General features: G+C 67.1%; 54 protein-coding genes and 1 riboswitch. Of the genes, 25 read left to right on the forward strand and 29 right to left on the reverse strand.

What is annotated here, in order from left to right:
- Positions 1 to 164: 164 nt before the first annotated feature.
- The 3 genes from L1892_RS21690 to L1892_RS21700 are packed head-to-tail and all read right to left on the reverse strand — an operon-like array spanning position 165 to position 3,971.
- Positions 165 to 1,865, reverse strand: a complete 1,701-nt coding sequence (locus L1892_RS21690) for an FAD-dependent oxidoreductase (protein ID WP_235725851.1) — start codon at positions 1,863 to 1,865, stop codon at positions 165 to 167.
- Positions 1,862 to 3,403 (reverse strand): flavin-containing monooxygenase, encoded by a 1,542-nt coding sequence (locus L1892_RS21695; protein WP_235725852.1) that lies wholly within the window; start codon positions 3,401 to 3,403, stop codon positions 1,862 to 1,864. The genes L1892_RS21690 and L1892_RS21695 overlap by 4 nt, the downstream gene beginning before the upstream one ends.
- A complete protein-coding gene (locus L1892_RS21700; RefSeq protein ID WP_235725853.1) occupies positions 3,393 to 3,971 on the reverse strand; it encodes a TetR/AcrR family transcriptional regulator in 579 nt (192 codons plus the stop codon). Before L1892_RS21700 ends, L1892_RS21695 begins: the two co-directional genes overlap by 11 nt.
- 383 nt (positions 3,972 to 4,354) lie before the next feature.
- Here L1892_RS21700 and L1892_RS21705 point away from each other — a divergent pair, with 383 nt between their 5' ends.
- Entirely contained in the window at positions 4,355 to 5,938 is a 1,584-nt protein-coding gene (locus tag L1892_RS21705) for a GMC oxidoreductase (protein ID WP_372475386.1), read from the forward strand.
- Positions 5,939 to 5,965: 27 nt separating this feature from the next.
- On the opposite strand, the gene L1892_RS21710 is transcribed toward L1892_RS21705, so the two are convergent.
- Entirely contained in the window at positions 5,966 to 6,622 is a 657-nt protein-coding gene (locus tag L1892_RS21710) for a TetR/AcrR family transcriptional regulator (protein ID WP_235725854.1), read from the reverse strand.
- 109 nt (positions 6,623 to 6,731) lie between these two features.
- On the opposite strand from L1892_RS21710, the gene L1892_RS21715 reads away from it, so the two are divergent.
- Complete coding sequence (locus tag L1892_RS21715) at positions 6,732 to 7,715, forward strand: LLM class F420-dependent oxidoreductase (protein ID WP_235725855.1); 984 nt, start codon at positions 6,732 to 6,734, stop codon at positions 7,713 to 7,715.
- A 28-nt stretch (positions 7,716 to 7,743) separates the two neighbouring features.
- On the opposite strand, the gene L1892_RS21720 is transcribed toward L1892_RS21715, so the two are convergent.
- On the reverse strand, positions 7,744 to 8,946 hold the full coding sequence (locus L1892_RS21720) for a pyridoxal phosphate-dependent aminotransferase (RefSeq protein WP_235725856.1): 1,203 nt from the start codon (positions 8,944 to 8,946) through the stop codon (positions 7,744 to 7,746).
- Between the two features lie 53 nt (positions 8,947 to 8,999).
- On the opposite strand from L1892_RS21720, the gene L1892_RS21725 reads away from it, so the two are divergent.
- Positions 9,000 to 10,127: an LppU/SCO3897 family protein gene (locus tag L1892_RS21725; protein ID WP_235725857.1), complete on the forward strand. Its 1,128-nt coding sequence runs from the start codon at positions 9,000 to 9,002 to the stop codon at positions 10,125 to 10,127.
- Between the two features lie 55 nt (positions 10,128 to 10,182).
- Here the strand turns inward: L1892_RS21725 and L1892_RS21730 are convergent, their stop codons facing one another.
- The 3 genes from L1892_RS21730 to L1892_RS21740 all read right to left on the reverse strand — a co-directional run bounded on the left by L1892_RS21730 (position 10,183) and on the right by L1892_RS21740 (position 15,632).
- Positions 10,183 to 11,850, reverse strand: coding sequence for a DNA repair helicase XPB (locus tag L1892_RS21730; protein WP_328713204.1), 1,668 nt, complete (start codon positions 11,848 to 11,850; stop codon positions 10,183 to 10,185).
- A 111-nt stretch (positions 11,851 to 11,961) separates the two neighbouring features.
- Entirely contained in the window at positions 11,962 to 13,158 is a 1,197-nt protein-coding gene (locus L1892_RS21735; protein ID WP_235725859.1) for an RtcB family protein, read from the reverse strand.
- A 134-nt stretch (positions 13,159 to 13,292) separates the two neighbouring features.
- Positions 13,293 to 15,632 carry a helicase-associated domain-containing protein gene (locus tag L1892_RS21740; RefSeq protein WP_235725860.1) on the reverse strand — a complete coding sequence of 780 codons (2,340 nt, stop codon included), beginning with the start codon at positions 15,630 to 15,632 and terminating at the stop codon, positions 13,293 to 13,295.
- A 78-nt stretch (positions 15,633 to 15,710) separates the two neighbouring features.
- Here L1892_RS21740 and L1892_RS21745 point away from each other — a divergent pair, with 78 nt between their 5' ends.
- From L1892_RS21745 to L1892_RS21765, 5 genes are read left to right on the forward strand one after another with little or no spacing between them, the layout of a single operon-like run.
- Positions 15,711 to 15,899: a hypothetical protein gene (locus L1892_RS21745; protein WP_235725861.1), complete on the forward strand. Its 189-nt coding sequence runs from the start codon at positions 15,711 to 15,713 to the stop codon at positions 15,897 to 15,899.
- A gap of 34 nt (positions 15,900 to 15,933) precedes the next feature.
- The gene (moaC, locus tag L1892_RS21750) at positions 15,934 to 16,404 is read left to right on the forward strand and encodes a cyclic pyranopterin monophosphate synthase MoaC (protein ID WP_235725862.1); all 471 of its coding nucleotides are present in this window, start codon (positions 15,934 to 15,936) and stop codon (positions 16,402 to 16,404) included.
- Positions 16,397 to 16,897: a MogA/MoaB family molybdenum cofactor biosynthesis protein gene (locus L1892_RS21755; protein WP_235725863.1), complete on the forward strand. Its 501-nt coding sequence runs from the start codon at positions 16,397 to 16,399 to the stop codon at positions 16,895 to 16,897. Before moaC ends, L1892_RS21755 begins: the two co-directional genes overlap by 8 nt.
- On the forward strand, positions 16,894 to 17,343 hold the full coding sequence (locus L1892_RS21760; RefSeq protein WP_235725864.1) for a molybdenum cofactor biosynthesis protein MoaE: 450 nt from the start codon (positions 16,894 to 16,896) through the stop codon (positions 17,341 to 17,343). The genes L1892_RS21755 and L1892_RS21760 overlap by 4 nt, the downstream gene beginning before the upstream one ends.
- Positions 17,340 to 17,843 carry a DUF6328 family protein gene (locus tag L1892_RS21765; protein WP_235725865.1) on the forward strand — a complete coding sequence of 168 codons (504 nt, stop codon included), beginning with the start codon at positions 17,340 to 17,342 and terminating at the stop codon, positions 17,841 to 17,843. The genes L1892_RS21760 and L1892_RS21765 overlap by 4 nt, the downstream gene beginning before the upstream one ends.
- A gap of 203 nt (positions 17,844 to 18,046) precedes the next feature.
- Here L1892_RS21765 and L1892_RS21770 read toward each other — a convergent pair whose 3' ends face one another.
- From L1892_RS21770 to L1892_RS21790, 5 genes are all read right to left on the reverse strand, one after another.
- The gene (locus L1892_RS21770) at positions 18,047 to 18,697 is read right to left on the reverse strand and encodes a transglycosylase family protein (RefSeq protein ID WP_235725866.1); all 651 of its coding nucleotides are present in this window, start codon (positions 18,695 to 18,697) and stop codon (positions 18,047 to 18,049) included.
- A gap of 6 nt (positions 18,698 to 18,703) precedes the next feature.
- Positions 18,704 to 18,878: riboswitch (cyclic di-AMP (ydaO/yuaA leader) on the reverse strand.
- A gap of 261 nt (positions 18,879 to 19,139) precedes the next feature.
- On the reverse strand, positions 19,140 to 19,388 hold the full coding sequence (locus tag L1892_RS21775) for a MoaD/ThiS family protein (protein WP_235725867.1): 249 nt from the start codon (positions 19,386 to 19,388) through the stop codon (positions 19,140 to 19,142).
- A gap of 2 nt (positions 19,389 to 19,390) precedes the next feature.
- On the reverse strand, positions 19,391 to 20,479 hold the full coding sequence (gene moaA, locus L1892_RS21780) for a GTP 3',8-cyclase MoaA (RefSeq protein ID WP_235725868.1): 1,089 nt from the start codon (positions 20,477 to 20,479) through the stop codon (positions 19,391 to 19,393).
- The gene (locus tag L1892_RS21785) at positions 20,476 to 21,006 is read right to left on the reverse strand and encodes a flavin reductase family protein (protein ID WP_235725901.1); all 531 of its coding nucleotides are present in this window, start codon (positions 21,004 to 21,006) and stop codon (positions 20,476 to 20,478) included. Before L1892_RS21785 ends, moaA begins: the two co-directional genes overlap by 4 nt.
- 14 nt (positions 21,007 to 21,020) lie before the next feature.
- Entirely contained in the window at positions 21,021 to 21,230 is a 210-nt protein-coding gene (locus L1892_RS21790) for a hypothetical protein (protein WP_235725869.1), read from the reverse strand.
- A gap of 236 nt (positions 21,231 to 21,466) precedes the next feature.
- On the opposite strand from L1892_RS21790, the gene L1892_RS24800 reads away from it, so the two are divergent.
- The gene (locus tag L1892_RS24800) at positions 21,467 to 21,880 is read left to right on the forward strand and encodes a cold-shock protein (protein ID WP_287017065.1); all 414 of its coding nucleotides are present in this window, start codon (positions 21,467 to 21,469) and stop codon (positions 21,878 to 21,880) included.
- Here the strand turns inward: L1892_RS24800 and L1892_RS21800 are convergent.
- Positions 21,858 to 22,433: a DUF2771 family protein gene (locus L1892_RS21800; RefSeq protein WP_235725870.1), complete on the reverse strand. Its 576-nt coding sequence runs from the start codon at positions 22,431 to 22,433 to the stop codon at positions 21,858 to 21,860. The genes L1892_RS24800 and L1892_RS21800 overlap by 23 nt on opposite strands.
- Before the next feature lie 3 nt (positions 22,434 to 22,436).
- Positions 22,437 to 24,401, reverse strand: a complete 1,965-nt coding sequence (locus tag L1892_RS21805; RefSeq protein ID WP_235725871.1) for an MFS transporter — start codon at positions 24,399 to 24,401, stop codon at positions 22,437 to 22,439.
- A gap of 101 nt (positions 24,402 to 24,502) precedes the next feature.
- Between L1892_RS21805 and L1892_RS21810 the strand changes: the two genes are divergently transcribed.
- Both L1892_RS21810 and L1892_RS21815 read left to right on the forward strand, forming a co-directional pair.
- Positions 24,503 to 25,297 carry a DUF3027 domain-containing protein gene (locus tag L1892_RS21810; RefSeq protein ID WP_235725872.1) on the forward strand — a complete coding sequence of 265 codons (795 nt, stop codon included), beginning with the start codon at positions 24,503 to 24,505 and terminating at the stop codon, positions 25,295 to 25,297.
- A gap of 38 nt (positions 25,298 to 25,335) precedes the next feature.
- Positions 25,336 to 28,110: a sacsin N-terminal ATP-binding-like domain-containing protein gene (locus L1892_RS21815; RefSeq protein ID WP_235725873.1), complete on the forward strand. Its 2,775-nt coding sequence runs from the start codon at positions 25,336 to 25,338 to the stop codon at positions 28,108 to 28,110.
- Here L1892_RS21815 and L1892_RS21820 read toward each other — a convergent pair.
- On the reverse strand, positions 28,079 to 28,666 hold the full coding sequence (locus L1892_RS21820) for a TetR/AcrR family transcriptional regulator (protein ID WP_235725874.1): 588 nt from the start codon (positions 28,664 to 28,666) through the stop codon (positions 28,079 to 28,081). The two genes, L1892_RS21815 and L1892_RS21820, sit on opposite strands and share 32 nt — an antisense overlap.
- A 61-nt stretch (positions 28,667 to 28,727) precedes the next feature.
- Here L1892_RS21820 and L1892_RS21825 point away from each other — a divergent pair, with 61 nt between their 5' ends.
- Positions 28,728 to 29,870, forward strand: coding sequence for an acyl-CoA dehydrogenase family protein (locus tag L1892_RS21825; protein WP_235725875.1), 1,143 nt, complete (start codon positions 28,728 to 28,730; stop codon positions 29,868 to 29,870).
- A gap of 10 nt (positions 29,871 to 29,880) precedes the next feature.
- Here L1892_RS21825 and L1892_RS21830 read toward each other — a convergent pair whose 3' ends face one another.
- Positions 29,881 to 30,612, reverse strand: coding sequence for a hemerythrin domain-containing protein (locus L1892_RS21830; RefSeq protein WP_235725876.1), 732 nt, complete (start codon positions 30,610 to 30,612; stop codon positions 29,881 to 29,883).
- A gap of 102 nt (positions 30,613 to 30,714) precedes the next feature.
- Entirely contained in the window at positions 30,715 to 32,871 is a 2,157-nt protein-coding gene (locus L1892_RS21835; RefSeq protein WP_235725877.1) for an MMPL family transporter, read from the reverse strand.
- A gap of 142 nt (positions 32,872 to 33,013) precedes the next feature.
- Here L1892_RS21835 and L1892_RS21840 point away from each other — a divergent pair, with 142 nt between their 5' ends.
- The 4 genes from L1892_RS21840 (at position 33,014) to L1892_RS21855 (ending at position 36,365) form a co-directional block, all read left to right on the forward strand.
- Entirely contained in the window at positions 33,014 to 33,625 is a 612-nt protein-coding gene (locus L1892_RS21840) for a phosphatase PAP2 family protein (RefSeq protein ID WP_235725878.1), read from the forward strand.
- Positions 33,626 to 33,768: 143 nt separating this feature from the next.
- Entirely contained in the window at positions 33,769 to 34,845 is a 1,077-nt protein-coding gene (locus L1892_RS21845) for a phosphotransferase family protein (RefSeq protein WP_235725879.1), read from the forward strand.
- Between the two features lie 117 nt (positions 34,846 to 34,962).
- Complete coding sequence (locus L1892_RS21850; protein WP_235725880.1) at positions 34,963 to 35,622, forward strand: hypothetical protein; 660 nt, start codon at positions 34,963 to 34,965, stop codon at positions 35,620 to 35,622.
- A complete protein-coding gene (locus tag L1892_RS21855) occupies positions 35,619 to 36,365 on the forward strand; it encodes a DJ-1/PfpI family protein (protein ID WP_235725881.1) in 747 nt (248 codons plus the stop codon). Before L1892_RS21850 ends, L1892_RS21855 begins: the two co-directional genes overlap by 4 nt.
- Positions 36,366 to 36,398: 33 nt before the next feature.
- Here L1892_RS21855 and L1892_RS21860 read toward each other — a convergent pair whose 3' ends face one another.
- On the reverse strand, positions 36,399 to 37,250 hold the full coding sequence (locus L1892_RS21860; protein WP_235725882.1) for an alpha/beta fold hydrolase: 852 nt from the start codon (positions 37,248 to 37,250) through the stop codon (positions 36,399 to 36,401).
- A gap of 70 nt (positions 37,251 to 37,320) precedes the next feature.
- On the opposite strand from L1892_RS21860, the gene L1892_RS21865 reads away from it, so the two are divergent.
- Positions 37,321 to 37,905, forward strand: a complete 585-nt coding sequence (locus tag L1892_RS21865) for a TetR/AcrR family transcriptional regulator (RefSeq protein ID WP_235725883.1) — start codon at positions 37,321 to 37,323, stop codon at positions 37,903 to 37,905.
- Here L1892_RS21865 and L1892_RS21870 read toward each other — a convergent pair.
- The 5 genes from L1892_RS21870 to L1892_RS21890 all read right to left on the reverse strand — a co-directional run bounded on the left by L1892_RS21870 (position 37,892) and on the right by L1892_RS21890 (position 43,254).
- The gene (locus tag L1892_RS21870) at positions 37,892 to 38,569 is read right to left on the reverse strand and encodes a TetR/AcrR family transcriptional regulator (protein WP_235725884.1); all 678 of its coding nucleotides are present in this window, start codon (positions 38,567 to 38,569) and stop codon (positions 37,892 to 37,894) included. The genes L1892_RS21865 and L1892_RS21870 overlap by 14 nt on opposite strands.
- Before the next feature lie 4 nt (positions 38,570 to 38,573).
- Positions 38,574 to 39,719 carry an acyl-CoA dehydrogenase family protein gene (locus L1892_RS21875; RefSeq protein WP_235725885.1) on the reverse strand — a complete coding sequence of 382 codons (1,146 nt, stop codon included), beginning with the start codon at positions 39,717 to 39,719 and terminating at the stop codon, positions 38,574 to 38,576.
- 228 nt (positions 39,720 to 39,947) lie between these two features.
- Entirely contained in the window at positions 39,948 to 41,630 is a 1,683-nt protein-coding gene (locus L1892_RS21880; protein ID WP_235725886.1) for a class I adenylate-forming enzyme family protein, read from the reverse strand.
- Between the two features lie 38 nt (positions 41,631 to 41,668).
- On the reverse strand, positions 41,669 to 42,418 hold the full coding sequence (locus tag L1892_RS21885) for an SDR family NAD(P)-dependent oxidoreductase (RefSeq protein ID WP_235725887.1): 750 nt from the start codon (positions 42,416 to 42,418) through the stop codon (positions 41,669 to 41,671).
- A 44-nt stretch (positions 42,419 to 42,462) separates the two neighbouring features.
- The gene (locus tag L1892_RS21890; protein WP_235725888.1) at positions 42,463 to 43,254 is read right to left on the reverse strand and encodes an enoyl-CoA hydratase-related protein; all 792 of its coding nucleotides are present in this window, start codon (positions 43,252 to 43,254) and stop codon (positions 42,463 to 42,465) included.
- Between the two features lie 145 nt (positions 43,255 to 43,399).
- Here L1892_RS21890 and L1892_RS21895 point away from each other — a divergent pair, with 145 nt between their 5' ends.
- Entirely contained in the window at positions 43,400 to 44,446 is a 1,047-nt protein-coding gene (locus tag L1892_RS21895; RefSeq protein WP_235725889.1) for an oxygenase MpaB family protein, read from the forward strand.
- 122 nt (positions 44,447 to 44,568) lie between these two features.
- Complete coding sequence (locus L1892_RS21900; RefSeq protein ID WP_235725890.1) at positions 44,569 to 45,168, forward strand: TetR/AcrR family transcriptional regulator; 600 nt, start codon at positions 44,569 to 44,571, stop codon at positions 45,166 to 45,168.
- A gap of 2 nt (positions 45,169 to 45,170) precedes the next feature.
- On the opposite strand, the gene L1892_RS21905 is transcribed toward L1892_RS21900, so the two are convergent.
- The gene (locus tag L1892_RS21905) at positions 45,171 to 45,830 is read right to left on the reverse strand and encodes a TetR/AcrR family transcriptional regulator (RefSeq protein WP_235725891.1); all 660 of its coding nucleotides are present in this window, start codon (positions 45,828 to 45,830) and stop codon (positions 45,171 to 45,173) included.
- Positions 45,831 to 45,928: 98 nt separating this feature from the next.
- On the opposite strand from L1892_RS21905, the gene L1892_RS21910 reads away from it, so the two are divergent.
- On the forward strand, positions 45,929 to 46,324 hold the full coding sequence (locus L1892_RS21910) for a (R)-mandelonitrile lyase (RefSeq protein ID WP_235725892.1): 396 nt from the start codon (positions 45,929 to 45,931) through the stop codon (positions 46,322 to 46,324).
- Positions 46,325 to 46,352: 28 nt separating this feature from the next.
- Complete coding sequence (locus L1892_RS21915; RefSeq protein ID WP_235725893.1) at positions 46,353 to 47,207, forward strand: aldo/keto reductase; 855 nt, start codon at positions 46,353 to 46,355, stop codon at positions 47,205 to 47,207.
- 108 nt (positions 47,208 to 47,315) lie between these two features.
- Here the strand turns inward: L1892_RS21915 and L1892_RS21920 are convergent, their stop codons facing one another.
- A complete protein-coding gene (locus L1892_RS21920) occupies positions 47,316 to 47,564 on the reverse strand; it encodes a DUF2530 domain-containing protein (protein WP_235725894.1) in 249 nt (82 codons plus the stop codon).
- Between the two features lie 160 nt (positions 47,565 to 47,724).
- On the opposite strand from L1892_RS21920, the gene L1892_RS21925 reads away from it, so the two are divergent.
- Both L1892_RS21925 and L1892_RS21930 read left to right on the forward strand, forming a co-directional pair.
- Positions 47,725 to 49,188: an NCS2 family permease gene (locus L1892_RS21925; protein WP_235725895.1), complete on the forward strand. Its 1,464-nt coding sequence runs from the start codon at positions 47,725 to 47,727 to the stop codon at positions 49,186 to 49,188.
- Positions 49,189 to 49,347: 159 nt separating this feature from the next.
- Positions 49,348 to 49,815 carry a MarR family transcriptional regulator gene (locus tag L1892_RS21930; RefSeq protein ID WP_235725896.1) on the forward strand — a complete coding sequence of 156 codons (468 nt, stop codon included), beginning with the start codon at positions 49,348 to 49,350 and terminating at the stop codon, positions 49,813 to 49,815.
- Positions 49,816 to 49,856: 41 nt separating this feature from the next.
- On the opposite strand, the gene L1892_RS21935 is transcribed toward L1892_RS21930, so the two are convergent.
- Positions 49,857 to 51,101: a GNAT family N-acetyltransferase gene (locus L1892_RS21935; RefSeq protein ID WP_235725897.1), complete on the reverse strand. Its 1,245-nt coding sequence runs from the start codon at positions 51,099 to 51,101 to the stop codon at positions 49,857 to 49,859.
- A gap of 110 nt (positions 51,102 to 51,211) precedes the next feature.
- Between L1892_RS21935 and L1892_RS21940 the strand changes: the two genes are divergently transcribed.
- Positions 51,212 to 52,060 carry a TrmH family RNA methyltransferase gene (locus tag L1892_RS21940; RefSeq protein ID WP_235725898.1) on the forward strand — a complete coding sequence of 283 codons (849 nt, stop codon included), beginning with the start codon at positions 51,212 to 51,214 and terminating at the stop codon, positions 52,058 to 52,060.
- Positions 52,061 to 52,234: 174 nt separating this feature from the next.
- The gene (locus tag L1892_RS21945) at positions 52,235 to 52,525 is read left to right on the forward strand and encodes a DUF2537 domain-containing protein (protein WP_235725902.1); all 291 of its coding nucleotides are present in this window, start codon (positions 52,235 to 52,237) and stop codon (positions 52,523 to 52,525) included.
- Between the two features lie 22 nt (positions 52,526 to 52,547).
- On the opposite strand, the gene L1892_RS21950 is transcribed toward L1892_RS21945, so the two are convergent.
- Both L1892_RS21950 and sepH read right to left on the reverse strand, forming a co-directional pair.
- Positions 52,548 to 53,339 carry a DUF6928 family protein gene (locus L1892_RS21950; protein WP_235725903.1) on the reverse strand — a complete coding sequence of 264 codons (792 nt, stop codon included), beginning with the start codon at positions 53,337 to 53,339 and terminating at the stop codon, positions 52,548 to 52,550.
- Between the two features lie 8 nt (positions 53,340 to 53,347).
- On the reverse strand, positions 53,348 to 54,325 hold the full coding sequence (gene sepH / locus L1892_RS21955) for a septation protein SepH (protein ID WP_235725899.1): 978 nt from the start codon (positions 54,323 to 54,325) through the stop codon (positions 53,348 to 53,350).
- Positions 54,326 to 54,731 lie beyond the last annotated feature (406 nt).

The raw sequence follows: 54,731 nt of genomic DNA on the forward strand, positions 1-54,731 counted from the left end.
GCAACCGTCCCTTGAGAACTCCATAGCGTGAAACAACGGCGCCGCAACGGTGTCGCGTACCCGACGGCCACATCGGTTGCACAGCAACCCTTGTGGTGCGCGATACGCGACACCGTACGCCCCGATCCGTCAGGTCGGGCGGCGTATCCAGGCCGGCCGGCCGATCACGCCCACCGCTGCACCGGAGTGATCGGCAGACGGAGTGCACCCGGCGCCGATGGTGGCACGGCCGGGCGATATGGTTCGACCGCTTCCACGGGCACATAGTCCGATCCGAGTTGTGGGCGAGGGTCGGATTCTCCGGCATTGGGCCACAGCGCCATTGCGCGCTCGGCCTGTGCGGTGATGGTCAATGACGGATTGACTCCGAGATTCGCCGACACGGTCGAACCGTCTACCACGTGCAGTCCCGGATATCCGAAGACGCGATGGTAGGCGTCGACCACACCGTCCTCAGGGGAGGCGCCGATGGCGCAACCGCCGAGGAAGTGTGCCGTCATCGGGATGTTGAGCAGGTCGACGAGCGAACCGCCCGCATCTCCGTCGATCTGTCGGGCGGCGGACCGGACGGCGGTGTGCCCCTCGGGAATCCATCTCGGTGGCGGGTCACCGTCGCCGGGCCGACTTCGAAGCGCCGGCCCGGTGCCCGCCGCGAACAGTTCGATCGAGTTGTCGATGGTCTGCATGACGAGTGCGATGATGGTCCGTTCCGACCAATGGCGCACCGACAGCGACCGCGCCGTGGTGGCCGGGTGCGCGGCCATCGCGAGTATCGCCTTGAGCAAGCGCGGTGTGCGGCCGTCGCCGTCCACCAGGATCGCCTGGAGCAGTCCGATCAGGTTGCTGCCCTTGCCATAGCGGACCGGTTCGATATGGGTGTGGTCGTTGGGGTGAAAGGATGAGGTGATCGCGACGCCGCGGGTGTAGTCGGTGGTGGTGTCGCGTGCGGTGGCGGCCAGGACTGCTTCGGAGTTGGTGCGCACCACCTTTCCAAGGCGGCCCGACAGCCTCGGCAGGTTGCCGGAGCGCTGCATGGACAGCAACAATTTGTTGGTGCCGTAGGTGCCAGCGGCGAAGACGACCTGATCGGCGGTGAAGGTGCGTCGCCGGCGACGGACTTTCGCGCCCGTCCGACGAGTGTCGACCTCGTAACCGCCCACAGTCTGGTGTCGCACGCCGACGACCGTTGTCATCGGGATGATCTGCGCGCCGAGGCCTTCCGCCAGATGTAGGTAGTTCTTGACCAAAGTGTTCTTCGCGCCCACCCGACACCCTGTCATGCATGAACCGCATTGGGTGCACCCGGTGCGGTCAGGTCCTGCACCGCCGAAGTAGGGATCGGCGACGGTGCTGCCCGGTTCTCCGAAGAACACACCGACCGGGGTGCGGACGAAGGTGTCACCGACGCCCATTTCCTCGGCGACTTGGGCCATCACCTCGTCGGCGGCGGTGGTGTCGGGAAAAGTGGTCACGCCCAGCATGCGCGCCGCCTGGTCGTAGTACGGGTCGAGTTCGCTCGCCCAGTCGGTGATGGCGCCCCAGTGCGGGTCGTCGAAGAACGCGGGCAACGGTCGATACAGGGTGTTCGCATAGTTCAGCGACCCGCCACCGACTCCCGCGCCGGCCATCACGAGCACGTCGCGAAGTGGGTGCATACGTTGTACGCCATAGCATCCGAGTGCCGGTGCCCACAAATAGTCCCGGATGCGCCAGCTCGTCTTGGGGAGTTCATGGTCGGCGAATCGTCGTCCCGCCTCCAGCACCGCCACGCGGTAGCCTTTCTCCGCCAGGCGCAGCGCCGCAACCGAGCCGCCGAATCCCGAACCGACGATGAGGACGTCGTAGTGGTCGTCGCGAGTCGTCATCGGCCGACCTCAGCTTCGCGCGCCGATTGGCCGGCAGTCGCACCGTGGCGACGACCCAGACGGTGATCGAGCGGCTCGAAGTGTGACATCAGCCGTCGATAGGTGTTCGTGAACGTCGGCCACATCACCGAGTTGCGGCCGGACGAGTCGATGTACCAACTGGCGCAGCCGCCGGTGTTCCAGACCGTTCCGGCGAGTTCGTCGTCGAGATGGGAGTTGTACTGATGCTGGGCGTCGGCCCGCACCTCCACGGTGTCGATGCCGGCGGTGCGCAGGTGGGCGATCGTGGTACTGACGTAGCGCGCCTGTGGTTCGAGCATCAACACGATCGAGCTGTGCCCGAGGTTGGTGTTGGGCCCGTACAGGAAGAAGAGATTGGGGAACCCGTGGATCGACACGCCACGGTAGGCCGACGGCGATCCGGCCCACGTTTCGGCGAGCGTGGCGCCGGTGCGCCCGCGAATGTGCTGGGCGATGGGTGGTTCGGTGGGGGTGAAACCGGTGGCATAGATGAGTGTGTCGACCTCGTGCGTTGTTCCGGAGTCGTCGATCGCGCCACCGTCGGACAACGCCGTGAGTGCGCCGGTGACCGTCACGTTGGGTCGCTGCAGCGCGGGAAACCATTTGTTGGTGAGCAGCATGCGCTTGCACCCGATGGTGTATCGCGGGGTCAGTCGCTGCCGCAGCGTGCGGTCGCGCACCTGGAGCCGCAGCTGTGCCTTACCCATCGCCATGGCGATCGGCAGCAACTCCGGACGCCGCGCCATCATGATCACATAGGACTCGCGGTAGAGATGGACCATCCTGCGCATCAGGCGGTGCGACGCGGGAATGCGTCGGTACAGTTCCTGCTCGGCTTGTCCGATGCGGCGGTCGAGGCGCGGCACGACCCACGCGGGTGTGCGTTGGAAGACCACCAGGTGCTCCACCTCGTCGACGATCTCCGGGACGATCTGCACCGCCGAGGCGCCGCTGCCGACGATCCCGACCCGACGGCCCCACAAGGTGTGCTCGTGATCCCAGCGCGCGCTGTGGAATACGTGACCGTCGAACGTCTCTGACCCCGGTAGATCGGGGACTCCCGGCGCCGACAGCGCGCCGGGGGCAGCCACCAGGAACCGGCACCGAAGACCACCGAGTTCGGTGGTGACCGACCACTCACCTGCGGCGTCATCCCACTGCGCATCCAGCAGCGCGCAGCGGTAACGGATGCGGTCATCGAACTGGGCCGCGACGCCCACCAGGTAGTCGCGAATCTCGTGCTGGCGCCCGTACGTGTGTGACCAGTCGGGATTCGGTGCGAACGACAGCGAGTACAGCGAAGTGGGGACGTCGCACGCGGCTCCGGGATAGTCGTTGGCGCGCCACACCCCGCCCGCGCCCTCGGCGCGCTCGACAGCGAGGACGTTCAGATCGGGGTGGTCGACGGACAGGCGATGCAGGGCTGCCAGGCCGCCGAATCCGGCGCCGACGACGAGAACGTCGACGCGGTCGGGTAGCCGGTCGCAGCGATGTATCGGAGTGGGATCACTGGGCATCGAGGATGTCCTTCCAAGTGGTGAGTACGCGGTCGGTGAAGGCGCGGTCGGAGTCTGGGGTGCGCAGGATGCGTGAGACCGCAAGGCCGCGCGCGAGCTCCACCGACAATGCGATCTGATCGGGCGTGTAGCGCGCGCCGAAAAGCTCTTCGCTGCCCGTGGTGAGCGCGTCGGAGACCTTTTGCTCGAGGGGCGCCATGGCGATGCGCAATGCGTCGTCGGTTCGGGCGGCCACCCACAGCTCGAGCGCCGCGTCGAACAGAGGTCCGCTGAAGGCTTCGATGATCACCGAGATGTCTTCGCCGCCGGTGCGCGGGCGCTGCAGGATCTCGGTCATGCGGGCCTCGACCAGATGGCCGACAGCGGCGACGACCAGCGACTCACGGGTGGGGAAATGGTGGAGTAGAGCGCCGCGCGAAACCCCGGCACGCCGATTGACCTCCTGCGTCGTCGTACGCGCATAGCCGAGCTCGACGAGCGAGTCGATGGCGGCGTCGAGCACCCTGGCGCGGGTGGCCGCGGTGCGCTGTGCCTGGGTTCGCGTGGGAGCGGGTTCGTGCTCGGTCATGTCGGTGACGGTAGTGCGAAAATCACAAACAGTCCAGACTGCTTGTTTATCTCCGCGATTCGGCGGCGCTACTGTGCTCGTCGATCTCCGCGTTGAACTGCCGAGCCAGGCCGCCGCCGGGCATGGCGCCGTCGGAAAGTGTCCGCCGACATCACCGCAGCGGGCGACGATCTGGATTATCCCGCCGACCCCCGCGGGTCGTGATGTTCCCGGACATGCGCGTGCCCGCATGGCGTGCCTCCAGCGGCATCGCGCGAGCGAGCGGCGTCAGCGCGTGCGATCTCGCGTAGCCTTGAGTCGGATGACTGAAACATGTTTCAATATCTCCCGGCCCGCCGCCCTTAGGTGGGCCCACGAGGACGAGACGCTCGAGGGGGACTGACGTGATCGCACGTCGATCATTTCTCGGTGGGGTGGCGGCCGTGGGGGCGGCCGCGGCAACCTCATCGAATGTGGGGCAAGTGTTCTCGGCGCCTGTGCGCCGAGTGAAAGTGACCCGGGAAGATCACCGGGTGGTGGTGATCGGGTCGGGTTTCGGAGGCGGTGTCACCGCACTTCGCCTGTCGCAAGCAGGCGTGCCGGTAGTGGTGCTGGAGCGAGGTCGACGATGGCGCACCGGCCCCAACGCCACCACCTTCCCGAATCCGACCCAGCCGGACAAACGCCTGCTGTGGTATCGCTCGGAACCGGAACTTTTTGGTAGGCCAATGCCTTTCGGCCCGTATGTGGGGCTGGTCGAAACGGTCATCGGGCAGAACATGACCGCCCTGTGTGCGGCCGGCGTCGGCGGTGGCTCACTGGTCTATCAGGGGATGACGTTGCAGCCGGCGCAGGACGTGTTCAACACCCAGCTGCCAGAGCAGCTGGATTGGGCGACGATGAATAGGATCCACTACCCGCGCGTGGCGCGGATGCTGCAGATCGAGACCGCGCCGGACCGACTCATCAACACGCCGAACTACCGCGCGGTGCGAACCTTCGCCCGCCATGCCCGCTCCGCCGGTCTTCCGGTGTCCAAGATCCCCATGCCGATCGACTGGGACTATGCGCTCGCCGAGATCGAGGGCAAGATGAAGCCGTCCTACACCGACGGTTCCGGCGCGATGGGTGTCAACAACGGAGGCAAACATTCCGTCGACGTCACCTACCTCGCCGCGGCCGAGCGCACCGGACTGGTCGATGTGCGCCCGCAGCACGAGGTGACCGATGTCGCTCGCGCACGCGACGGCCGGTGGACGGTGCATGTGGATCGCATCGCGTCGGACGGGACCGTGCGGGAGAAGAAGATCCTCACCGCCGGTGCACTGGTGATGGCCGCGGGCAGCCTCAACACCACCAAACTGCTGGTGCGCGCGTCGGCGCGTGGATTGATCGGCGACCTGCCCGACGGACTCGGGCACGGGTGGGGAACCAACGCCGATCGAATCTACCTGTGGTCGGACCCATCGGGTGGTTTCGGCGCAGTGCAGGGTGGCCCGGTCGTGTACGGCAGCCTCAACTGGTCTGATCCCGACCGCGCCCATACGGTCATCCAAGCCGCCATACCCGGTTTCGGTCTCGACTCACACAGCACGATGATGGTTGGTTTCGGAGTGAGCGATGCGCGTGGGCACTTCGCCTACGACTCTGCTGCCGGGGAGGCCAAACTCTGGTGGCCACACGAGGGCGACGCGCGGATTCAGAACGGTGCCATCCACCCAACGGCCGCCGCGATCGCCGGGCCCACCGGGATCCTCACCGACACCAACGCGGTGGTGCCCTCGACGTGGCATGCGCTCGGAGGGGCGAACATGGGGCCGGTGTGCGACCTCGAGGGTCGCGTGCACGGTCAACGCGGTCTGTACGTTCTCGACGGTGCGTTGATCCCCGGCAACACCGCGGCATGCAATCCGTCGATGACGATCGCCGCCGTGGCCGAGCGGGCGCTGGACGAGATCGTGGCGCGCGATGTGGGGTCGATCATCTGAGCTTTCGTGCGGGGCACAAGGCGAGAACTAGGCGGGCGACGAGTCGTCGGATGGTCCGACGACCGGCGCCAGCCACATGCCGACCAGAGCGTCGACGACCTGATCGGAGACCTCAGACCACGAGCGGGTCGCGGCGCCATCGGCGCACGCCCGCTCATGGTCGGCGAGGGTCAACACGATCATGTTCCGGGCCATGGTGTCGCGGATCTCGAGGACCGACGGCGGCAGGGCGGGCAGCGCCGAATAGAGCCCGGTGAGCAACGTGATCAGCTCGTCGGAGATATCGGCCTGCTCATACAGCGTTCGACCGTATTGGGGGTCGGTGGTGATTTGCGCGCAAAATCGCGCGAAATAGGTTGGTGCACCCAGTGAATCCAGGTAGTCGGTCTGCGGGCGGACCAGACAGCTGATCCAGTCGCGCAATTGGACCGTCGATCCGAGGTCGGCCAACATCGTCCGCCGGATGGGCTCGATCGCCGCGTTGTGGTGAGCGAGGATCGACCGCACCAGTTCGAGTTTGCCGCCGAAGTGGTAGCCGACGGCGAAGTTGTTCCCCTGCCCGGCGGCCTCACTGATCTGGCGGTTGGAGACCGACGAGATGCCCTGTTCGGCGAACAGTCGTTCAGCGGTGCGGAGCAGGAGACCCCGGGTGTTCGCCACCTGCTCGCTGCGGCCCTTTGCCATCGGACTCGTTCTCCTGCCTGCCCCCGACCGACCCCGCTGTCGGACTCTCGTCCCAGTTTAGGGTGTGCGACCGTGGCCGGCCGCGCCCTCACGACGGTAGCGTGTGGTCATGCGCTTCGGTCTCTTCATTCCCCAAGGCTGGCGACTCGATCTGACCGGGATACCGCCGGCCGACCAGTGGTCGGTGATGTCGGGCCTGGCCGGCCGTGCCGACACCGGCGCATGGGATTCCATCTGGGTCTATGACCACTTCCACACCGTCCCGTTGCCGACCGACGAGGCGACCCACGAGGCGTGGACGCTGGTGTCGGCGTTCGCCGCGACCACCTCTCGAGTGGACATCGGGCAGATGTGCACGGCGATGAGCTATCGCAATCCGATGTACCTGGCGAAGGTTGCGGCGACCGCCGACCTGATCTCGGGTGGTCGGGTGCAGATGGGTATCGGGGGAGGATGGTACGAGCATGAATGGCGCGCCTACGGTTACGGTTTCCCGTCGGCCGGGGAGCGTCTTGCACGCCTGGACGAAGGAGTGCAGATCATGAAACAGGCCTGGGAACTGGGCCGAGCCACGTTGGACGGCAGGCATTATCAGGTCGACGACGCCATCTGCGCTCCGCAGCCGGAGGCCGGGCGACTCCCGCTGTGGATCGCTGGTGGCGGGGAACGCAAGACCTTGCGGATCGCGGCGAAGTACGCCGACTACACCAATTTCGACGGGACGCCGGACGGCTTCGCCCACAAGTCCTCGGTGCTGCAACAGCATTGTGCCGACCTGGGACGTGATTACGACTCGATCGTCAGGTCGGCCAACTACAACGTGATCATCGCCGAGAGTGACGCCGAGGTGGCGCAGCGGCTGGACGCGCTCCAGGCGCGGTTGGCAGGATTCGTGCCAGCCGACGTGGCGAACGCGACCATGAGTGCCTTCCGCGGGATGCCCGCAGTGGGTACGCCGGAGCAGGTCATCGAGAACCTGTCCGGACTGTCCGAGGCCGGGATGTCGTACGGAATCTTCTATTTCCCCGACATCGCACACGACACCAGCAGTCTGGAACTGTTCGAGCACCAGGTGATGCCGGCCTTGCGTTGATGCCCCGGGCCCCGCGTTGATGCCGGGCTCAGAGTCGTCGAAGGCGTTGGGCCGCCTCGGCGATCACGTCCTCCCGCTTGCTGAACGCGAATCGGACCAGATGACGCCATGTGGACTTGTCGTCGACGAACGCGCTGACCGGCACCGCCGCGACGCCGATCCGTTCGGGCAGCATGCGACAGAACTCGATTCCGTCGGCATAACCCACCGGACGCGGGTCGGCGCAGACGAAATAGCTCGCCTCGCTGCGATGCACATCGAACCCGGCATCGCGCAACGCGGCCGACAGCAGGTCGCGTTTGCCGGCCAGCTCGGCCGAAGATGCTCGTACCCAATCCATTTCGTGGTCGAGGGCATGGGCGACCGCGGGCTGGAACGGGCCCGAACCGACATAGGACATGAACTGCTTGGCTGCGCGTGCGGCCGCCACCAGGTCGGCGGGTCCGCTGACCCAGCCGACCTTCCACCCGGTGCAGTTGAACGTCTTTGCCGCACTTGAGATGCGCAACGTACGTTCCCGCATGCCGGGGAAGGTGGCCAGCGGCCGGTGCACGCGTCCGTCGAACAGCAGGTGCTCGTAGACCTCATCGGTCACGGCGACGACATCGTGCGCAACGCACAACCGGGCTATCTCGGCGAGGTCATCATCGGCGAGCACCGTACCGGTCGGGTTGTGCGGCGAGTTGACCAGGATCATCGATGTCTGCGGCGTGAACGCTTCGGCCAACCGACTACGATCGAGCCGGAATCCGTCCGCGTCGCCGACGAGCGGGACGGTGCGTCGGTTGCCGCCGGCCATCGCGACGGTGGCGGCATAGGAGTCGTAGTAGGGCTCGATCATCACCACGTCGCTGCCGGGCTCCACGAGTCCCACCACCGAACCGGCGATCGCCTCGGTGGCGCCCACAGTGATCAGCACCTCAGTGTCCGGGTCGTACCGGAGCCCGTAATGGTGATCCTGGTGGCGGGCGACCGCGTGGCGAAGCTCGGCCACGCCGATGCCCGGCGGATATTGATTGTGGCCTTCGGCGATCGCCCGCGCAGCCGCAGCCAGCATCGACGCCGGACCGTCCGTGTCGGGGAAGCCCTGGCCGAGATTCACTGCTGAATGCTCGACGGCCAGCGCCGACATCTCGGCGAAGACGGTGGTGCCGAAGGGACGAAGGCGGGAAACGGTGCGCACGCAGTCCAGGCTGACATACTCGGTGGCGCGGGCACACCCGTCGGTCATCGGGTTGACAGCATCGCCCCGAGTCCGCGTCGGCAGCGGTAGCATCTGCCACTATGACAACGCCGCCGGGACCACCCCATCCGGATTCGACAGACGGCCCGGAGAATCAGGGCACCGAATCGGCCGCGCAGCCGGGGCCGGGCGCGCAACAATATCCGGGCGCCCAACAGTATCCGGGCGCGGAATCTGCTGCCGGACAATATCCATCGCCGCAACAGCCGTCCTATCCGCCCGGTACCCAGTACCCCGGCGGCCAGTATCCGAGTGGGCAGAATCCTGCAGTTCAGGACCCGGGCGGCCAGCAGTACCCGGGCGCACAACAGTACCCGGGCGCACAACAGTACCCGGGCGGCCAGCAGTATCCGGGCGCGCAGCAGTATCCGGGCGGCCAGCAGTATCCGGGCACGCAGCAGTACCCCGCGGGTGAGCAGGCGGGTGGACAACCGCCCTATCCGGGATCGCAGCAGCCCGACGCCGGCCCACAGGCATATCCGGGACAACAGGCATATCAGGGACAACAGGCGTATCCGGGACAACAAGTCTTTCCGGGGCAGCAGCAACCGCCCTACTCTGGCGGCCAGCAGCCCTATCCGGGCCAGCCGTATCCGGCAGGTGCCTACCCGTCACCCGCATCGGGTAAGCGGTCCAGCAAGCGGTTGTGGTGGGTGATCGGCATCGTCCTGCTGTTGCTGGTGGTGATCATCGGTCTCGTCGTGTTCGTGACCCGCGATGCGGTGACCGACAGCGACGACGTCGCCGTCGGCGACTGCGTCACCATCAGCGGCAGCCAAGCCGAGGACAACATCAGCGCTGCCAAGGCGGACTGCGGATCCGAGGGCGCCTTCACCTTCTACGTGGCGCAGAAGATCAGCGGCGGCTCCTGCCCCAACGACGACTACTCGCGGCTGTACTGGTTGCGCGACGGTGAGGAGACCGGGGAGCAGTTGTGCCTGGTCCCGAATCTGACCCAGGGCGAGTGCTATCAGATCCCGGTCGGGGGGCTGCCGACCGCAAGCCTCTCGGACTACCAGCAGGTGGAATGCGGGGCGATCAAGGCGGCCGGCACTGAGATCTTGCGGGTCGAGAGTCGAACCCAGGGCCAGCCGACATGTGCCAGCACCCAGTTGGGTGTGTACTTCGCGCTGCCGAACCCGCTCGGATACTGCCTCGGCGAACCCTGAGGCCGGTCGAGCCCTGTGTCATCGGGGACCTCGACCGGACCTCATCCGGTACCGATCAGCTCGCGGATTCCTCGCCGATGGTCGGTCCGAGCAGATCGTCGGCGTCGGTGATCCGGTAGGCATAGCCCTGTTCGGCCAGGAAACGCTGGCGGTGCGCCGCATAGTCGGCGTCGAGGGTGTCGCGGGATACCACCGAGTAGAAGTGGGCCTGACCGCCGCCCTTCTTCGGTCGTAGCAGCCGGCCGAGCCGTTGCGCCTCTTCCTGCCGCGAACCGAAGGTGCCCGACACCTGGACCGCCACCGACGCCTCCGGGAGGTCGATCGAGAAGTTCGCGACCTTGGACACCACCAGGGTCTGCAATTCGCCCGACCGGAATCGGTCGAACAGGGCCTCGCGTTCCTTGTTCTTGGTCGATCCCTGGATCACCGGTGCGTCGAGTTCGCGGCCCAGTTCTTCCAGCTGGTCGATATAGGCGCCGATGACCAGGGTCTGAGACTCCTTGTGCCGGGCCAGGATCGACTTCACCACGTTGACCTTGGTGTGGGCGGTGGAACACAGCTTGTACTTCTCGTCGGAGTCGGCGACCGCGTACTGCAGGCGCTCTTCGTCGGTCAACGTGACGCGCACCTCGACGCAATCCGCCGGCGCGATCCACCCCTGGGCCTCGATGTCCTTCCACGGGGCGTCGTAGCGTTTGGGGCCGATGAGGCTGAAGACGTCGCCCTCGCGTCCGTCCTCACGCACCAGGGTCGCGGTGAGTCCGAGCCGACGACGTGACTGCAGGTCGGCGGTCATACGAAATACCGGTGCGGGCAGCAGATGGACCTCGTCGTAGATGATCAGACCCCAGTCGCGCGAATCGAACAGATCGAGATTCTTGTACTCGCCCTTCGACTTGCGCGTCATGACCTGATAGGTCGCGATGGTGACCGGACGGATCTCCTTGCGTTCGCCCGAATACTCGCCGATTTCCTCCTCGGTCAACGAGGTCCGTGCGACCAGCTCGCGCTTCCACTGTCGACCCGCGACCGTGTTGGTCACCAGGATCAGCGTTGTAGCACCGGCCTTGGCCATGGCAGCCGCGCCCACCATGGTCTTTCCCGCACCACATGGCAACACCACCACACCGGAACCGCCGGCCCAAAACGAGTCGGCGGCCAGTTGCTGATAGTCGCGCAGGTGCCAATCGTCCTGCTGTAGGTCGATGGGATGGGCTTCACCGTCGACGTAGCCGGCCAGGTCCTCCGCCGGCCAGCCCACTTTCAGCAGGATCTGCTTGAGCCGACCCCGCTCGGAGGGATGCACGATCACCGTGTCGTCGTCGATCCGGGCGCCCAACATGGGCGCGACCTTCTTGTGGCGCATCACCTCCTCGAGCACCGCCCGGTCGAGGCTGACCAACGTCAGTCCATGCGCCGGGTGCTTGACGAGCTGCAGCCGACCGAACCGGCCCATCGTGTCCACGATGTCCATGAGCAGCGGCTGCGGCACTGCGTACCGCGAATGGGTGACGAGCGCGTCCACCACCTGCTCGGCGTCGTGACCCGCGGCGCGGGCGTTCCACAGCGCCAGCGGGGTCACCCGGTAGGTGTGCATGTGTTCGGGTGCACGCTCGAGTTCGGCGAACGGGGCGATCGCCGCGCGCGCTGCCGGCGCGCCGGGGTGATCCACCTCGAGCAGCAGCGTCTTGTCGGATTGCACGATCAAAGGTCCATCGGTCACCCGATCCATTGTCCAGATCGGCGCAACTCCTGTCAGTGGTGCCGAGGTCGGCCCCCGACGCCCGCCGGGGGGGATATCCCTCGAGCGCAGGTCAGGAGCCGATATCGGCACTCAGCCCTTTACGCACACCACCTGACGCAGGTGGGCGACCACCTCGACCAGATCGGTCTGCGCCGCGATCACCGAGTCGATGTCCTTGTAGGCCGCCGGGATCTCGTCGAGGACTCCGGCATCTTTGCGGGACTCGACGCCGGTGGTCTGCGCGACGAGGTCCTCGGTCGTGAACGTTCGGCGTGCCCTGGACCGGCTCATCCGTCGACCGGCGCCGTGGGACGCGGAGTAGAACGACGCCGCCGACCCCACCCCGCGGACCACATAAGACCCGGTGCCCATGGACCCGGGAATCAGCCCGAGCTCGCCGTGGCCGGCCCGGATCGCGCCTTTGCGGGTCACCAACAACTCGAGGCCGTCGATGTACTCGGCGGCCACGTAGTTGTGGTGGCAGCTGATCGGGTCGTCGAACCGGACGGTGCGGGCAGCGAAGGTCTCCGCCACGGCCGCGCACACCAGCGCGAGCATCACCCGGCGGTTGCGTGCCGCGTACTCCTGCGCCCACTCCAGATCGTGCCGGTAGGCATCCATCTCGGCTGTGCCGGAGAGGAACACCGCGAGGTCACGGTCGGGTAGATCGGCGTTGTGGGGCAACTTCGCCGCGATCGACATGTGGCGTTCGGCGAGTTCCTTGCCGATGTTGCGCGATCCAGAGTGCAACATCACCCAGACCGCGTCGTCGTCGTCCAGACAGACCTCGATGAAGTGGTTACCACCGCCGAGTGTGCCCAACTGCTTGTGCGCCCGGCCATCCAGTTTCTGTACGCCGTCGTGGAGTTCGTCGAACCGCTGCCAGAAATCACCCCAGCCGCCACCGACCTGCAACGGGCGCAGATCGACCGGTCGGGCGTGCGAGGTGAATCCCACCGGCACCTTCGACTCGATCGCCGACCGTAGCCCGGACAGGTCGTCGGGCAGGTCGTCGGCGACGAGGTCGGTCCGGACCGCGGCCATTCCGCACCCGATGTCGACACCGACCGCCGCCGGGCAGACGGCGTCGCGCATCGCGATGACCGAACCGACCGTGGCGCCCTTGCCGACATGGACGTCGGGCATGACACGAACCCCGTGCACCCAGGGCAGGGCGGACACGCGACGCAGCTGGTTGCGCGCCTCGTGCTCGATCGACTCCTCGTCGGTCCACAGTAGAGTCGACGCACGAGCGCCCGAAAGGGCAACGGGGAAGCGGGTGTTCATGACGATCCTGGGTCGCGGGGGCCTGCCGCGGTACGCGACGGGCTCGCCCTTCGATGGGGCGGCGCACTCACCGTACGTTGGTGGGTCGGCCCGGTCGAGAGAATTTCGGCGTGGTGTCCCGGTTCTCCGGTGAGTCAGCTCTCGAGGAGCTCGACACTGGTGATGCGATGCAACGAGAAGCGTTGTTCCTCCTCGCTTCCCGCATCCATGGCGATGAGTTGACCGGCGCCGAGGGTGCGTGGGGTGACCACGTGGCGACTGGCCGAACCCTGCGCGTCGACGTAGTCCACCCGCAGCCGACGGTTGACCCGCAGCGCCAATTGGATGAGCGCCGTGGCAGATTCGCCGCCCCCGGAGGCGCGGACCGGCGCTGCGGACGGATCGGCCGCCGCGGGGCGCGCCGACGCCGCGCGGTCCTGCGAACGCATCCGGGAGATGACCGAACGCAGCTGTTCCGGCGATGCCACCGGGCGTCGCGGCTGCGGTTGGCGGCGCGCCCGGGTGACACTCACCCGCGAGCCGCGTTCCCGCAGATCGACCAGGGTTCCGCTGGAATCCTCACCGGCGGGAGCGAATCCGGCCTCGCGCAACCGGTCGATCACCTCCCGCACATCCGCCTGGGACACCGCGACGGTCGGGGCCAAGGCCCGCAGCGCGAGGTGTTCGGCGGCGTTGCTTCGCAGCACCGCGGCCAGGGTGGTGGCGTCCTCGCACCGCACGAACGCCGACGCCACCCCGACCCGCAACTGTCCGTGTTTGCGAGCGACGTCCTCGATCAGATAGGTCAGGGACTGGGGGACGGGCGTGCTGGAGTGCGCGGTGAACATCGTGAGCAACTCGCTGCTGCTGCGTCCGGCGTCGAGTGCGCGGCGCACGCTGCTCTCCGACACGCGGTACACAGAGGCCGCACCCCCGGATTCGAGGTCGGCCACCAGGTCCACCTGTTCGGCGAGGTCCGGGGTCATCGGCCCGGGAACGGTCAGGGTCAGATCGGCCTGGGCGAGGAAGTGGTCGACCGGTTCGGGCAGTGCCACCCGCATCGCGGAGAGCAGACGTGACTCCGCGTTGTCGGGTTCTCCGGGGTCGATCGCCGCGCGTCCGACCCCGGTCAGTGCGGCGTGGGCGACCACCCCGAGCTCGCGTGCCTCGCGCAGCGTCTCCTCGACGACCCGTCGGGGGTATCGGCGCATCTGTCGCGGGTGCCGCCAGTGCAACGCGCTGACCAGGGCATCGATGCCGACGGGAAGCGATCGGGTGGCGTCGGCAAGGGTCTCGAGGATGGCGCGCCGTTGCAGCGGGGCGTAGGAATCGTGGAGTTCGCCCGACAGGGCGGCGAGCGCATTGCCGTCGCGGTCCGGCTCACCGACCTGCCACGCCCGGCGCGGCATGTCCAGCCATGCCCCGAGCAGCGCCGCCCACTGACGGTCCGGCGTGTGGTGCAGCCACGCGTCGACCGTCGCGGTCGGGGCGAAGGCGAGTTCACCGTTGTCGGTGGCCGGTGCCGGTTCGGGAAACCCGGCGTCGATCAGCCGAAGGTAGGCGAGGAGTTCCACGACGAAGGCGACGCGTTGTTGTTCCAGGCCGGTCACCTTGGCGAGCCTGCGCAACTCGCGCACCCCGAGGGCCCCGCTGCGCAACACCGCCGCCGGCGTTGCCCCGAGTGCGCGGATCAGCGTGGTGGTATGCCGGATCAGTTCGATCGCCTCGCCGCCGGCCGCGGCGTCGATGGCGGCGTGCGAGAACCGTTTCTTCGCCGCCGCATCGTGCAGGGCCGGTCTGCGGAGATCGGCGGTGGCCAGTGGTGGCTCGCCGCGCAGGAGTTGCCCGACCATCGGTGGCAACTCAACGGTTTGCGAGTCGACGCGGGCGAGCAGACCGTCGGCGATGAGCCGGGCCACCGGCTGGTCGGGGTCGGCGTCGGGTGCTGCATCGCGGCTGCGTCCGAGAGCGGGTCCCCGGGACAGGGTTTCCAGGAGGGAGCGTTGGCGTTCGTCGAGGCCGTCCAGGCGGGCTTGCAGCTGCTCGGTCGTTTGCCGTGCCAGGGGCCCGGTGAGGTGGTGCGCTCGCCATGGGAGGGCCGCAGGCGCGTGTGCGCCGGACACGATCGCGTCGTCGGGTCCCCACACCAGGGCACGCGTGCGCAGGTGATGCACGCGCGCGATGATCTCGTCGTCGTCGGCGCGGCCGGACAGCGCCGCGACGACAGCGTCGACCGAGGTCGGGGCGGGGATGCGGCCCGATGACCCGGTACCAAGTCCGATGATGGCCTCGAGCACCGCCACGTCGAGCAGGTCGAGGTCTTCGCCGACCAGCGCCGACGACGCGGCGGCCAGCGCGCGCGACGCCAGCACCCCGGTGCCCGCCGGTGGCGGCGACGCCAGATCCGGGCGGGCGGAGAGCAACTCGAACAGCTCGTCGTCGCTGCGCAGCGCCAGATCGTCGGCCAGGCTCAGTCCCTGGTCATCCGCACTCATTCGGCTGATTCTACTGAGCGCCGACGTCGCGCCGGTTTCGCCGGCACGGCGCACCGGGGTGCATGGCACAATGAGCGCGTGGCTGAGAAGAAGAAGTATGTCGACAACGGCTGGCCGAAGGACGGGAACGGCGACGCCGCCGAACATGCGGTATCGGAGTTCGCCACCCACATCTCGGGTGCGCTCTCACCGTTCGGCGATGTCGAATTCCCGATCCCGCTCGAGGATCTTCCCTTCGTGCAGTCGAAGACCGTCGTCAACCGCTGACAAGCGGGTGTCCGACCAGGGCCGATCGCCCGACATGACCGGTCTGAGTCATATCGACTCGAGCGGCGCGGCGCGCATGGTCGATGTCGGGGGTAAGGCCGCCACCACGCGGCGTGCGGTCGCCGGTGGCAGGTTCCGAACGACGGCAGAGGTCATTGGTTTGCTCAGCGACGGCAAGCTGCCCAAGGGGGACGTCCTGGCGACCGCGCGAATCGCCGGCATCATGGCGGCAAAGCGGACCGACGAACTCATCCCGCTGTGTCACCAGTTGGCGTTGTCGTCGGTGGAGGTCGATTTCTCGATCGGCGACGACCACATCGACGTCACCGCAACCGTGTCCACCAGCGGTCAGACCGGTGTGGAGATGGAGGCGTTGACCGCCATCGCGGTGACTGGGTTGACCCTGCACGACATGGTCAAGGCCGTCGACCGCCGGGCCAGCATGACCGATATCCGTCTGTTGGCGAAGACCGGTGGGAAATCCGGACCGTGGCACCGTGACTGACCCCGCCACCAGCGGCCATCCGCGGGTCGCCCGGATCGTGGTCGCGTCCACCCGTGCAAGTCGCGGTGAGTATCCCGATCGAACCGGCCCGATCATCAGTGAGTGGCTCACCGCGCGACATTTTGTGGTCGAGGAACACCGGGTGGTCTCCGACGGGCCTCCGGTCGGTTCGGCCTTGCGCGCCGGCGTCGACGCTCATGCCGATGTGATCATCACGACCGGTGGTACCGGACTGTCGCCCACCGACCGCACCCCCGAGGAGACCCGGGGCGTACTGGATCTGGAGGTTCCCGGCCTCGCCGGTGCCATCCGTTCGGCGGGGTTGCCGAAGGTGCCGACCGCGGTGCTCTCGCGTGGTCTGGCGGGTGTCGCCGGGTCCACCCTGATCATCAACCTGCCGGGGTCGCCCGGCGGAGTTCGGGATGGTTTGTCGGTGCTCGACGGGGTACTCGACCATGCACTCGACCAGATCCGAGGAGGCGATCACAAGTGAGCGACTTCGCGCCGGTACAGGTCGTGCGGGCTGCACTCGCTGCGGAGCCCATCGCACTCGGTGAGCACGAGGACCTCGTCACCCGGGCAGCCGGCGGACGTGCCGGCGCCGTCGTGGGATTCGTCGGTGCGGTGCGCAATCACGACGGCGGCCGCGAGGTGACCCGACTCGACTACTCGGCACATCCGACCGCTCCCGATGTGCTGCGGCAGGTGGTTGAGGGCGTCGTGACGCAGACGGCGGGGGTTCGGGCGGTCGCGGTGTCACATCGGGTCGGTGACCTGGCGATCGGCGACGTCGCATTCGTGGTGACCGTCGCCGCCGACCACCGTCGGGCGGCGTTCGAGACCTGCTCAGAACTGGTCGATCAGGTGAAGGCACAGCTGCCGGTGTGGAAGCATCAGCACTTCGGCGACGGCTCCGACGAGTGGGTGGGGTCGGCGTGACCGCCGACCGCGACCAGACCACACCGCCGCGCGACGCCGAACGCAACGAGACCCGGACCGAGCGGCTGGACCGCAACTGGGCGAGCCTGCTGCAGGAATTGCGGGTTGTGCAGACCGGCGGTCAGATCCTGACCGGCCTGATGCTCACCGTCCCGTTCCAGGAGGGCTTCGAGGAACTCACCTCGCGGCAGCAGTACATCTTCGTGATCAGCCTGGTGTGCGCGGTGTTGTCGACCATCACGCTGATCTCACCGGTCGCATTGCATCGACTGTTGTTCCGCCGGCATGCGATCGATCGACTGGTGCACCGAGCGCATCGACTGACCCTGATCGGGATCACTTTCCTCGGCATGGCACTGACCGGGGTGCTCGCGGTGATCTTCGACATCGTGTTCGGCGGATGGGCCGCTTTGGCGGCAGCGGTGATCGCTGTCGTCGTCTTCGTGTGTATGTGGGTGGTGCTGCCGTTCAACGAGCGCCGACGCCTGGGCGACGACTGACCCGAGTTCGACCGTTCCATCTCGCCGACATCGGCGCATGCCCCGTCCCGTCGAGTGGGCGCCGTTTCGCGTCCATCGGGCACCGTCTCCGTGGTGGGTCGGGCACACCAGGCCGAGAAATGGACAAGGGCCCCGCACGGGCGCGTGGCCGTCGTGCGGGGCCCTTCGACTAGGGGCCCGTGTGGGCTGTGCTCAGCTGTCGATCAGGGATTCGGCAGCTGATCCTTGTGCTGGTTGAACAGGTCGATCTGATCCGGGGTGAGCTCGTAACCGCTCTGCTTGGCGGCCTTCCACAGGTCGCGTACCTCGGGGGTGACCTGGTTGTTGTCGATCGCCTGGCCGAGCGCCTGGTCGATCTGCTTGTTCACATCCGCGGTGCTCCCGGCGTCGGGGGCGGTGGCCCAATCGAACGGAGCGGGCAGCTCGGGCAGCTTGGGCAGGACCGGAGCAGGCTTCGGTGCGGCCGGAGCGGAGCGCTGGGTGGCGCCCGACAGCCCGGTGCCGCAGGTCGGCCATGCGCCCTTGCCCTGGCCGGCGAGCACACGCTCGGCCACGACGATCTGCTGCTCCTTGGTGGCCTGATCGGCGGTCGGCGCGAACTCGCCGCCGCCGTAGCCGCTCCAGGTGCTCGGGCTGAACTGCAGGCCACCGTGGTAGCCGTTGCCGGTGTTGATCGACCAGTTGCCGCCCGATTCACACTGCGCGACCTGGTTCCACTCGGCGTCGGTGGCCGCGTTGGCGGTTCCGGTTCCCAGCAGAGCGGCGCCGCCGCCGAGGACGGCCCCGGTCAGCGCGACCTTCGCGAAGGTCTTGGTGGTGGTGGCTGTCGTCGGTTTGCGATGACGTCCGGACATTGCTGCGTTTCCTCTCTCCACGCGCCTACGAAGTCAGCTGTCGGGTTCGGGCGAGAGGTGCCCGGCCCCGCCGTTGACGCTTGTCATTGGCGGGACTTGACCCCAAGGACGTCGTATCGGCATCCGTTCCCTTGCGGGAGGTGGGTCCCCCGTCCTCGCTCCTAGATGTCGTTCTCGTGCGTCTCATCGGTGGAGCGAGGTTCGGCGCGGCCGATGCGACGTTATGCATTTGGTTACTTTCTCGTGACCCCCCGAGGGCGTCGTTGAGTCACACTACGACTTCTCGCATTGCTAATCACGTTGTTGGCAAGGCTGTTTTCCGCGTCCGAGTGGAGCTTTCGACTCAGATTTCGCGTCCTGCCTGCTCACGGCCTGATGGTCGAGTCGTGTCCTAGCCGTAATCATTCCGTTATGTGACTAAGCTCACACACGAGATGTGGTGTCAGCCACCGGCAAACGGCGGGAGCACGTCGAGAGTGTCGCACCGACCCAGCCGGGCCCCGCGGTCACACAGCGCCACCGAATCCCGCAGATACGAGCACCGTTCGAGCACCCGTCCGAGGTCGGGGTTGTCCTTGCCGAGCACGGCCTCCAGATCACCCAGAGTCGCCTCGTCGTCCACGTCGAGGACGGCCGACTCCACTCCGGCGGCGGCGCGCGCCGCAGCGAAATAGCGGATGGTCACGTGCACGGTCAGCCCCCGATGGCCGACATCGGCCGGCTCGGTTGCAGGAATCCCGGATCGTTCACGCCGTGTCCGGCCGACTTGGCCCAGGTGTTGCCACGCCAGCGACGGGCGAGCGCGTCGTCGAGGTCGTGGCCGGTCAGCCCTCCGCGCACGATCTCGCGGAGGTCGGTCTCACCCTGCGCGAACAGACAATTGCGTAGCGCGCCGTCGGCGGTCAACCGGGTGCGGTCACAGTCACCGCAGAACGGCCGCGTGACCGACGCGATCACCCCGATGCGCGCCGGGGAACCGTCGACGTCGAAGCCGTCGACGAGCCAGGTGGCCGCGGGGGCGCTACCCCGCGGTCGGGGATCGGGGCGAAGCGAGAAGTGGGCTCTGAGCTTCGCGAGGATCTCATCGGCGGTCACCATCGACGCGCGGTCCCACCGATGATCAGCGTCGAGTGGCATTTGCTCGATGATGCGTAGCTGATATCCGTGGTCGAGGCAGAAGTGAGCCAGCTGGGGCAGCCTCGTGAGGTCGTCGTGATCGGCAAGCACCGCGTTGACCTTCACCGAGCTGAGCCCGGACGACCGGGCCGCGGCGAGGCCGGCGAGTACATCGTGCAGCCGGTCGCGTCGTGTGATCTCGGCGAACCGCGTCGCATCCACCGTGTCCAGCGAGATATTCACCCGATCCAGCCCCGCCGCGACCAGGCCATCGATCCGGCGGGCCAGACCGAGCCCGTTGGTGGTCATCGCGATCTCGGGACGCTCTGGGCGCGCCGACATCGCTGAGATCAGATCCTCGAGGTCGCGGCGCAGCAACGGTTCGCCACCGGTGAACCGGATCGATCGGATGCCGAGATCCCGGACCCCGACCGTCATCACCCGGATCAATTCGTCGGTGCGCAGGACCTCGTCGGTGGGCAGCCAGTCGAGACCCTCGGCGGGCATGCAGTAGGTACAGCGCAGGTTGCAGCGGTCGGTCACCGACACGCGTAGGTCGGTGGCCACCCGGCCGAAGCGGTCGCGCAGCGGGCCAGTGGTGGGCGCATCGGTGGGCTCCACCCGATCCGACGGGGTGGTGGGGAGCCCGAGTCCGACGATGGTCATCGGCCGTCCCGAAGTGCTTCCAGAGAGCGGAAGGTGCTGGCGTGGAAGACCAGGGGCTCCACGCCGGGGTCGAAGCGCAGTGCCTCGATACGCAGCAACACCAGGGTGTGGTCGCCGGCGGGGATCTCGTGGAACAACGAGCAGGACAGGCTGGCCGCCGCGTCCGGGATAAAGACCGCGCCGTCGTCCGTGCGGATCGGGGTGATGCCGTCGAACCGGGATTCTGCCGGCCCGGCGAGCTGCCGGCAGAGGTCGGACTGGTCCCGGGCGAACACGCTGACCCCGATGGCCGGCGCGGTGCGCAATCGCGGCCACGTGGTGGACGTGTTCTGTACACACAGCGACACCAGCGGCGGTTCGAGGGAGACGGTGGTGAACGCGCTCGCGGCCATCCCGGCCGGAGCGGCGGTACCGTTCTCGTCGGGGAGCCGGCAGGCCACCGCGACCACTCCGGACGGGAAGCAGCCGTAGGCCTGGCGGAGCGTGTCCGAATCGGCGGCCGGACGAAGATCGTCGGCGACGGGCATCACGGAGTCGACCCTCACCGCGCCCTCCGTCCCGATCGCAGCGCGAACGCGATGCCCAGGATGAATCCGACAGGGGCACACATCGTCAGCAGATACACGAAGGTCGGCGCCGTGTCGCCGTCGGTGACCAGCGGCGTCACGAACAACGCGACGATCGCGGCGAGCCCGATCGCGAAGACGACCCCGGCCGCCTGCAGGAGGCGGGGAGTGGAGTGACTCTGCATGTCCTCCACGGTAGAACAACGCGCCGTCTGGTGGCGGCGTGCGTCGAGAAGCCGGCTCGGCTCGGCCGGTCGTGGGTATTCCATGTGACCGTGGGGCCGGCCGTTGGCTAGACTGTGCCTCATTGGCGCCTCTGCTCATCTGATGGAGGGCCGGCCCGGGTTCGGGACGGCTGCTGGGTCAGGTGAGGGGCGCTTTTGTCATGACACGTCCGAAAACGCAGATGAGGGTGAGCGCAGTGCCGACCGGCAAGGTGAAGTGGTACGACGCGGAGAAGGGCTTCGGCTTCCTGTCGCAAGAGAGCGGCGAGGACGTCTACGTCCGTTCGTCCGCGCTTCCGGAGGGCGTGGAGACGCTCAAGCCCGGGCAGCGCGTCGAATTCGGGATGGCCGCCGGTCGCCGCGGACCGCAGGCGCTCAAGGTGGCTGTGCTCGATCCCGCACCCAGCGTCGCGAAGAACACCCGCGAGGCGGCCCGCAAGGACGCCAAACGGCACACCCCCGATGAACTGCACGGCATGGTGGCGGATCTGATCACCTTGCTCGAAGGTGCGGTGCAGCCGGAACTGCGCAAGGGCAAGTACCCCGACCGCAAGACCTCCCAGCGGATCTCCGAGGTGGTTCGCGCGGTCACCCGCGAGCTGGAGCACTGAGCGCCGCGCCGCTGCCCGGCAACTGCATGCCCTCCGGAGAGGTGTCCGCGGCGAGATAGCCGCGCATGCTGACGGTGTCGTCGCCGGCGGAGACGACCGACGGCAGCTGCACCTCGATCGCGATCAGGATCCGGTCCGGGGTGGAGTGCAGCACCGTGGTGTAGGTGGAATTGGACCGCATCGGCACGATCGTGCCGTCGGGCCCGCTCGGGGTGAGATACTGCACGACCAGGTTCCACGGCCATTCGGCGATGTCCTGAGACACCGACAACATCATCGATTCGCCGACCGGCACCGGCACCCGGGCCACGTCGATCGCGGTGGGGTCTTCTGGTTCGCAGTTGCGCAGGAACACATCACACATCCGGGTCGGCTCCACGCGCACCAGGCGATCACCCACCGCGAGCTGCAGATACGGATCTTCGTCGGGGTGATCGCCCGACCAGGTGTCCTTGGTGAGAACCGCGACGGCCCCGCCGACGATCACGACGAACGCGACGACCACCGCCGCGATGATGGCCATGACCTTCTTGTCTGCACTGCTGAGATTCACCGTCTAGTGCCGTCCTGTGTGGTGGGGTTTGGTCGGAGGAGTTGTCCGGCCGGGGTCGAGATCGGGCCGGCGAGGATCGTGAGGTGCCCGGTGCGCGCGGGTCGGTGCCGTCGAGGGCGAGCCGTGGCTGCCCCGGCGCCACGGCCGGTCTGGGTCGCCGATCGCGGCGAAGGCCACCGTCGGTTCGGCGTAGTCGGGTCGACGTCCGCCGATGCCGGGGATCAGCGAGGAACCGCGATTGGTCAGCACCGTCTGCACCAGACCTATGCCCAGGAGTAAGGCCACCACGGTGAACCCGATCCACAGCGTGGTCGGCAACACCACGCCGAGCGTCGCGCCGAAGACCCAGCCCAACTGCAGCACCGTCTCCGACCGACCGAACGCCGATGCGCGCGATTCGTCGGGGAGGTCGTCCTGGATCGACGAGTCCAAGCACACCTTGCCAATGGCGCTGGTGCCCGAGGCGACGAACGCCGCGACCGTCGCGATCACGATGCTGCCGAAGATGGCGGCGAGTACCGCCGCGACGAAACAGGCTGCGGTGCACCAGACCACAATGGTCGGTGGGTTCTTCAGCTCCAGTCGGGTGCCGAGACCGTTGCCGATCATGTTGCCCACCGCAGCCGCCGCGCCCACCGCACCCAACAGCACCAACTGGGTCCAGTCGGAGTGCACATCCTGTTGGGCCTTGGCGTAGAACGCGATGTAGAGCGTCAGGAAGCCGGTGAGAATGCGGATGGTCGCGTTACCCCACAGGCCAGCGACCACCTTGCGCCCCAACGGTTGCCGCATCTTCTGGGCGAGTTCGTTGGCCGTCTCCCGCGCGCCGCGTAATCCGCCGGCTCCACCGGAATCGTGTTCGGGGGCCCGCGACATCGCCGGCTCGCCGTGGTAGGTCAGCGTGGTGGGGATCTCACCCTCGGTGACCTCCACCCAGGACGGGATACGCATGCACAGCCACGCGCCGACCGCCGCGATGATGGCCAACCACACCATGGCGCCGGGGATGTGGAACGGCAGCACCTTGCCCAGCAACAGTTCGAAGATCGCAGCGACGGCCCCGCCGACCAGCGTCCCGCCGATCAGACCGAATGTGGTGAGCCGGGAGTTCACCCGGGGCAGATCGATCGACGGCGGCACCACCCTGGGGGTGACGGCCGACTTCAGCACACCAAACGATTTCGACAACACCAACAAACCCAGCGCGCACGGATAGAGCACCCACGGGTCGTACTGCAACTGCTGCGCAGCGCTGTCCCACGACGAATTCGCCATGATCAGCAACGCGAGCACCGCGCGCAAACCGAACGTGGTGGCCATGGCGATGCGCCTACCGTGCTGCAACCGGTCCAGCAACGGCCCGATGAGTGGGGCGATCAATGCGAACGGCGCGATCGTCAGCGCCAGATACAGCCCGACATTCGTCTTCGACTCCCCGGTCGCCGCGGCGAAGAACAGTGTGTTGGCCAGGGCGACCGCCATCGCCGCGTCGACGGCGAAGTTCGCGATGACAGGCAGCGTGAGTGCCGTCATCCCGGATCGATCGGCGCCATCGGCGGTGGCCGCCTGATAGATCTTGCCGACACCGCGCCCGGTCAGCTCGCGGCTGCGCATCGCCGCAACCCGGGCCACGGTGAGTTTCTTGGGCATCCGCGGGTCGGTGGACGCCGTCGACGGCATCGCCCGTGTGCGCTCGGCGCCCGCGGCGTCGGGGTGCTCGTCGTCGAGCGGAGGTAGATGCGGGTTGTGGGTTCGGGGCGGGAGGTACGCATGATCGTTGGGCCCCCGCGCAGCACCGCGGCCGGTCGCACGTCCGGAACGGCCGTCGTCGGCGGGGTAGTTCGCCGTACCCGGATGCTGTCGTGGACTGCGCCGATCGTGGCCGTTGCCCGCAAAGCCGTCGCGACCCTGGTAGCGGGTCGGGTCACCGTCGTCCCGGCGGGGGGAGTGGGGACTGGGTCGGTTCACACCGACAATTGTTCCTCATCGTGGCCGTCGGGTCGCGGATGGTCGCCACCAGCGAGGCGGGTCCGTGCCGCGAGCGCGGGTTCGTGTTGCACACTGGAGGGGTGACTCTTGTATTCGACGGTGACCGGCTGCTCGCCGCCGCCGACGTGGCGCGCGCCGCGCTCGTCGAGGATGGCCAGCAACCGGGACGGCACCTGGAGAGCACCCCGGAGGGGGAGTGGGCGGTCGCCCACTATTTCGAGGCGGACCTGCCTGGCTACCGCGGGTGGCAGTGGTGCGTCGTGGTGGCCGGTGCGCCCGGCCACGACGAGATCACCGTGAGCGAGATCGTCCTGCTGCCCGGCGAGGGGTCGCTGCTGGCGCCGAACTGGGTGCCGTGGAACGAGCGGATCGCCGCGGGTGATCTGACGCCTGGCGACGTGCTGGCCGCAGAACCCGACGACCACCGACTGGTCCCCAATCAGATCGACACCGCCGACGAGTTCCGGTTCGACGACGACAGCACCGATCCCGACGACATCGGGCAGATCGCGGGCGAGATCGGACTGGGTCGCCGGCGACTGCTCAGCCCGGAGGGCCGCGACGAGGCGGCGCAACGATGGCACGACGGAGATTTCGGTCCGCACAGTGACATGGCCGCCGCGGCGCAGTTCAACTGCGCGACGTGCGGGTTCTATCTGCCGATCGCGGGCGCGCTTCGACCGGCATTCGGTGTCTGCGCCAACGAGTACTCGGCCGATGGACAGGTGGTCGCCGCCGACTACGGGTGCGGCGCCCACTCCGATGTCGCGGCCCCGCGAGGCCAGGGATCACCCGCCTACGATGCGTTCGACGACGGCGTCCTGGAGATCGTGCACGTGACGGCGGCAGACGCCGGCGGGGAAGCAACCTCCTGACCGAGGGTGCCCGGGCCGACCGGTTCGGCCTGGACGAGATGCGATCCGCCGTCGTATCGGCGTGGCGGTCATCGGCCACCCGGTACGTCGAGGACGCCACCACCGAAGACGATCTCGTCACCGTCGGCTACCGCGACCGGCTGTTCACCGAACTCGTCGCCAATGCGGCCGATGCGGCGATGACCGCCGACGTTGCCGGTCAGGTCCGGATCTGGTCATCGGACGAACGCACGGTCCATGTCGCCAACACCGGGGCCCCGGTTTCGGATGATGGCGTGCGTTCGCTGCTGTCCCTGCGCGTCTCGGCGAAGGTCGCGGGTGCGCAGAGCGTGGGGCGCTACGGCGTCGGGTTCACGGCAACCGCGGCTGTCGCCGATCGCGTCGAGGTGCGTTCGACCACCGGGTCTTTCGTGTTCGACCGCGCTCGCACCGCGCAGGTCCTCGCCGACGAACGCGTCGCGACCGGTTCGCGGCGGCCGCCCCTGTTGCGGCTGGCGTGGCCCGTCGACGAGCCACCCGCCCCCGGGATGGACACCGAGATCGTCCTGTACCTCAGCGACGGCAATTCCGCTGCGGACCTGGTGGGGGCCGCGCGTGCGCAGGCCGCCGATCTGCTGTTGGAACTGCCCGGGCTAGGTCAGATCACCGTCGGCGACACCGCCTTCACGATCGAGATGGCGCCGGCCCCACCCTCGACGCCTGAGGAGCGAGGCGCCAGCCGAGCGTCACGAAGGGCCGCAACGCAACACATCACCATCACCATCACGTCACCTCGCCGAACGCGCGTCCATCACTGGTTGCAGGCCGGCCTGCACACCCGATGGCTGGTCGAGATCGATGACGCAGGCGCGCTCGCCGAGACGCCCTCGGCCCTCACCGAAAACGTGCTGCGCGCACCGACTCCCACCGACATCGAACTGACCTTGCCCGCCGCGGCCATCACCGGCCTACACCTCACGCCGGACCGGCGCCACCTTCACCCCGACGCCGACATCGCCACGGCTGCACACGGTTACGCCGACCTGATGCGGGCACTGCCGGCATCGGTCCGCCCGTCACTCATCCCGGTGCCCGCGCATTCACGCAACCGCGACGATGCCGCGCTGAGCGCGGCGGTGCTCGCGGACCTCGCCGATGAGGCCTGGTTACCCGGGGCGGCGGGCGACGAGCTGGTGCCCGGCAGATCGGTGGTCTTCGGTGACCTCACCGCAGACCTTGCCGAGGTGCTCGCGCCGCTGATGGGCGACCTGGCCCATCCCGACGTTTCGGAGCGTCGCCACCTGGCCCGCCTGCGCAGTGTCGGGGTGACCGAGATCGGACTTGCCGACCTCGCCGAACGACTCACCGGCACACAACGATCCTCGACGTGGTGGCGCGATCTCTATGCGGCGCTGTCGCCGCTGGTCACGACCGCCGCCGATGCGGAGGAACTCGGTGCGCTGCCGATCCCACGCTCCGACGGACGGGTGTCGGTCGGTGCCCGTGGGCTGTTCCTCGCCGACGGCATCGACACCCCGCTGCGTTGGGTTCCGACCGTCGACGCACAGGCACGTCACCCGCTGCTCGAACGGTTGGGCGCAACCACGTTGACGGTGAGCGACGCCCTTGCTGATCCTGCCTTGCGGCAACTGATCGACCACGGCGACGACGACGAGTTGGCCGTGGTGGCCGGGGAGGTGTTGGCCCTGCTCGCCGCCGATCCGCCCGCAACGGTGCCGGAGTGGCTGGCCGCCCTGCCCTTGCCAGATCAGCATGGCGAACTGCGGGCCGCCGACGAACTGCTGCTACCCGGGAGTCCGCTGGCCGCCGTCCTCGTCGACGACGCACCGTTCGGCAGGGTCGCCGACGATCTCGTGGATCGGGTGGGTGTCGAACCGCTGCGCGCACTCGGTGTGGGGTGGGGGTTCCTGACCGTCGTCGACGAGCTGCCGGTGGGCCCCGATCACGATCTCCCCGACGAAGACCAGTGGTGGGAGACCCTCGTGGATCCGCCGGAAACCCTCGCGGCTGTACGTGATCTGGACCTGATCGACGACGACCGCTGGCCACAGGCGCTGACGCTGCTGGCCACCGACCGGCGCACCGCGCCGCTGCTCGCCGACCGGCACGGATACACCGCGTGGTGGCTACGACAGCATGCCGTCATCGACGGTCATCCGCTCGGCTGGTACCGGGCGCCATCCGACACATCGATGAGCGGGGTGCGAGACGTACTGCACCATCCGCACGCCGACGAACTCGCGGCAGCCCTCGGCGGCGACGTCATCGAATCCGACGCCGACGCCGACACCGTCCTCGCGCATCTGGGTGCGGCGGCGCGCGAGATAGAGTCCGGCGTCGCCGCCGCGGTGCACGCGAATCTGGTGATCGCCGCCCGCCGCGGGGTCATCGATCCGACCGAACTCGCGGTACCCGAACGAGTTCGGTCGGCGTCCGGCCGCGCCGTGGCGTCGGCCGTGGTGCTCGACAGACCGTGGTTGACACAGGTGCTCGGTCCGGACGAGATCGTGCTGGCCGGCGTGGCGACCGACCCCGATGACGCGGCCGTGCTGGCTGAAATCCTCGATCTGCCCACGGCAGGTGATGAGGTGCGTGGCGAGGTGCTGGATGAGGGAACGCCGGCCACCTGGGCGTGCGCCGAGGCGACACTGTTCGCCGCGACCTGGGGTCACGCCCCGGCCCGCGCAGACATCCGGTTACACGACGAACTCTGGGTTCGGGTGCACCGCAACGGGGAGCGGAGTGACCAGCGGGTCGGGTGGTGGATCGACGAGGGTGGGATCACTCATCTGCCGCGGCTATCCCGACCGTGAGGATCGACGCCAGCTGACGGTACGCCGACGCGTCGTCGAGCCCGGTGGTCGCTGCGACCTCGCGGCGCTGGATACGGCTCATCATCGAGGCCGCCATGTCCGCGGCGAAGGCGGCGTCCACATCGCGGAACTCCCCGGCGGCGACACCCTCGCTGATCAGTCCCTGCACGCGCAGCGCGGCGGCGGCCGTGTTGCGTTCGTACAGTTCGCGAGTCGGTCCGAAGGCATGCAGGTCCGTCATGAACGCTTCCGATGCCGGGGCCAAGGCGTCGCCGACCGCGACCAGGTAGGTGATCACCCGGTCCCGGGCGGTCACCGCACCGGCCACCGCCGACTCCACCTGTGTGGTGGCGGTGCGGAAGAACTGCGTCACTGTGGCGACGACCAACTGCTCCTTGCTGCCGGCCAGGGTGTAGAGGGTCGACTTGGAACATCGTAGGCGTGTGGCGAGATCCGCGACGCCCAGCTGCGCGAATCCCTCGGCCAGCAGCAGGGTCAGCAACCGATTGAACAGATCGTCGCGGCGCCGGGTGCCGAAGCCGATGGTGTCGTCCACGTCAGAAATAGTACTATCTGGAGTACTGTAGTACTGGTTTCGTTCCCCCGGAGGTCGTGTCATGCCCGTTGATCGTTTGCTGCCCAGTGATGAAGCGCATGACCTCATCGCCCTGACCAGGGATTTCGCCGACAAGCGGCTTGCGACGATCGTGGACGACCACGAGAAGCAGGAAAAGTACCCCGAGGGCTTGTTCGCCGAGATGGGGGAGGCCGGATTGCTCGGTCTGCCATATCCGGTGGAGTGGGACGGTGGTGGCCAGCCCTACGAGGTCTACCTGCAGGTTCTCGAAGAGCTCGGGGCGCGATGGGCCGCGGTGGCGGTCGCGGTGAGCGTGCACGGGTTGGCCTGCCACCCGCTGTTCCACTACGGCACCGATGAGCAGAAGCAGCGGTGGCTGCCGGACCTGCTCAACGGCAGACTCGTCGGCGCGTACAGTCTCTCGGAACCGCAGGCCGGTTCCGACGCCGCCGCCCTGGCGTGTAAAGCCGAACCCGTCGACGGTGGGTATCGGGTGAACGGGGCAAAGGCGTGGATCACGCACGGCGGAATCGCCGATGTCTACAACCTCTTCGCCCGCACCGGTGAGGGATCCAAAGGGATCAGCTGCTTTCTCGTCGCACGCGATACCGAGGGACTCGGCTTCGGCAAACCCGAGGAGAAAATGGGCCTGCACGCCGTGCCCACCACCTCGGCCACCTACGACGATGCGCTGGTGACTGCGGATCGTCGGCTCGGCGCGGAAGGGGAGGGTCTGCCGATCGCGTTCTCCGCGTTGGACTCCGGACGCCTGGGCATCGCGGCGGTGGCCACCGGTCTGGCACAGTCCGCGCTCGACGCGGCGGTCGAGTACGCCGGAGAGCGAACGGCTTTCGGTCGAAAGATCATCGACCACCAGGGTCTCGGGTTCGTGCTCGCCGACATGGCGGCGGCGGTGGGTTCGGCCCGTGCCACCTATCTCGACGCGGCGCGGCGACGCGACGCCGGCCGTCCGTATTCGCGTGCCGCCGCGACCGCCAAGCTCGTCGCCACCGATGCCGCGATGAAGGTCACCACCGACGCCGTGCAGGTGTTCGGCGGCTACGGCTACACCCGGGACTTCCGGGTGGAGCGATTCATGCGGGAGGCCAAGGTCACGCAGATCTTCGAGGGCACCAACCAGATTCAACGTCTGGTGATCGCACGCTCGCTGGCCTCCCGCTGAACCGGTCATCTCAGCGGGTCGCATCCGGGTCGTAGCGGAAGGCGCGCCGGTCGGCGGCGGTGAAGCGCCGTAGACACAGCCGAGCGATGAGCCATACCGGCTTCGGTACGTGCGTCCGCACCGACCGGAGATCCCCGCCGTCGAGCCCCTTGATCGCCCATGGGGCCACCCGAAACAAGTCGGTCAGCGACGAGTCTTCACCGAACTTGGCCTCGAGGTCGGTCCATTCCTGGGGCGACAGGTGACGCTGCACCAGCGCCAGCGCGTCCGTTTCCTCATGCGCGAGGTGGGCGATGAGACGATCGTGGGTGCGCCGCAGCGTGTCCGCGAGTTCGAGTCGGGCTGCGTCGTCGGCACCGGCCGCCAGGCGGGCGAAGCCGGCGTCGCCGGCAGCCAACAGCGGATCGATCACGCCGTGTTCTGCCTCCATCTCGGCAAGGGTCTGCTGTTCGGCCGCCGAGCTGCGCGACCCCAGAAGCGGCCAGAGCCACTGATCCTCACCGGTGTGGTGATGGTGCAGGGTGTCGCGGAACAGCGCCCAGCGTTTGTGCAGCGCCTGCCAGGTGGCGTGATCGTCGACGGGTGTGCGGGGCGCGGTTCGGGCGAACTGGTAGAGGTCGCGCCGAAAGGCGTAGTGCATCAAGTACATCATGAACGGGTCGTTCGGTCCGTCCGGGGCGGCGGCCTGTCCGGGCAGTACGACCTGGGTCGGATTGTCGGAACCGGCGAGTTGAGCGGTCATCGGAATGTCCTTTCTTGGTGATGAGCTGAGGGTGCGACACATCGCTTGGGCCACAGTTGTGGTCGGCTTGGCCGACACGATCGAAGGCGCCGCAGGAGGCGTTCAGGTGCGGGTGAGTTGGGGCGTTGCCGCTGACCCGGGTGCCGGGGTCGGGTCGTCGTCGAGCTCGACGTCGATGCGGGGCAGGATGTGGTCCAGCCACGCCGGTAGCCACCAGTTGAACCTGCCGAGCAGACTCATCGTCGCGGGCACCAGCACCATCCGGATCACCGTGGCGTCCAACAGGACCGCCACCGCCATCCCGAGTCCGAGCATCTTGAGCACGATGTCGGTCTCGGTGGCGAAGCTGATGAAGACGGCGACCATGATCGCCGCGGCGGTGGTGATGACCCGACCGGTCTTCGCGAGGCCGGCGATGACCGCTGCGCGGGCGTCGCCGGTGGCCAGCCACTCCTCCCGAATGCGCGACAGCAGAAACACCTCATAGTCCATCGACAAGCCGAACAGGACGGCGAAGATCAGTATCGGTACCCAACTGGACACGGCCACCGGATGATCCACCCCCAGCAGCGACAGGCCCCAACCCCACTGGAAGACCATGGTGATCACTCCGTAGGCGGCGGCCACCGACAACAGGTTCATCAGCGCTGCCTTCACCGGGACCACGACTGACCGGAACAGCACGGTCAGCAGCACCACGGATGCGGCGACGACGAAACCGATCACCACCCACAGGCGTTGCTGCAGCAGAGTGGAGATGTCGTCGAGGTACGCCGTATAGCCGGTCAGGATCGCACCCGCGGGCAGGCTCGAACGGATGTCGTCGAGTACGTCGACGGTCGCTGCGTCGGCGGGGTCGTGGGCTATGGCGACATTGATGATGTCGAGGGCGCCATCGGGTGATGCAGTGGTGGGGGCGACCGCGGTCACACCGTCGACGCGTTCGAGCGACGCGCGCGTGGCGGCCAACTGTGCCGGGGTGACCTCATCGGTGGGCGCGACGATCACCACGTCGGCGTTCGCGCCGGCACCATATTCGGTGGCGAGAAGATCGTGCGCCTTGCGCGTGGTCAACTCGCTCGACTGCGCTCCGGAATCCTGCGGCCAGGTGCGCATCGACATCGCGGGCGCGGCCAGTGCGAGCATCAGGGTCAGCGCGATCAGCACCGCGGCCACCGGCCGCGACCCGACGCGCGCGGCCCAGCGGGCGGTCAGCGGCGGACGTGTCGCGATGGCGTCGTCTACCGGCTCCGTCGACAGCGACCGTGTCTTGCGCGGCACGATGCGTCGCCCGGCCAACCGACACAGGGCCGGTACCAGCACCAGGGTTGCGATCAGCATCGCGATCACGGCGATCGCCGTCGCGAACCCGAACGACGAGTACGTCGGCAGTCCCGCCAGCGGCAGCCCCATCAGCGAGACCAGCACCGTCGTGGCGGCGAACACCGCCGAGCGACCCGCGGTGGCCACCGACCGGGCCGCGGCCTCGATCGGATCGTGGCCACGACGCAGGAACTCCACGTGCCGGCTGACCACCAGCAGCGCGTAGTCGATGCCGACACCCAGGCCGACCATGCTGGCCACCATCGGGGCGGTGGGACTGACGTCGATGGCGGCGGCGAGCACCAGCACACCAGCCGACCCGGCTACCAGGCCGGCGATCGCGGAGAGGATCGGCAGACCGGCCGCGACCACCGAACCGAAAGCGAACACCATGATCAGCAGCGCCAGGGTGATGCCGATGATCTCGGCATGACCCTTGATGGGTGCGGCCGCGGTCTCGGGCAACGAGCCGTTCATCTCCACCTGCACGCCGGCCGCCCGGGTTGGCTCGATGGCGTCGTGGAGGGCGCTCGCGTCCCCCATCAGGTCGGGGTCGGTCTCGGGAACGTCGTAGCCCACCGAGATGATCGCGGTGTCACCGTCGGCGCTGAGCCGAGGTTCGGTGACCGTCGCGACATGCGGCATACGTCCGAGCCGTTCGCGTAATTCGGTGGTGGTGGACGAAGACAGGGCGCCGGCATCGGAATGGACGACGACATCGGCGAAGGCGTTGCCCGCCCCGGGGACGTGCTCGCGCAGGAGTTCGATACCGCTGTGCGATTGCGTTCCGGTGACGTCCCAGTTCTCCTGGGTCTCACCACCGAGGCCCGATGAGGCACCCAGCAGCACGGCGAGGCCGATCACGAAACCGAGGAGAGCGCGGACCGGGTGGGCGGCGCACGCCCGGCCCAACCGGTAGAGGGGGGTGGTCTGCATGGGTCTTCCTTTGTGAGTGCTCGGTCTTGTGCACGGATTCCGCGGTGACACGAGCGAGCAGGTTGGTGGACATCATTAGGGTGGGAGGCATGACTTGTGGACCGCTTGAGCCCGACTTGAGCCGCGGCCCAACTGTCGGCAAATGGGTGCTGAGCTGGTGATTCTCGACGCCAACCCGATCGACCGCGCTATCACCGACGCCGTTGTCGACGCGCGAAACCCGTTCGCCACCGATCTCGCGTTGGTCGTCACCGCATTCGGCAGCACGGTGGTGCTCGCGCTGGTGATGATCGCCGCGTCGGTCGGGCTGGTATCGCGGGGCCATCGGCCGGAGGCGCTGCTGGTCGCCGCGGGCTCGGTCGGCGGCTACGCGCTCATGGTGGGCATCAAACACCTCGTCGCCCGGCCACGTCCGCCGGTGGCGGACCGTCTGCTGACCATCGACACCTTCTCGTTCCCCTCAGGGCACGCGATGTCCAGCATGGTGGTGTTCGGGCTGCTCGCCGTCGCTGCGCATCGCTGCAGCCCCTGGGTGCGGGCGCACCCGCTGGTGCTGGTCATTGCCCCGCTCGCCTCGGTCGCCATCGGCTGTACCCGGGTGTATCTGGGGGTGCACTGGACCACCGATGTGCTCGCGGGGTGGGTGCTGGGCGCCCTGTGGGTCATGTTGTGTGCGTGGCTTTCTCGACGCTGGAGTGAGCGACGTCAACGGCATCGTCGAATTCGGCCCCGTACGGCGAGGCCGGCGCGTTAACGTCGGGGGCGTGGTCGTGGCCCGGTCGTCACGACCGGCCGAACTCGGCGAAGGCCGAGACTCGGGTCGGGTAGTGTTCGCTACGGTTGGCCGATGGTGACGGGATACGGCTCGGACCGAGGAACACCGATGAGGAGGCGACAGTGAGCAGTCAGGTGGCCGGCGCGCGCGACGTGCGTGCCGAGGATGCGTTCGACGTCGAGGTGGTGGCCGAGTGGCTGCGCGAGCACGCCGTCGATTCGTCCGGCCTCGATGCGGTGCCGGCGGTCAAACAGTTCTCCGGCGGGGCGTCGAACCTGACCTATCTGCTGACCTACCCCACTCGCGAGGTGATCCTGCGTCGGGCGCCGGGCGGCACCAAGGCCAAGGGCGCCCACGACATGGGTCGGGAGTTCCGGATTCAGTCGAAGCTGTCGACCGTGTTGCCTTATATCGCCCCGATGATCGCGTTCTGCGACGATCCCGGGGTCCTCGGGTCCGACTTCTACGCGATGGGCAAGATCGACGGCGTCATCGCGGGCAAGGAGTTCCCGCCCGAGGTGGCCCTCTCGCCGGAGCAGGCCCGCGCGCTGTGCTTCGCCTTCATCGACGTGCTGGTGGAACTGCACTCGGTGGACCCGGAGAAGGCCGGTCTGGCTGATCTGGGCAAGGGCTACGGGTATGTGCGCCGGCAGGTGGACGGGTGGTCGGCGCGTTTCCGCAACGCCCGAACCGACGACGTACCCGACTACGAGGCCGTGATGGCGTGGCTGGCTGACAACCAGCCCGAGGACATCGCCAACTGCGTGATCCACAATGATTTCAAGCTCGACAACGTGGTGCTGTCCAACGACGACCCCACCCGGGTGGTCGGCATCCTGGACTGGGAGATGGCCACGCTCGGCGATCCGTTGATGGACGTCGCCGGGTCGCTCGCGTACTGGGTACAAGCCGACGACGACGACGCGACGCAGGCGATGCGCCGTGTGCCCACCAATCTTCCGGGCATGATCACCCGGGCCGAGTTCGTCGAACGCTATTGCGACCGTATGGGTTTCGACATGACACCGGAGAAATGGCGGTGGTATGAGGCGTTCGGGCATTTCCGGCTCGCGGTGATCGCGCAACAGATCTACTACCGCTACTACCACGGGCAGACCACCAACGAGCGCTTCGGTGCGCTCGGACTCGCGGTGGGCATGGTGGAGGGACGGCTCAACGAGCTCATCGCCGGCTCCTGAGTCGCCGAATTCTGATTGGGGCTCGACGGGTTCGTCGACGAGCGTCGTTGCTCTCATGGCCCATGAGTCGTATGTTCAGGTTTCATATATGAAACACGACACGGAATCGGGGGCTGTATGAGTGGCACGCAGATCATGTGGACGGTGATCGGGGTGATCGTCGCGCTGGGTGTCATCGCGCTGGTCGGTTTGGCGATCCTGTATGCGCTGGCCAAACGACCCGACCGTTTCCGGGTGAAGGCGATCGCCCTCGACGACGTCGACAACTACCTCGCGAAACGCGCGTCGTTGGCCGTCACGGTCAAGGAGGCGACGCCGTTGTCGCGCCGCGAGGTGTGGGACCGCGTCGCCGAGTCCGCGTACCTGAGCAATCTCCCGCTGGTACGCGGACCGCACTGGATGGAGCTCGGCCGCACGGCCGACGCGTCATTCCCCGTGCGGTCCGGGGAGCGACGGTCGATGTCAGGCACGTTCCTGGCAGTGTGCGAGCAGGTCATCGAGGTCGACGAGCGCGAACGTCTCACCCTCACGGGAACCGGCGTCTCGGTGCCGCTCGCAGTGAAGGGCTTCGTCGAGCGCTTCACCATCACTGACGGGGACCGGTCGGGCACCGTCGTCGTCACCTGGGAGATCGCCGGGTCGCCGCGATGGATCGGCTTCCTCCCGTGGCGTTGGACTGCTCCTCTGCTTCGCCCACTCCTCGGCGTTCTACTTCGGCACATACTGCGCCTCACCCCGTTCCGGCGCTCCGACGTTCGGGACGGAACGGCGGCGTGACCCAGATCGCGCTGGTCACCTACCCGGGATTTACCGCGCTCGACCTGATCGGCCCGTACGAGGTCTTGCGCATGCTCCCCGACGCCGACATCCGGTTCGTCTGGCACGAGACCGGGCCGGTCACCACCGATTCCGGGGTCCTGGTGATCGGTGCCACCCACGCGTTTCGTGAGACGCCGCGTCCGGACATCGTGGTGGTCCCCGGCGGCAGCACGTCGGTGATGATCCATGCCGATGATCCCGAGTTGCGCCGGTGGCTGCGGGCCGTCGATGAGTACACCACCTGGACCGCGTCGGTGTGTGCAGGGTCGGTCATCCTCGGTGCCGCGGGGCTGTTGCGCGACCGACGCGCGACATCGCATTGGCAGGCCGTGCAGGCTCTGCGCGCTTTCGGCGCGACGCCCAGCGCCGACGAACGCATCGTCGAAGACGGTGACATCGTCACTGCGGCCGGGGTTTCCGCGGGCATCGATCTTGCCCTGTGGATCGCCGAGCGGATCGCGGGTTCCGAACGGGCCAAGGCCATCGCGCTCGCGATCGAGTACGACCCACAGCCGCCGTTCCACTCGGGCAACGTGGCCAACGCATCGGCTGGGACAATCGCTCGCGCGAACGCGATCCTGGCGCGTGACTCGATCACTCTGCCGCACATGTCATCGGGAATAAAGGTGATGTGGCGGGCCGCGATTCGACAGGCGCGCGTGGGTCGGCGACGCCGTCGGCCCGTGTTGCCGACCCGGTGATCGGCTGGCCTCGTCTCAGGGTCTCGAGGGGGGTCATGCGTCGGCGGTGTCGCGCCGTTCGATGAGAAACGACCCGATCTGCGCGGCGACCTCGGCCGGCCGGTCCAGCATCGACAAGACGTAGGCATCATCGATTTCCGCATACCGGCAGCGAGGAATGAGTTCGGCGAGTCGGTGACCGTGCTCGGGCGGCATCACTCGATTGTCGGGCGACCACAACACCAACGCCGGTCCGTCGAAGCCCGACAAGGCCTCGGTGTCACGGACAAGCTCGCGCTTGTCGAATGTCGACGCCGCATACTTCTCCAGGTCGCGGCGCACGCCGGGGATCGTCAGCGACGGTTCGGTCCATCGGCGCACGAGGTCGTCGGACAGGTCGCGTCGAACCATCCAGCCGAAGAGTAGTGGTGTCCGTCGAAGGAATCCGATCCGCAGCTGGCGGGCGGCGAGGGTGATGCCGCCCGGCAGGTGGGAGGCGAGAGTCGCCATCCGCCCCGGCAGTCCCGGCGGAAAGTTGTCGAACGCCTCGCACGGGAGAATGACGATGGCGCCGACACGCTCGTCGCGGCCGATCGCAGTGAGAAACAGTCCGCCTCCCCAATCCGCGTGGACGAGCGTCGCGTCGCGCAGGTCGAGGGCGTCGAGGAAATCGGCGAGGAGATGCGCCATCCCCATGAGCGTGAGGTCGGCGTCGGGAGCCATGGGTCGGCGGTGTCCACCGAGCGGCAGAACCGGACAGATGTAGCGAAATCCGTTCGGCAGCAGCGGCAACGTCGCGTCCCACAGCGACTCGTCCATGAACAGGCCGTGCAGCAGGACGACGGGCGGGCCGTCGCCGACCTCGGTGTACTCGACCGGACCTGCTGTGAGATGCACCTGACCCATGATGATCCTCCCTCACTAGAACGGACGCTCTAGAATGATCACTCTAGAGCAACTATTCTAGAATGGCCAGATGCAGACGGATGAGCGGATCGCGGTGTCGATGGCGGAGCTACTGCGGCGGCAGGGGTACGCGGCGACAGGGATCAAGCAGGTCGTCGACGCGTCTGGGGCGCCGATCGGCTCGGTGTATCACCATTTCCCGGGCGGGAAGCGCGCCGTCGCGGCGACGGCTCTGCGGCAGTCGGGGGCCGCATACGGCGAGCTCGTCGCGTCGTTGCTGGCGCCGCACGAGGACATCGCCGACGGCATCGAGTTCGCTTTCGCGGCCGCGGCCGAGGACATCGAACAGACCGGCTGGGCCAACATGTGTCCGGTGGGCACGGTGGCCGGGGAAGTCGCCGACGTGGAACCGGAGTTGCGTCAGGTTGCTGCCGAAGTGTTCGATGCGTGGATCACCAACGGCGCTGCGTTGTTTCGTGCCCGCGGACTCGGCGATGACGACGCCCGCGCCTTGATCGTCGCGGTGATCGCGGCGCTCGAGGGGGCGTTCGTCATGGCACGGACCATGCGGTCGTCCGAGCCGTTGACCGCGGCGGGACGCGGTGTCGCGGCGTACGCACGCACGCTGCGATCGGTCGGGGTCAGATCCGGCTGAGGTACTCGCCGAGCTTCTCGGGAACCAGCAGCGCGGGCAGCGCGAAGCGCAGTTGTGCCGCGATGTAGGCGTCGAGTCCGTAATCGGGTGCGAAATGCCAATGCTTGAGCGCCCATCCGTGCGCCAACATCATCAGGTCGAAGACGGCGAGGTCGACGTCCACCTCCGACATCAACCCCTCATCGATGGCGGCGGTGATCGCATCGCGCATGGGGGCTGAGGTCTCTACCTCAAGTTCCTTGATGCGTTCGCGGCCGGCGGCATCGAGTGTGCGGCTCTCCCGATAGGTGAGCACCACGGCGTCACGGTTCTCGTCGACGATCGTCGTGTACTGGCGGAACCCGGCGATCAGCTGCATCACCGGGTCGTCGCCGGCGGTGTCCATGGCGGGTTGTAGCTGGTCGCGAAAGGCCTCGAGGATGTCGACGATGGCGGCCAGCAGGATGTCTTCTTTGGACCCGAAGTATTTGTAGAACAGGCCCACGCTGACCTGGGCCTCGTCCGCGAGGGCCTGCATCGACATCTGGTGGAATCCGGTCCGACCCATCACCACGACCGCGGCGTCGAGCAGCTGACGGCGCCGCGACGATGCGCGCACTGCGCGCACCGCTTCGGCGACATCGACCGATGTGGTGGTTCCTGAGCTCCTCGTCACGGCTGTCATCGTCTCAAATGCCCAGATCCTTGGCGACGATGGACTTCATGATCTCGGTGGTCCCGCCGTAGATCGTTTGGATACGGGCATCGACAAAAGCCCTCGCCACCGGGTATTCGCGCATGTAACCGTATCCGCCATGTAACTGCAGGCAACGGTCGGCGACCCGCACCTGCAGCTCGGTGGCCCACCACTTGAGTTTCGCGGCGCGTGCCGCGCTCAGCGTGCCGGCGATGTGCTCGGCGATGCAGTCGTCGAGGAAGGTGCGGGCGATGTCGAGTTCGGTGGCGAGTTCGGCCAACATGAACTGGGTGTTCTGGAACGACGAGATCGGCGACCCGAAGGCCGTGCGTTCCTTCACGTAGTCGAGCGTGCGGGCGAACGTGCCTTCGGCGGCGGCGACCGCGCCGACCGCCAGGGACAGCCGTTCTTGGGGAAGGTTGTGCACGAGTTGGTAGAAGCCCTGGCCTTCCTCACCGAGGCGGTCGGATACCGGGACTCGCATGTCGGTGAAGGTCAGTTCGCTGGTGTCCTGGGCGTGTAACCCGATCTTGTCGAGCTTGCGTCCCCGCTGGAAGCCCGGCGTGTCGGCGTCGACGACGAGCAGGGTCAGGCCCTTGTGCTTGTCGGCCGAGGTTCGGGTGGCGACGACGAACAGATCGCCGTTGCGCCCGTTGGAGATGAAGGTCTTCGAGCCGTTGACGACGTAGTGGTCGCCGTCGCGGACCGCGGTGGTCCGGATGCCGGTCAGGTCGCTGCCCGCACCTGGCTCGGTCATCGCGATACCCAGGACGGTGTCGCCGGAGACCACGCCGGGCAACCATCGGGCCTTCTGCTCGTCGTCGGTCATCTCGACGAGGTAGGGGAGAACGACATCGTTCTGCAGCGAGAAGGCGATGGCCTCCGCAGCCGCACCGGTGGTCGCGGTCTCCTCGATGACGATGGCGTGATAGCGGAAATCGTCGACACCCGGTCCGCCGAATCTCTCCGGCACCGGGAAGCCGAGCAGCCCGTTCTTGCCGGCCTCGGTGAACAGGCTGCGATCCCACAGCCCGGCGTCCTCCCAGCTCTCGTGGGCGGGGGTGATCTGCTCGGCGACGAACTTGGCAACGGTCTCGCGGAAGTGTTTGTGCTCGATGTCGTGGGTCAATGCAGTCATGTGTCGTGTCCTGGTGTGTTTGTGGTGGCAGGGTTCTCGATACGCGGCGGGTTCGCTGCGCTCACTCGCCGCTACTCGACCAGCGACAAAGGTGCGCCGCTTCGGTTGCCGCAACTTGATCCACGGAGTAGTCCGAGCCTCGGCCATCCGCTGGTTGAGTAGTCCGAGCCGCTAGGCGAGGACGTATCGAAACCAGGTGACGCTCCATGATTCCGATGCCCCGACCTCTCACCCAGCGTGTGACGCCGTCGGTGTGACGAAGTCGCCGGCGGTCATCTCGGCTGCCGCGGATTCGGTTGCCCTGTAGTGCAGTTTTTTGCCGGTCGCCGAGACGGGGAGCGAATCGACGAACCGGTAGGCGCGCGGTCGCTTGAATTGCGACAGCATCGGGTGGCTGCGGCAGTAGTCGTCGAGCTGCTCCGCGGTCGGCGATGCCCCTTCCGCCGGAAGGACATAGGCGACCACCAGTCGGCCCCAACGTTCATCGGGAACACCCACGACCAGCGAGTCGGCCACGTCGGGGTGGCCGTTGAGCGCTTCCTCGACCTGCACGGGGTGCACGTTCTCGCCGCCGGAGATCAGCATGTCGTCCTTGCGGCCGACGATGGTGACGAACTCGTCGGTGTCCCAAGTGGCGAGGTCGCCGATATGCAGCCAGCTTCCGCGGTACTTGGCCTCTTCCTGTGCCGGTGAATCATAATAGGCAGCAGCACATTTCGGTGACCGGATGATCACCTCGCCGACCTCAATACCGTCACGGTCGACTACCTCGTCGGGGCTCGCGAGTTTTCCGTCGTCGCGCACCTTGACCACCCGCACCTCGTCATCGACGCAAGCGCGTCCGGCCGTTCCGGCGTGGTCGGGCAGATCTGTTGGCCGCAGGAAGGTGTTCCAGAACCCCTCGGTGCTGCCGTACCCGTTGAAGATCCGCGGCGTCAGCACGTGCTGATAGTGCAGGGCGGCATCACGTTCCAGCGGTGCGCCCATGGTGACGATGCCCTTGAGGCTGGAGAGGTCTCGTGGATTCGCCTGCTGGGCGTTGGCGAGCATGGCGAGATTGGTGGGGGCACCGATCAGGAAGCTCAGCGCGTAGCGCTCCACCCAGTCGAGCGTGCGTTCCGGATCGAAGGTGCGCATCGGTAGCAGCGACGAGCCCAGGTAGAACGTCGGATTCGGGCCAGCGCAGTACAGCCCACCCCGGTGAAACCACGGTGTCATGTTCAGCGTCCGGTCCTCCAGTGACAGCGGAAAGTGCATGATCACGTCGTGCGCCGAGAAGATCTCGATGGCACTGTTCATCGGCACCGCCTTGGGCATTCCCGTGGTGCCGGACGTGTACAGGCGAGTCGTCTCGTCGTAGATCGACGGACTCGGCGCGGGCACCGCCGCGTCCGAGCGCAGGTCATCGAACCGGATCGACACCGGGCCGTCGACCAATTGGCCGTCGCCCACACCGACGAGCACGTGCGGGGTGTGCCGGGCGAGCGAGATCGCTTCGGTCACCGTCGCGGTCAGGTCGGTGTCGTAGACGTAGATCTTCGGCCGGCTGATGTCGAGGATCACAGCGGTCTCCCCGGCAGCGAGACGGAAATTGACCGGTGAGCCGACCGTTGCGGCCGCCTGCGTGGCGAGATACAGCTGCGCGAACTCGGGTCCGTTGAACAACTGATAAGCCACCACATCGCCCTCGTCTACGCCGCGGGCACGCAGTCCGGCGGCGAGAGAATCAACGCTTCGGCCGAGGTCGGCGTAGGTCCAGGTGGTGTCGGTGACCGGGTCGATCATCGCGACCGCACCGGCATACCGGGTGACGTTGCGGCGAAAGCCATTTAGGTAGGTGAACTCGTTCTCGAAGAAGCTCCGGTACTGGTGGGCGTCGTAGACGCAGCTCTGGGAGTCGTTGGTGCTCATGGCAGATCTCCGATGATCCGGGGGAGGTGGTTGGCCGCTCAGCCGGCCATGGTGAGTCCGCCGCTGACGCTGATCACCTGACCGGTGATGAACGATGCTGCGGCCGACGCGAAGAACAGGACCGGTGCCGCGACTTCGTCTGGGCGGGCCAGGCGACGGAACGGGATCGCCTTGACCAGAGCCTCTTTCAGCTTGTCCGACTGTGCCTGGAACAGGGGAGTGTCGGTGGGGCCGGGGCAGACGGCGTTCACCGTGATCTGGTGGCGTGCCATCTCGCGCGCCAACGACTTGGACAGCGCGATGACGCCGCCCTTGGCGCCCGCGTAGATCGATTCGCCCGAACTGCCGACACGACCGGCGTCGGAGGCGAGGTTGATCACGCGTCCGCCCTGCCAGCCGTCGCCCTTGGCTGCCTCGACCATGCCGGGCAGGAACGCGCTGGCCATGTGGACCGGGCCGAGGTAATTGATGGCGACCACCTTCTCGGCGAACTCTGTTGTCGCGTTGAGGAACTGGTCGGTTCGGTCCCAGCCGGCGGCGTTGACCAGGATGTCGGGTACACCAACCTCCGCGTGGACCGCGTCGCGCAGTGCATCGACAGTGGTGCGGTCGGCGACGTCGACGCTCATCGGCACGATCGTCGTGTTCTGTTCGGCGGTCTGCTTGGCAGCGTCGAGGTTCAGGTCGGCGGCCACGACGGTGGTGCCCTGCTCGGCGAAAGCCAGGGCGATGGCCCGTCCGATACCTGATCCGGCGCCGGTGACGACCGCGATGTTGGTGCTGCTCATGGTGTGTCCTTGTCGGTCGGGTTGTTCAGAGTCGATCGTGTGGCTCAGGCACCGACGTACTTGTTGAAGTCCGGCACGCGCTTCTCGGCGAAGGCGGTGGCGCCCTCGAGGCCCTCGGGGGAGTGGGTGAACAGATCCAGCGCGCTCATCGCCATGTTCGACAGGCCCGCCTGGTGGTCGGTGTCGGCGTTGAAGCTCTGCTTGAGGAACTTGATGGTGGTGGGAGACTTCTCCGCGATCTCGGCGGCGACCTTCTTGGCCTCGTCGAGCAGGTCGGCGGCCGGGACCACCCAGTTCACCAGGCCCCAGCGCTCAGCGGTTTCCGCGTCGTACTGGCGGCAGAGGTACCAGATCTCGCGGGCGCGCTTCTCGCCGACAATGCGGGCGAGGAACGCCGAGCCGAACCCGGCGTCGAACGAACCGACCTTGGGGCCGGACTGGCCGAAGCGGGCGGTGTCGGCGGCGATGGTGAGGTCGCACAGCACGTGCAGCACGTGCCCGCCGCCGATGGCCAAGCCGTTGACGGCCGCGATCACCGGCTTGGGGATGTCGCGGATGGTCTTGTGCAGGTTCCCGATCTCGAACATGCCGCTCTCGGAGGGTCCGTAGTCACCGGTCTCCGCGCGTTGCTTCACGTCGCCGCCGGTGCAGAACGCCTTCTCGCCGGCACCGGTCAGGATCACCGCCTGCACGTCGCGGTCGGCCCAGGCGCGCCGGAATGCGTTGATCATCTCCTCGACCGTCGTGGCCCGAAAGGCGTTGTAGCGCTGTGGTCGATTCATCGTGATGATCGCGGTCGGTCCCTCGACGGTGTACTCGATGTCCTCGTAGTTCATGAACTCCAACTCCTTCCATCGGCGCGGATCGTGACCGCACTCTCATAGTGAGTGAACGTACATTCACGCTTTGAGACGTGTCAAGGGGTGATTGTTGCCGGCTGCGTATTGACGCAGCCGCAGCCATGGGATACACATGTTTCCCATGGCTGACAGATCGTTTGATCCGCAGGGTGTCGAGCCCTTCGTCGGCGCTGCGGGGCTTCCGGGGTCCTCCGAATCCGCTGCGCCGCAACGCAAGCACCATAGGGTATGGGCTGTAGACAGCGTCGAAGACGACGGGTATTTCGGTCGTCGGTCACTGTCATGGACGATCCTCGGCGGTACGCCCGTGCCACTGATGATTGCGCAGATCACCAATCTCCTCGAGGCGCCACATGTCGATTTTCAATCGGTGATGCTCGATCATGATCCGCTGTACCCGACGAACCGGAAGAAGCAGCGAGCCTGGCGCGGCGATCCGGCAACAAAAGGGGGTCGGATAACCGACAGGCTGCGGCGGACCGTCGTCGGTCCGTTACCGATCATTTTCGGCGACCGCGAGACGGCCCGGCGATGCGCCGACAGGCTTGTCGCGTACCACCGCCCGATGCAGGGAATCAACAGCGACGACGGCGAGATGTACTCAGCGGTCGACCCCGACACCATGTTGTTCGCGTCCGTCACCATCGCACACGGGGCTCTCCTTGCATACGAACGATTCGTGTTTCGGGACAGGCGGTTCCCGCGCCGGTTGCCCGAGTGCGATCGGGACCAGTTCTTCGCCGAAACCGCAGAACTCGCGGTCCTCATGGGTGTCCCCAGGGATCGGATACCGGTTACGGCGCGAGATGTCGCCCACTACTATCGCTCGCAGTCGTCCAAATACCGCAAGCGGCAGGGTTATTTCGGTAGTCAGCTACGTACGGCCAAGAGCCAGTTCAGGCTGACAGATGCCGACACGGCCGGCACCATGGCCGCCGACCTCCTGCTGGTGGGAACAACGTTTCTGGCCTATGGCGCGATTCCGCGTCCATGCCGACGCCTGCACCGCATTCCGCGCATCGCCGATCCGCTACTGGATCTGCTCTATCTGGCCTCTCTGCCTGCGTTCGCCCTGCTCCACGTCGGTCGACTCGGTCCGCGGTTGGTTGATGCATTCATCGGAGAGGGCAACGCAGAAGCCATCCGGCGGTCGCAGCTCGCTTGCTGAGCGACTCGAGCATCGCGGAACCCGGATCGCAGTGGCAACCAGCGTCGCCTGGCTGCAACCCCATCGACCTCAGCGTGCATGATTGGCTCATGGACGAGCCGATTGTCTGGCGCGGTCAAACCATGGACGACCGTTCCGCGGAACGCCGAGCGCAGCTTCTCGACGTGGGTTTCGACATGATCGGAACCCACGGCGCACCGAGCGTGACGCTCCGGGCGGTGTGTCGGGAGGCGGGCCTGAGTCCGCGCTACTTTTACGAGAGCTTCGCCGATCGAGAGGAGCTGCTCACAGCGGTGTACGACCACGCCGAGGCGGGTCTTCTCGCGCGGTTGGTCCCGGCGAACGAGGCCGCGCCGAAGCTGTCGATCCGCGAGATCATCGACATATGCGCCGAGTATTTCGAAGAAGACCCGCGTCGAGCGCGCACTCTGTTGCGAGAGCCGTTGTCGGATGACGTTTTACGAGCACATCAAGCCGGTCGGTCGCCGGCGTTCCTGAGCGCAATCATCCCCGCGCTGGGGGGCGTGGACGATAAGCTGCTTCCACGTGACTCGACCGAATTGTCGGTGTTGGCCGCGGCGCTCGCGGGTGTATCGATCTCGCTCTACCTCGAATGGCTCGATGGGCGTATCGAATTGAAGCGCGACGAACTCGCCGAGATGGCCGACCGACTCGTCACAGCGATCGCCGAAGTGGTTACCACGCGCGGCGAAGGCGGTTGACGCTACGTGTTGCGCCGCCGCCGTGTCATCGCCGAATGCGTCGTCTCCGAGTTGAGTGCGGGCACCGGTAGCGGGGTGAATCCCCGGTCATCGCTGCGTATTCCGTCCAGAAAGAACGTCAGGTAGCGCTCGTAGGCCTCCGGCGCCACGTCACGCGTGCTGTCGATTATTGGTGCCATTGCCGACTGGATGAATGTCACGTCGGTCGGCTCGAAGTCCTCGCGGACAACGCCGGCATCCTTCGCTCGGCGTACCAACTCGACGATCAATGGGGCGATCCGGACACGGACGTCGTTGATCCTGGCGTCGCCGAGGGTGGGGTCGTCGAGGATCTGGTGCAGGCCGCGGTCGCCGAACTGCATCTTCAGGGTGCGTCGGAGGTAGCCGGCGAGCGCCGTCCACGGGTCCGGCTCGTCGAGAGCTTCGCGTGCCACTGCTTCGACGGCTTGTAGTCGCTCTTCGAAAAGGGTGTCGATGACCTCTTCCTTGTTGGCGAAACGACGGTACGCGGTACCCACCCCGACGCCTGCGTGATGGGCGATGTCGTTGAGGGTGACGCCGAGTCCCTTCTCGGCAAACAGTTCCCGAGCCGCGTCCAGTAATCGCTCGCGGTTGATCGATGCATCCTTGCGCAGCGGTCGGGAGGAGTGCGCTTTCGCCATACAGCCACTGTAGCAGTGAAACGGATTGACGGTATCCGCTTATTGGCATACGGTAGTAACCGGATGAACGATATCCGTTAAGTCGTGAGGAGAATGGCATGAAGTACACGCAGAGTGGCGGACAAACCGGCGCCGGACCCGAGGCGTGGTTCACCGGAACGGTTCAGATCGATGGCATTCGTAACCCGGACGAGCAGTCGGCGATCGGCTGCGCGCACGTCCGCTTCGCGCCGGGTGCCCGCACCGCCTGGCACCACCACCCAAAAGGGCAGACGCTGTACGTCACCGACGGGATCGGACTGGTAGCGACCCGCGACGGGGGAGCGCAGGAGATCCGGCCCGGCGACGTGGTGTACATCGAACCCGGTGAGGAGCACTGGCACGGCGCGACTCCCGATCGCTTCATGGCTCACGTCGCGATGCAGGAAGCCGACGAGAACGGCCAGGTCGTCACGTGGCTCGACCACGTCACCGACGCCGAGTACACGGCCTGACGCGAACAGAGAACAGGAGCGAAAAGCCATGATCTTCAACGAGACCTACACACTGGCCAACGACGTGCAGATCCCCAAGCTGGGTCTGGGCACCTGGTTCATCGACGACGACAAGGCCGCGCACGCCGTCCGGTCGGCCATCGACATCGGATACCGCAACATCGACACCGCCCAGGCCTATGGCAACGAACGCGGTGTCGGTGAGGGGGTGCGCACGAGCGGCGTCGCCCGCGGCGACCTGTTTGTCTCTACCAAGCTCGCCGCCGAGATCAAGGACCATGCGGAGGCAGCGGCGGCGATCGATGAGTCACTGCGCACGATGGGCCTCGACTATATCGATCTGATGCTGATCCACAGCCCGCAGCCGTGGGCCGACTGGCGTGGCGGCGACTACGCCGAGGGCAACCTCGAGGCGTGGCGCGCACTCGAAGAGGCCTATCGGGCCGGCAAGCTGCGCGCGATCGGTGTGTCGAACTTCCAGGCAAGCGACCTCGACAACATCCTTGCCAAGGGCACCATCGCCCCGCACGTGAATCAGATCCTCGTGCACGCGGGCAACACCCCGGTAGACCTGATCGACTACTGCGAACAGAAGAACATCCTGGTCGAGGCGTACTCGCCGATCGGGCACGGTGAGGTGCTCAAGAATGACGAGGTTGCGGCAATTGCACAGCGCTACGAGGTGAGTGTGCCGCAGTTGTGCATCCGCTACACCCTGCAGCTGGGGGCGGTGTCGCTACCGAAGACTGCCAACCCCGAGCACATGCGTAGCAACGCGCAGGTCGACTTCACCATCTCCGATGAGGACATGGCAACCCTGCGCACCATGCGGATCGAGGACTACGGAGATGCCGCCGCGTTCCCGGTGTTCAGCGGCATGTGACCCTCACGTCCGCGTGCCCGTCAGGTTCTGGCCGCAGTTTCAGGTTCCGGCTTGGAGCCAGTAGCTGCGGCCAGAACTTTCGGCGGGTCAGTCCAGACCCTCGGGGCGTCAGTCGAGGCCCTGCTGGGCCGTTCGGTCACCGCGGCGCACGGCCGCGCGTTGGATGAGGACGATCGTCGTCCCTAGGACCCCGACCGCGAGCCCGACCAGACACACTGCGAGCGTGCGATCGCCGCCCCATCCGCCGATCCACACCACTACCGTGGCGACGAGCCACGCGGCCATGCCGACGATGATCACCGGTTCGGGGGCGCGCAGCGCGCGGGGGAGTTCCGGTATGTCTCGTGCGTCGGCCATGGCTTCAGAGTAACTTTCGACTGTGCCCACCGATCCGTCGAGCGAGCCCAGCACTGCGTCGACAGAACAAGGGTCGCCAGAACCCGCACATTCGTCGACATCATCCGACACTTCGCCCAGCGCTTCCGAACCGGCGCCGAGGGCGACCAACCCGGCGGCTGTGGAACCCGATCGGCCGCCGAGTGAACCGACCGGTGGCGTCGACCGCTTCTTCAAGATCAGTGAACGGGGATCGTCACTGACCCGCGAGGTCCGCGGCGGACTCGTCAGCTTCTTCACGATGGCCTACATCATCGTGCTCAACCCGATCATCATCGGCGGCATCCCCGGTGAACCGAAGAACGCCGACGTTCTGGGTAACGTGCTGCCGCTGGTCCAGGTCGCGGCGGTCACCGCGCTGGTCGCCGGTGTCATGTCGATCATCTTCGGGCTGGTCGCCAACTACCCGTTCGCCATCGCCACCGGACTGGGCATCAACAGCCTCCTGGCAGTCACCATCGCGCCCCAGGTCACCTGGCCCGAAGCGATGGGCCTGGTCGTCATCGACGGCATCATCATCGTGCTGCTGGCCGTCACCGGATTTCGCACCGCGGTGTTCAACGCGGTGCCGCCGGAACTCAAGGCCGCGATCGCCGCCGGCATCGGCGCGTTCATCGCCTTCATCGGTTTCGTCGACGCGGGATTCGTGCGGCGCGTCCCAGATGCCGCGAACACCACGGTGCCGGTGCAGCTGGGCACCGACAACTCGATCAACACCGTCCCCACCCTGATCTTCTGCATCGGGGTACTCCTGATGGGAGTGCTCGTCGTCCGCCGAGTGCCCGGTGGTCTGCTGATCGGGATCGTCATCACGACCGTCCTCTCGATCATCCTGGAAGCAACCCTCGACCTCGGGTCCAGTGCGGTCAACCCGGACGGCTGGAGTCTGTCGATTCCACAGATCCCTGACGGGCTCGGCGGCCTGCCCGATCTCGCGCTGGTCGGTGATGTCGACCTGTTCGGTGCGTTCACACGTATCGGTGTGCTCGCCGCCTCGGTCCTCGTGTTCACCCTGGTGCTCTCGAACTTCTTTGACGCGATGGGCACGATGACGGGCCTCGGCAAAGAAGCCGGCCTGTCCGACGCCAAGGGCAACCTGCCCGGTGTGGGCAAGGCGCTGGTCGTCGAGGGCACTGGCGCCATCGCCGGCGGCGTCGCATCCTCGTCGTCGAACACGGTGTTCGTCGAATCGGCCTCCGGCATCGCCGAAGGCGCCCGCACCGGCCTGGCCAATGTCGTTACCGGCGGTCTGTTCCTGCTGGCCATGTTCTTGACGCCGCTGTACGAGATCGTGCCGCTCGAAGCCGTCGCACCCGCGCTGGTGGTGGTGGGTGCCATGATGATCGGCCAGCTCACCACGGTCGACTTCACCAAGTTCTACTACGCGCTGCCGGCGTTCCTGACCGTGGTGATCATGCCGTTCACCTATTCCATCGCCAACGGCATCGGCGTCGGGTTCATCAGCTGGGTGGTCCTCAATGCGGCGGCCGGACGAGCGCGGTCGGTGCATCCGCTGCTGTGGATCATCGCCGCGGTGTTTCTCGCCTACTTCGCGCGCGGACCGATCTACGACCTCGTCGGATGAGCGCGGTCAGCCCCGTTGTGTACGTCGTTGGTACGACAACGCCGGTTCGCATTCGCAAAAACTGACGTTAACCCGTTGCAAGACCGCGGAAGTGAATTACGCTTAGCGTTGGGAACCACGTGGTCTCAGATTTGACTCGCTCGGAACGGACACGGCGGCATGACGATCTCACAGCTCACTCGCGAAGACACCATCCTCTCGGACCGGACGCTGTCTGGGGAATTGTCGCTGGCGGTGGTCCGACTCGCCAGACGGCTGCGCGGCAGGCGCGCCAGCAAGGTCGTCTCGCTGACACAGCTCTCCGCGCTGCACACACTGCACCACGAGGGTCCGATGACTCCTGGCGCCCTGGCCCTGGCCGAACGGGTGCAGCCGCCCTCGATGACCCGGGTCATCGCCTCGCTGTCCGACCTGGGCATGGTCAAACGCGAGCCGCATCCCACCGACGGGCGGCAGGCGATCGTGACGCTGTCGCAGAAGGGCAGCGATGTGATCACCGCCGAGCGTGATGCGCGGGAGGAGTGGCTCAGTGCGCGCCTCGACGAACTCACACCCGAGGAGCGCTTAACCCTCGCGGCCGTCGTGCCGATTATCAACAAGGTCATCACCAGCGACGATGATCGCTGAGTGAATCCCGACCAGCGGGCCGCGCTACCAGTTGCGGACAGCTAGAAAAAGGTGCCCGAGTACGGTGCCCGATCGGTGGCGAAAGCGCGGTCGAACGCCCGCAACGTTGCCGCGTCCGCAGCCCACACTCGTTCGGCGGCGGCGAGCGTGCGCGCCGGGGTCCCGCCGAGGAACACCGACCCCAACGCCGAGATGTCCATGCGGATCGTCGGCGCCGACGTACTCGGGGTGACCGTCGCCGCACCGTCACGCACGGACAGGTCGAACACTCCGCCCCGGCCGCGGAACTCGTCGGTGACCTCGAGGACCACATCCAGATCGGCGGAGTAGGTGCGTGATTGCAACGCACGGTCGACGTCGAGAATGCGCAGCCACATCTTGTCGTGCACCCCGGTCACCGACACCGCCCGGTGATCGGTGAGCTTTTCCGGCAACGGGTCGTCGGCGGGAATCGATGCGGTCACCGAGGACATCAGGTCCAGGCCGACCAGGACCCGCCACAGATCGGTGTGTGCCGCCTCGGTCACGGCGACCACCTCCGAGATGTCACCCCGCGCGGGCTCCACCGAGGTGTTGATCCGGTAGCTGGCGTAGCCGTCGGCATGCAGCAGGTAATGCAGGCCGCTGGTCTGCGCGGGCCGCTGCGATCGGCGGTCGGCGAGAATCGGCTCCCACCAGGACGCCGGGCGGCTCAGTGCGCCGGGCCGCGTCGCCACCCATCGAGCATGGATCTCGGGAACGCGGCGAGCCACGTCCTCGCCGGACGCGTAGTTCACCGGCGAGATGTGCTTGTCGGCCCGATGGCGCATCTTCGCGGCCCCGAGATCGATCGAGACGTCGTGCGCATGACATGCAGGTCCGAACCCGAAGCGTTCGTAGATGGTCGCCTCGCTGGCGGTGAGGATGGCGAACACCTGATCCTCGGATTCCCACTGGTCGAACAGCTCGGTGATCATCGTGCGCAGAATGCCCCGCCGACGATGGGTGGCCGCGACCGACACCCACGACAAACCGGCCGCAGGCGTCTGGCCGCCGCCGGGCACCGTCATCGCCATCCGGTAGAACATCGACACGCCCACCAGCGGCGCCCCCACCAGTCCCTGCGGGTCGCGGACCAGCACGACGTCGCGGTTGTCGACCTTGCCGCGCAGGTCGGCCTGTTCTGCCGCCGACAGTGGATCGGTCATCAGGAACGCCCGGGCATCCGTCGCGAAGATCTCGTCCCAATCGGCGTCGGTGGCACGCGCCAGGGTGAGATCGGACGAGGTGGCTTGCGAGATACTCACCGGTCAACCGTTTCACAGTGCGGGTTTGTGCGAGCGATCAGCCCCGCCTTTCCCGATCAGGCCGGCGGGCCACCGCCGGCGACGACGGCCCGGGTTGGCAGACTGGTCACGTGTCCAGCATCTGTGTCGACGTGATCGACATCGACGACCCCGCCGACGAGCGCGTCGATGACTTCCGTGACCTCAATTCCGTCGACCGACGACCCGATCTCCCTGCCCTGCCGGGCGGGCGCGTCGGCAAGGGGCTGGTGATCGCCGAGGGCGTGTTGGTGGCGCAGCGGATGATCGCCTCCCGGTTCACCCCGCACGCCTTCCTCGGCGTCGACAAGCGGCTCGGCGAGCTCACCGATGCTCTCACCGTCCCGTCGGTGCAGGGGGTGCCGTTCTATCGGGCATCAGCAGAGGTCATGGCCGAGGTGGTGGGATTTCACCTCAACCGGGGCGTGCTGGGTGCGGCTCGGCGGCCCGCTGCGCTGTCGGTGGGTGAGGCGATTGAGTCGGCACAGACGGTCGCCGTGCTCGAGGGCGTCAACGACCACGAGAACATCGGCAGCATCTTCCGCAACGCGGCCGGCCTCGGCGTGGATGCGGTGCTCTTTGGAGCCGGATGTGCCGACCCGCTCTACCGCCGCTGTGTGCGAGTCTCGATGGGTCACGCGCTGCTGGTGCCCTTCGCCCGGTTCGACGACTGGCCGCGCGGGCTGTCGGTGTTGCGCGACAACGACTTCCGGACCATCTCCCTGACCCCGGGAGAGGGGTCGAAACCGCTGTCGGAGACCGTTGACGCCCCCAGGGTGGCATTCCTCGTCGGCGCGGAGGGCCCGGGGTTGTCCGAAACCGTGATGCGTGCCAGTGATGTGCGCGCCCGCATCCCGATGAGCCGGGGTACCGATTCACTCAACGTGGCCACGGCCGCGGCGATCGCGTTTTACGAGCGCGAGCGCTCGCTGACGACCTGACGTCGACAGGCGAGCGTGCTCGGGATCACGATGCGGTGCGGGGGCTTCCGCGGAGTTGCGAGCGGCGTCGGGAACAATGAGGCCATGAGGTCGGACGAACATGACGAGTCCCGGTGGCGCAGGTCGCGGCTCGTCCGTCGACCGGGCGCGGGTCCACGAACCAGCGATGGCCCGATGGTCGATGATCGGGTTGTCGACGAGCCGACACCTTGGGTGCTGGGTCTGCTGGTGACCCTGATCAGCGCGGTGTTCGCGACGTTGCTCCTCGTCGGCGTCTACGAACTGATCGGATCGCTCGTGACCTGGCTCGGCTTGGCTGCGGTGCTCGTCGTCGCGCTCGGGATGGGGTGGACGTTGTGGGACCTGCGCGAACGCCCGGTATGGCGCTGGATCGTCTGGGGCGCGCTGATCGGCCTGCTGGCCGGCCTCGGGTCGTCGATTGTGCTGTTGGCGCTGGGGCGTTGACCACCGGCGCCCGGCAACCGGGTCAGCCGAAGCCGAAGTAGCGCGCGAGGCGCCCGCGGCGTTTGGGTGGCGGCGCGGGCGATCCTGACGCCGCGTCTGCGCCGTCGTCGGCCACGGCACTGCCCGAGACGGTCAGATTGCCCTGGTATCGAGCCCAGTCCTCCTCGGCAGGAACATAGTCGGCGGGGTGAATCGCGAACGCGGTGACCGGGATTCGGGCTGGATCGAGATCGGTGTCGGCCAGCGGGGTGGTGAACCGGAAGCCCAGCCATTCCCGGTTGGCCTGTTCGGCGAGTTCTTGCGGATGGAACGGCAGCGCGAGCGGTTCGGCGGGTACCCCCGGCGCATAGCGAAGGGGGTGTTCGCCCGCCCAGAACGGCCGCTCGAACGGGTAGGGCAGGCCGGAGTCCTCGAAGATCGTCACCGGGTCGGCCGCGAAGGACCGGCGCAGCTCGCCGTGCTCCCACCGGGCGAAGGCTCCGGCCGACCGGTCGGGGTCGGTGACCAGCAGCGTCGCGGCCGAACTGGGCCGGATCGACGCCAGTGTCCGGGTCAGCGTGGACGGTTCGGTGGTGTCGAAGAGAGAACAGCACAACACCGACAAACGTCCATACCAGCCGGCATAGACATGCGCGTCGGCCGCAGCGGCCGCAGTGGCGAGATCGGTATCGGCGACGGGGACCAGCACCCGGTCGCCGTAGATCGTCGCGGCGAGTTTCTGCGCGGCGACCACATCGTTGAGGGGATCGGCGGACAGTTGTGCGATGGGGTCGTCACTGTCGATGAACCACAGAGTGACTGCGCGGACCGACACGTCAGCGATCAGCCGTTGCCGTTGCTGCGGACGCCGAGCAGAACGTCCTCCCACGCAGGCACCGCGGGCTTGCGGGACCGACGGCGGGGCTTGCCGTTGGTCGCCGCATCGTCGGTGGCCTGCTCACCGGATGCGGTGGTGACCGCCGAGTCCGGCTCGCGGTCGTCGCCGGATTGATCGGTCGAACCGGAGGGGGTCGAGTCGGAGTCTGGCGTGCCGAAGTCGATGGCAACTGTCCCGTGCTCGTCGTGGCTCGGCGGGATCTGGCCCGTCCGCGTGCGCTGTGCATCGATGAGTCGGTCGGCGTCGAAGGTGACCTCGTCATGGCCTTCGGGCTCGTGCTCGACCGCGGGTGTCGGCGCGAGGTCGGGGGTGGCAACCGGGGTCAACCGCCGACGCGGCGTGATCATCTCGGGATGGGTGAGCTCGTCGGCGAGGTCGTCGAGCGGGTCGGCGGTGCCGCCATGGCTACCCGGTTGAAACCGCCAGTGCGCATGGTTGTCGGTGCGGCCGACATGCCACGACACCTGGACGACCCAGTAGCCGTCGTCGCCCTTCCAGGCATCCCAGTCCACGTCCTGGTTGTTGTGACCCAGCGCGGTCATGGCCTCACCGACCACCTCGCCGAGGGTGGAGACAGCAGGGCCGTCTTCGCGGATCGGGTGAGCCATCGAGGCGAGTTCGGTGGCGCGGGCGCGCTCGAGCAGAACCGGGTGGGCGAAGCGTTCGACTTTGTCGACGGGTACGCCGGCCAGCGCCGCGACCTCGGCGACGGTGGCGCCCGCGCGGATGCGTGCCTGGATCTCTCGGGGCCGTAGTGTGCTTTCCATTTCGATCTCGATCTGCCCCAATCGTGAGATGTCGCCGCGTGCTGCGGCCCGGAGCCGTTCATCGGCGGCCATCCGGTACTTCTCACCCGACTCGGGATCCTGACAGATCACATGGGTGCCGTCGGCCTCCACGCCGACGACGCGAAGCTCACGCATCTGCTCCTCCTCCGGTGACCACGAGTGCGGGCATTGGGGTCAGGTTAATCCAGACCTCGCCTGCCGAACTGTCTGACACGCGGTAAAACCGCAGATCAGCAAGGTTGTGGCAGATGTTACCCATGGGGCACAGGCTACAGGTGATAACAGGGATACTCACGGTCTGCGAGCTCCGGCCGGCCGGCGGCCGCCAGCCCCGCCGGTGGGCGCGCCTCCCGCCGGTGGGCCGCCGCTCTCCCCGCCGGTGGGCCGCCGCTCTCCCTGCTGGTCGAGTAGTTGCCGAGCCGCTAGGAGACTGCTGAATAATTGGGGGTGGATTCCGGCGCGGGAATGCGCTGGTTTTGGCCGCCGTGCTGGGATCCTGAGGTTATGCAGGGTGAGTCGGATCGCCAGGGTGAGTTTCTGG

The sequence above is a fragment of the Gordonia tangerina genome, assembly GCF_021556435.1.
Taxonomy (GTDB): domain Bacteria; phylum Actinomycetota; class Actinomycetes; order Mycobacteriales; family Mycobacteriaceae; genus Gordonia; species Gordonia tangerina.

Bases quoted from the DNA above. Each gene is read 5' to 3' on its own strand.
- L1892_RS21840 (WP_235725878.1), top strand. From the start codon at position 33,014: ATGGGTGCTGAGCTGGTGATTCTCGACGCCAACCCGATCGACCGCGCT.
- L1892_RS21850 (WP_235725880.1), top strand. From the start codon at position 34,963: ATGAGTGGCACGCAGATCATGTGGACGGTGATCGGGGTGATCGTCGCG.
- L1892_RS21880 (WP_235725886.1), bottom strand. From the start codon at position 41,630: ATGAGCACCAACGACTCCCAGAGCTGCGTCTACGACGCCCACCAGTAC.
- L1892_RS21875 (WP_235725885.1), bottom strand. From the start codon at position 39,719: ATGACTGCATTGACCCACGACATCGAGCACAAACACTTCCGCGAGACC.
- L1892_RS21860 (WP_235725882.1), bottom strand. From the start codon at position 37,250: ATGGGTCAGGTGCATCTCACAGCAGGTCCGGTCGAGTACACCGAGGTC.
- L1892_RS21725 (WP_235725857.1), top strand. From the start codon at position 9,000: ATGACAACGCCGCCGGGACCACCCCATCCGGATTCGACAGACGGCCCG.
- L1892_RS21710 (WP_235725854.1), bottom strand. From the start codon at position 6,622: ATGGCAAAGGGCCGCAGCGAGCAGGTGGCGAACACCCGGGGTCTCCTG.
- L1892_RS21890 (WP_235725888.1), bottom strand. From the start codon at position 43,254: ATGAACTACGAGGACATCGAGTACACCGTCGAGGGACCGACCGCGATC.
- L1892_RS21895 (WP_235725889.1), top strand. From the start codon at position 43,400: ATGGCTGACAGATCGTTTGATCCGCAGGGTGTCGAGCCCTTCGTCGGC.
- L1892_RS21905 (WP_235725891.1), bottom strand. From the start codon at position 45,830: ATGGCGAAAGCGCACTCCTCCCGACCGCTGCGCAAGGATGCATCGATC.
- L1892_RS21910 (WP_235725892.1), top strand. From the start codon at position 45,929: ATGAAGTACACGCAGAGTGGCGGACAAACCGGCGCCGGACCCGAGGCG.
- moaA (WP_235725868.1), bottom strand. From the start codon at position 20,479: ATGACCATCGTCGGACTCGGGCTCCCCACCACCCCGTCGGATCGGGTG.
- L1892_RS21700 (WP_235725853.1), bottom strand. From the start codon at position 3,971: ATGACCGAGCACGAACCCGCTCCCACGCGAACCCAGGCACAGCGCACC.
- L1892_RS21735 (WP_235725859.1), bottom strand. From the start codon at position 13,158: ATGAACACCCGCTTCCCCGTTGCCCTTTCGGGCGCTCGTGCGTCGACT.
- L1892_RS21830 (WP_235725876.1), bottom strand. From the start codon at position 30,612: ATGACCGCTCAACTCGCCGGTTCCGACAATCCGACCCAGGTCGTACTG.
- L1892_RS21740 (WP_235725860.1), bottom strand. From the start codon at position 15,632: ATGAGTGCGGATGACCAGGGACTGAGCCTGGCCGACGATCTGGCGCTG.
- L1892_RS21720 (WP_235725856.1), bottom strand. From the start codon at position 8,946: ATGACCGACGGGTGTGCCCGCGCCACCGAGTATGTCAGCCTGGACTGC.
- L1892_RS21930 (WP_235725896.1), top strand. From the start codon at position 49,348: ATGACGATCTCACAGCTCACTCGCGAAGACACCATCCTCTCGGACCGG.
- L1892_RS21900 (WP_235725890.1), top strand. From the start codon at position 44,569: ATGGACGACCGTTCCGCGGAACGCCGAGCGCAGCTTCTCGACGTGGGT.
- moaC (WP_235725862.1), top strand. From the start codon at position 15,934: ATGACCGGTCTGAGTCATATCGACTCGAGCGGCGCGGCGCGCATGGTC.
- L1892_RS21695 (WP_235725852.1), bottom strand. From the start codon at position 3,403: ATGCCCAGTGATCCCACTCCGATACATCGCTGCGACCGGCTACCCGAC.
- sepH (WP_235725899.1), bottom strand. From the start codon at position 54,325: ATGCGTGAGCTTCGCGTCGTCGGCGTGGAGGCCGACGGCACCCATGTG.
- L1892_RS21885 (WP_235725887.1), bottom strand. From the start codon at position 42,418: ATGAGCAGCACCAACATCGCGGTCGTCACCGGCGCCGGATCAGGTATC.
- L1892_RS21715 (WP_235725855.1), top strand. From the start codon at position 6,732: ATGCGCTTCGGTCTCTTCATTCCCCAAGGCTGGCGACTCGATCTGACC.
- L1892_RS21815 (WP_235725873.1), top strand. From the start codon at position 25,336: ATGCGATCCGCCGTCGTATCGGCGTGGCGGTCATCGGCCACCCGGTAC.
- L1892_RS21835 (WP_235725877.1), bottom strand. From the start codon at position 32,871: ATGCAGACCACCCCCCTCTACCGGTTGGGCCGGGCGTGCGCCGCCCAC.
- L1892_RS21785 (WP_235725901.1), bottom strand. From the start codon at position 21,006: ATGCCCGTCGCCGACGATCTTCGTCCGGCCGCCGATTCGGACACGCTC.
- L1892_RS21790 (WP_235725869.1), bottom strand. From the start codon at position 21,230: ATGCAGAGTCACTCCACTCCCCGCCTCCTGCAGGCGGCCGGGGTCGTC.
- L1892_RS21770 (WP_235725866.1), bottom strand. From the start codon at position 18,697: ATGTCCGGACGTCATCGCAAACCGACGACAGCCACCACCACCAAGACC.
- L1892_RS21690 (WP_235725851.1), bottom strand. From the start codon at position 1,865: ATGACGACTCGCGACGACCACTACGACGTCCTCATCGTCGGTTCGGGA.
- L1892_RS21945 (WP_235725902.1), top strand. From the start codon at position 52,235: ATGGTCGATGATCGGGTTGTCGACGAGCCGACACCTTGGGTGCTGGGT.
- L1892_RS21825 (WP_235725875.1), top strand. From the start codon at position 28,728: ATGCCCGTTGATCGTTTGCTGCCCAGTGATGAAGCGCATGACCTCATC.
- L1892_RS21915 (WP_235725893.1), top strand. From the start codon at position 46,353: ATGATCTTCAACGAGACCTACACACTGGCCAACGACGTGCAGATCCCC.
- L1892_RS21870 (WP_235725884.1), bottom strand. From the start codon at position 38,569: ATGACAGCCGTGACGAGGAGCTCAGGAACCACCACATCGGTCGATGTC.
- L1892_RS21865 (WP_235725883.1), top strand. From the start codon at position 37,321: ATGCAGACGGATGAGCGGATCGCGGTGTCGATGGCGGAGCTACTGCGG.
- L1892_RS21920 (WP_235725894.1), bottom strand. From the start codon at position 47,564: ATGGCCGACGCACGAGACATACCGGAACTCCCCCGCGCGCTGCGCGCC.